This window comes from Vibrio sp. Y10_XG_PY6 (assembly GCF_024181795.1).
Lineage (GTDB): Bacteria > Pseudomonadota > Gammaproteobacteria > Enterobacterales > Vibrionaceae > Vibrio > Vibrio diabolicus.
The window spans coordinates 230686-285824 of the sequence record NZ_JAMZAQ010000003.1 but is presented as its reverse complement, the minus strand read 5'-3'; the positions used below and the strand labels follow the sequence as shown (position 1 = coordinate 285824).

69 protein-coding genes (2 of these 69 only partly in view) are annotated in these 55139 nt (G+C 45.8%); 25 read left to right on the top strand and 44 right to left on the bottom strand.

Translation table 11 applies throughout. The annotated features are described in order from the left end of the window. Together fbp and ppa are read left to right on the top strand one after the other, a co-directional pair. Positions 1-147: the end of a class 1 fructose-bisphosphatase gene (fbp, locus tag NL644_RS17450; protein WP_005392321.1), read on the top strand. 870 nt of this gene lie to the left of the window's left edge; the window shows 147 of its 1017 coding nt (coding positions 871-1017); its start codon lies beyond the left edge, outside the window; its stop codon occupies positions 145-147. Positions 148-274: 127 nt separating this feature from the next. Continuing rightward, entirely contained in the window at positions 275-805 is a 531-nt protein-coding gene (ppa, locus tag NL644_RS17445) for an inorganic diphosphatase (RefSeq protein ID WP_012841160.1), read from the top strand. 74 nt (positions 806-879) lie between these two features. Here ppa and NL644_RS17440 read toward each other — a convergent pair whose 3' ends face one another. From NL644_RS17440 to NL644_RS17425, 4 genes are read right to left on the bottom strand one after another with little or no spacing between them, the layout of a single operon-like run. After that, positions 880-1242, bottom strand: a complete 363-nt coding sequence (locus NL644_RS17440) for a DUF2799 domain-containing protein (RefSeq protein WP_114323097.1) — start codon at positions 1240-1242, stop codon at positions 880-882. Positions 1243-1291: 49 nt separating this feature from the next. Further along, positions 1292-1639: a gamma-glutamylcyclotransferase gene (locus NL644_RS17435; protein ID WP_012841162.1), complete on the bottom strand. Its 348-nt coding sequence runs from the start codon at positions 1637-1639 to the stop codon at positions 1292-1294. A gap of 45 nt (positions 1640-1684) precedes the next feature. Then, the gene (locus NL644_RS17430) at positions 1685-5449 is read right to left on the bottom strand and encodes a translocation/assembly module TamB domain-containing protein (protein WP_253658673.1); all 3765 of its coding nucleotides are present in this window, start codon (positions 5447-5449) and stop codon (positions 1685-1687) included. After that, entirely contained in the window at positions 5446-7158 is a 1713-nt protein-coding gene (locus NL644_RS17425) for an autotransporter assembly complex family protein (protein WP_253658672.1), read from the bottom strand. Before NL644_RS17425 ends, NL644_RS17430 begins: the two co-directional genes overlap by 4 nt. A 167-nt stretch (positions 7159-7325) precedes the next feature. Here NL644_RS17425 and msrA point away from each other — a divergent pair, with 167 nt between their 5' ends. Beyond that, positions 7326-7964, top strand: coding sequence for a peptide-methionine (S)-S-oxide reductase MsrA (msrA, locus tag NL644_RS17420; protein WP_005392333.1), 639 nt, complete (start codon positions 7326-7328; stop codon positions 7962-7964). Positions 7965-8050: 86 nt separating this feature from the next. On the opposite strand, the gene NL644_RS17415 is transcribed toward msrA, so the two are convergent. Continuing rightward, positions 8051-8251 (bottom strand): DUF1107 domain-containing protein, encoded by a 201-nt coding sequence (locus NL644_RS17415; protein WP_012841164.1) that lies wholly within the window; start codon positions 8249-8251, stop codon positions 8051-8053. Positions 8252-8465: 214 nt separating this feature from the next. On the opposite strand from NL644_RS17415, the gene NL644_RS17410 reads away from it, so the two are divergent. The 7 genes from NL644_RS17410 (at position 8466) to NL644_RS17380 (ending at position 14116) form a co-directional block, all read left to right on the top strand. Continuing rightward, on the top strand, positions 8466-9017 hold the full coding sequence (locus NL644_RS17410; RefSeq protein WP_005392336.1) for a YtfJ family protein: 552 nt from the start codon (positions 8466-8468) through the stop codon (positions 9015-9017). A 235-nt stretch (positions 9018-9252) separates the two neighbouring features. Then, positions 9253-9552 (top strand): DUF2607 family protein, encoded by a 300-nt coding sequence (locus NL644_RS17405; RefSeq protein ID WP_005392338.1) that lies wholly within the window; start codon positions 9253-9255, stop codon positions 9550-9552. Positions 9553-9686: 134 nt separating this feature from the next. Continuing rightward, positions 9687-10352 carry a DUF2796 domain-containing protein gene (locus NL644_RS17400; RefSeq protein WP_248381515.1) on the top strand — a complete coding sequence of 222 codons (666 nt, stop codon included), beginning with the start codon at positions 9687-9689 and terminating at the stop codon, positions 10350-10352. A gap of 52 nt (positions 10353-10404) precedes the next feature. Further along, a complete protein-coding gene (locus NL644_RS17395) occupies positions 10405-11133 on the top strand; it encodes an ABC transporter ATP-binding protein (RefSeq protein WP_114323093.1) in 729 nt (242 codons plus the stop codon). Further along, the gene (locus NL644_RS17390; protein ID WP_253658671.1) at positions 11130-12389 is read left to right on the top strand and encodes an ABC transporter permease; all 1260 of its coding nucleotides are present in this window, start codon (positions 11130-11132) and stop codon (positions 12387-12389) included. The genes NL644_RS17395 and NL644_RS17390 overlap by 4 nt, the downstream gene beginning before the upstream one ends. Before the next feature lie 4 nt (positions 12390-12393). Continuing rightward, a complete protein-coding gene (locus NL644_RS17385; RefSeq protein WP_012841166.1) occupies positions 12394-12888 on the top strand; it encodes a DUF3299 domain-containing protein in 495 nt (164 codons plus the stop codon). Between the two features lie 322 nt (positions 12889-13210). Then, positions 13211-14116 carry a TIGR03899 family protein gene (locus NL644_RS17380; protein ID WP_114323091.1) on the top strand — a complete coding sequence of 302 codons (906 nt, stop codon included), beginning with the start codon at positions 13211-13213 and terminating at the stop codon, positions 14114-14116. 89 nt (positions 14117-14205) lie between these two features. Here the strand turns inward: NL644_RS17380 and cysC are convergent, their stop codons facing one another. The 5 genes from cysC to cobA all read right to left on the bottom strand — a co-directional run bounded on the left by cysC (position 14206) and on the right by cobA (position 20117). Further along, on the bottom strand, positions 14206-14823 hold the full coding sequence (gene cysC, locus NL644_RS17375) for an adenylyl-sulfate kinase (protein WP_005392350.1): 618 nt from the start codon (positions 14821-14823) through the stop codon (positions 14206-14208). Positions 14824-14847: 24 nt separating this feature from the next. Then, positions 14848-16572, bottom strand: coding sequence for an SLC13 family permease (locus NL644_RS17370; RefSeq protein ID WP_005392351.1), 1725 nt, complete (start codon positions 16570-16572; stop codon positions 14848-14850). A gap of 252 nt (positions 16573-16824) precedes the next feature. Further along, positions 16825-18255, bottom strand: a complete 1431-nt coding sequence (gene cysN / locus NL644_RS17365; RefSeq protein ID WP_046874053.1) for a sulfate adenylyltransferase subunit CysN — start codon at positions 18253-18255, stop codon at positions 16825-16827. 18 nt (positions 18256-18273) lie between these two features. Next, on the bottom strand, positions 18274-19182 hold the full coding sequence (cysD, locus tag NL644_RS17360; protein ID WP_005379592.1) for a sulfate adenylyltransferase subunit CysD: 909 nt from the start codon (positions 19180-19182) through the stop codon (positions 18274-18276). Between the two features lie 59 nt (positions 19183-19241). Then, positions 19242-20117, bottom strand: coding sequence for a uroporphyrinogen-III C-methyltransferase (gene cobA, locus NL644_RS17355; protein WP_031780800.1), 876 nt, complete (start codon positions 20115-20117; stop codon positions 19242-19244). Positions 20118-20392: 275 nt separating this feature from the next. Here cobA and cpdB point away from each other — a divergent pair, with 275 nt between their 5' ends. Then, entirely contained in the window at positions 20393-22354 is a 1962-nt protein-coding gene (cpdB, locus tag NL644_RS17350) for a 2',3'-cyclic-nucleotide 2'-phosphodiesterase (protein ID WP_181869499.1), read from the top strand. Between the two features lie 97 nt (positions 22355-22451). After that, complete coding sequence (locus NL644_RS17345; protein WP_012841168.1) at positions 22452-23030, top strand: Crp/Fnr family transcriptional regulator; 579 nt, start codon at positions 22452-22454, stop codon at positions 23028-23030. A 52-nt stretch (positions 23031-23082) separates the two neighbouring features. Here the strand turns inward: NL644_RS17345 and dbpA are convergent, their stop codons facing one another. Further along, on the bottom strand, positions 23083-24462 hold the full coding sequence (gene dbpA / locus NL644_RS17340; protein ID WP_114323090.1) for an ATP-dependent RNA helicase DbpA: 1380 nt from the start codon (positions 24460-24462) through the stop codon (positions 23083-23085). Positions 24463-24604: 142 nt separating this feature from the next. Between dbpA and NL644_RS17335 the strand changes: the two genes are divergently transcribed. After that, positions 24605-25066, top strand: a complete 462-nt coding sequence (locus tag NL644_RS17335) for a GNAT family N-acetyltransferase (protein WP_046874180.1) — start codon at positions 24605-24607, stop codon at positions 25064-25066. A gap of 81 nt (positions 25067-25147) precedes the next feature. Here NL644_RS17335 and NL644_RS17330 read toward each other — a convergent pair whose 3' ends face one another. Further along, on the bottom strand, positions 25148-25744 hold the full coding sequence (locus NL644_RS17330; RefSeq protein WP_046874056.1) for a LysM-like peptidoglycan-binding domain-containing protein: 597 nt from the start codon (positions 25742-25744) through the stop codon (positions 25148-25150). 232 nt (positions 25745-25976) lie between these two features. Here NL644_RS17330 and NL644_RS17325 point away from each other — a divergent pair, with 232 nt between their 5' ends. After that, on the top strand, positions 25977-26597 hold the full coding sequence (locus NL644_RS17325; RefSeq protein WP_005392370.1) for an FKBP-type peptidyl-prolyl cis-trans isomerase: 621 nt from the start codon (positions 25977-25979) through the stop codon (positions 26595-26597). 153 nt (positions 26598-26750) lie between these two features. Continuing rightward, on the top strand, positions 26751-27230 hold the full coding sequence (locus NL644_RS17320; protein WP_012841172.1) for a DUF2780 domain-containing protein: 480 nt from the start codon (positions 26751-26753) through the stop codon (positions 27228-27230). Between the two features lie 135 nt (positions 27231-27365). Here the strand turns inward: NL644_RS17320 and rplQ are convergent, their stop codons facing one another. The 29 genes from rplQ to rpmE all read right to left on the bottom strand — a co-directional run bounded on the left by rplQ (position 27366) and on the right by rpmE (position 41702). Beyond that, a complete protein-coding gene (gene rplQ / locus NL644_RS17315; protein WP_005383141.1) occupies positions 27366-27746 on the bottom strand; it encodes a 50S ribosomal protein L17 in 381 nt (126 codons plus the stop codon). Between the two features lie 26 nt (positions 27747-27772). Further along, positions 27773-28765, bottom strand: a complete 993-nt coding sequence (gene rpoA, locus NL644_RS17310) for a DNA-directed RNA polymerase subunit alpha (RefSeq protein WP_005383143.1) — start codon at positions 28763-28765, stop codon at positions 27773-27775. A gap of 24 nt (positions 28766-28789) precedes the next feature. Continuing rightward, the gene (gene rpsD / locus NL644_RS17305; RefSeq protein WP_005383146.1) at positions 28790-29410 is read right to left on the bottom strand and encodes a 30S ribosomal protein S4; all 621 of its coding nucleotides are present in this window, start codon (positions 29408-29410) and stop codon (positions 28790-28792) included. A gap of 27 nt (positions 29411-29437) precedes the next feature. Beyond that, positions 29438-29827, bottom strand: coding sequence for a 30S ribosomal protein S11 (rpsK, locus tag NL644_RS17300; protein ID WP_001118870.1), 390 nt, complete (start codon positions 29825-29827; stop codon positions 29438-29440). Between the two features lie 18 nt (positions 29828-29845). Continuing rightward, positions 29846-30202, bottom strand: a complete 357-nt coding sequence (gene rpsM / locus NL644_RS17295; protein ID WP_005383154.1) for a 30S ribosomal protein S13 — start codon at positions 30200-30202, stop codon at positions 29846-29848. A 149-nt stretch (positions 30203-30351) separates the two neighbouring features. After that, positions 30352-30465: a 50S ribosomal protein L36 gene (gene rpmJ / locus NL644_RS17290; RefSeq protein WP_000868186.1), complete on the bottom strand. Its 114-nt coding sequence runs from the start codon at positions 30463-30465 to the stop codon at positions 30352-30354. Positions 30466-30503: 38 nt separating this feature from the next. Next, positions 30504-31838, bottom strand: a complete 1335-nt coding sequence (gene secY, locus NL644_RS17285; protein WP_005379562.1) for a preprotein translocase subunit SecY — start codon at positions 31836-31838, stop codon at positions 30504-30506. Between the two features lie 20 nt (positions 31839-31858). Then, complete coding sequence (gene rplO / locus NL644_RS17280) at positions 31859-32293, bottom strand: 50S ribosomal protein L15 (RefSeq protein ID WP_005383155.1); 435 nt, start codon at positions 32291-32293, stop codon at positions 31859-31861. 5 nt (positions 32294-32298) lie between these two features. Continuing rightward, positions 32299-32475 (bottom strand): 50S ribosomal protein L30, encoded by a 177-nt coding sequence (gene rpmD / locus NL644_RS17275; RefSeq protein WP_005379565.1) that lies wholly within the window; start codon positions 32473-32475, stop codon positions 32299-32301. A 7-nt stretch (positions 32476-32482) separates the two neighbouring features. Further along, a complete protein-coding gene (gene rpsE / locus NL644_RS17270; protein WP_004745894.1) occupies positions 32483-32986 on the bottom strand; it encodes a 30S ribosomal protein S5 in 504 nt (167 codons plus the stop codon). 14 nt (positions 32987-33000) lie between these two features. Continuing rightward, complete coding sequence (gene rplR / locus NL644_RS17265; RefSeq protein ID WP_005379568.1) at positions 33001-33354, bottom strand: 50S ribosomal protein L18; 354 nt, start codon at positions 33352-33354, stop codon at positions 33001-33003. Positions 33355-33363: 9 nt separating this feature from the next. Next, positions 33364-33897, bottom strand: a complete 534-nt coding sequence (gene rplF, locus NL644_RS17260; RefSeq protein ID WP_005392377.1) for a 50S ribosomal protein L6 — start codon at positions 33895-33897, stop codon at positions 33364-33366. 13 nt (positions 33898-33910) lie between these two features. Beyond that, positions 33911-34303 (bottom strand): 30S ribosomal protein S8, encoded by a 393-nt coding sequence (gene rpsH / locus NL644_RS17255; protein ID WP_005379572.1) that lies wholly within the window; start codon positions 34301-34303, stop codon positions 33911-33913. Between the two features lie 29 nt (positions 34304-34332). After that, the gene (gene rpsN / locus NL644_RS17250; RefSeq protein ID WP_012841173.1) at positions 34333-34638 is read right to left on the bottom strand and encodes a 30S ribosomal protein S14; all 306 of its coding nucleotides are present in this window, start codon (positions 34636-34638) and stop codon (positions 34333-34335) included. 17 nt (positions 34639-34655) lie between these two features. After that, positions 34656-35195 (bottom strand): 50S ribosomal protein L5, encoded by a 540-nt coding sequence (rplE, locus tag NL644_RS17245; protein ID WP_005379573.1) that lies wholly within the window; start codon positions 35193-35195, stop codon positions 34656-34658. A gap of 23 nt (positions 35196-35218) precedes the next feature. After that, positions 35219-35536, bottom strand: a complete 318-nt coding sequence (gene rplX, locus NL644_RS17240) for a 50S ribosomal protein L24 (RefSeq protein WP_005379574.1) — start codon at positions 35534-35536, stop codon at positions 35219-35221. Between the two features lie 13 nt (positions 35537-35549). Beyond that, entirely contained in the window at positions 35550-35921 is a 372-nt protein-coding gene (rplN, locus tag NL644_RS17235; protein WP_004410450.1) for a 50S ribosomal protein L14, read from the bottom strand. A gap of 162 nt (positions 35922-36083) precedes the next feature. Beyond that, positions 36084-36338, bottom strand: coding sequence for a 30S ribosomal protein S17 (gene rpsQ, locus NL644_RS17230; RefSeq protein WP_005379575.1), 255 nt, complete (start codon positions 36336-36338; stop codon positions 36084-36086). Beyond that, complete coding sequence (gene rpmC / locus NL644_RS17225) at positions 36338-36529, bottom strand: 50S ribosomal protein L29 (RefSeq protein WP_005379576.1); 192 nt, start codon at positions 36527-36529, stop codon at positions 36338-36340. The genes rpsQ and rpmC overlap by 1 nt, the downstream gene beginning before the upstream one ends. Further along, complete coding sequence (rplP, locus tag NL644_RS17220) at positions 36529-36939, bottom strand: 50S ribosomal protein L16 (RefSeq protein WP_005379577.1); 411 nt, start codon at positions 36937-36939, stop codon at positions 36529-36531. The genes rpmC and rplP overlap by 1 nt, the downstream gene beginning before the upstream one ends. A gap of 11 nt (positions 36940-36950) precedes the next feature. Beyond that, entirely contained in the window at positions 36951-37649 is a 699-nt protein-coding gene (gene rpsC, locus NL644_RS17215) for a 30S ribosomal protein S3 (protein ID WP_005383161.1), read from the bottom strand. 18 nt (positions 37650-37667) lie between these two features. After that, positions 37668-38000, bottom strand: coding sequence for a 50S ribosomal protein L22 (rplV, locus tag NL644_RS17210; RefSeq protein WP_005383164.1), 333 nt, complete (start codon positions 37998-38000; stop codon positions 37668-37670). 10 nt (positions 38001-38010) lie between these two features. Then, on the bottom strand, positions 38011-38289 hold the full coding sequence (gene rpsS / locus NL644_RS17205) for a 30S ribosomal protein S19 (RefSeq protein ID WP_004394525.1): 279 nt from the start codon (positions 38287-38289) through the stop codon (positions 38011-38013). Positions 38290-38310: 21 nt separating this feature from the next. Further along, entirely contained in the window at positions 38311-39135 is an 825-nt protein-coding gene (gene rplB / locus NL644_RS17200) for a 50S ribosomal protein L2 (RefSeq protein WP_005383168.1), read from the bottom strand. A gap of 15 nt (positions 39136-39150) precedes the next feature. After that, complete coding sequence (gene rplW / locus NL644_RS17195; protein ID WP_004398471.1) at positions 39151-39453, bottom strand: 50S ribosomal protein L23; 303 nt, start codon at positions 39451-39453, stop codon at positions 39151-39153. Continuing rightward, the gene (rplD, locus tag NL644_RS17190) at positions 39450-40052 is read right to left on the bottom strand and encodes a 50S ribosomal protein L4 (RefSeq protein WP_005379556.1); all 603 of its coding nucleotides are present in this window, start codon (positions 40050-40052) and stop codon (positions 39450-39452) included. The genes rplW and rplD overlap by 4 nt, the downstream gene beginning before the upstream one ends. Before the next feature lie 17 nt (positions 40053-40069). Continuing rightward, the gene (rplC, locus tag NL644_RS17185) at positions 40070-40699 is read right to left on the bottom strand and encodes a 50S ribosomal protein L3 (RefSeq protein ID WP_005379555.1); all 630 of its coding nucleotides are present in this window, start codon (positions 40697-40699) and stop codon (positions 40070-40072) included. A 14-nt stretch (positions 40700-40713) separates the two neighbouring features. Then, positions 40714-41025, bottom strand: a complete 312-nt coding sequence (rpsJ, locus tag NL644_RS17180) for a 30S ribosomal protein S10 (protein WP_004410492.1) — start codon at positions 41023-41025, stop codon at positions 40714-40716. Positions 41026-41480: 455 nt separating this feature from the next. After that, entirely contained in the window at positions 41481-41702 is a 222-nt protein-coding gene (gene rpmE / locus NL644_RS17175) for a 50S ribosomal protein L31 (protein WP_005379546.1), read from the bottom strand. A 295-nt stretch (positions 41703-41997) separates the two neighbouring features. Between rpmE and priA the strand changes: the two genes are divergently transcribed. The 7 genes from priA to rraA all read left to right on the top strand — a co-directional run bounded on the left by priA (position 41998) and on the right by rraA (position 50794). Beyond that, positions 41998-44199 (top strand): primosomal protein N', encoded by a 2202-nt coding sequence (priA, locus tag NL644_RS17170; protein ID WP_253658670.1) that lies wholly within the window; start codon positions 41998-42000, stop codon positions 44197-44199. Positions 44200-44502: 303 nt separating this feature from the next. Continuing rightward, complete coding sequence (gene cytR / locus NL644_RS17165) at positions 44503-45531, top strand: DNA-binding transcriptional regulator CytR (protein WP_254901949.1); 1029 nt, start codon at positions 44503-44505, stop codon at positions 45529-45531. Between the two features lie 213 nt (positions 45532-45744). Then, entirely contained in the window at positions 45745-46293 is a 549-nt protein-coding gene (gene ftsN, locus NL644_RS17160; protein WP_017820300.1) for a cell division protein FtsN, read from the top strand. Between the two features lie 115 nt (positions 46294-46408). Next, entirely contained in the window at positions 46409-46960 is a 552-nt protein-coding gene (gene hslV, locus NL644_RS17155) for an ATP-dependent protease subunit HslV (protein ID WP_005383176.1), read from the top strand. A 23-nt stretch (positions 46961-46983) separates the two neighbouring features. Then, entirely contained in the window at positions 46984-48315 is a 1332-nt protein-coding gene (hslU, locus tag NL644_RS17150; RefSeq protein ID WP_025768349.1) for an HslU--HslV peptidase ATPase subunit, read from the top strand. Positions 48316-49293: 978 nt separating this feature from the next. Then, positions 49294-50211 carry a 1,4-dihydroxy-2-naphthoate polyprenyltransferase gene (locus tag NL644_RS17145; RefSeq protein ID WP_253658669.1) on the top strand — a complete coding sequence of 306 codons (918 nt, stop codon included), beginning with the start codon at positions 49294-49296 and terminating at the stop codon, positions 50209-50211. A gap of 76 nt (positions 50212-50287) precedes the next feature. Continuing rightward, positions 50288-50794, top strand: a complete 507-nt coding sequence (rraA, locus tag NL644_RS17140) for a ribonuclease E activity regulator RraA (RefSeq protein WP_005397954.1) — start codon at positions 50288-50290, stop codon at positions 50792-50794. A 135-nt stretch (positions 50795-50929) separates the two neighbouring features. On the opposite strand, the gene zapB is transcribed toward rraA, so the two are convergent. Then, positions 50930-51172: a cell division protein ZapB gene (gene zapB / locus NL644_RS17135; RefSeq protein ID WP_005379536.1), complete on the bottom strand. Its 243-nt coding sequence runs from the start codon at positions 51170-51172 to the stop codon at positions 50930-50932. A 347-nt stretch (positions 51173-51519) separates the two neighbouring features. On the opposite strand from zapB, the gene glpX reads away from it, so the two are divergent. The 3 genes from glpX (at position 51520) to NL644_RS17120 (ending at position 54046) form a co-directional block, all read left to right on the top strand. Further along, positions 51520-52527 (top strand): class II fructose-bisphosphatase, encoded by a 1008-nt coding sequence (gene glpX / locus NL644_RS17130; RefSeq protein ID WP_005383180.1) that lies wholly within the window; start codon positions 51520-51522, stop codon positions 52525-52527. A gap of 387 nt (positions 52528-52914) precedes the next feature. After that, entirely contained in the window at positions 52915-53535 is a 621-nt protein-coding gene (locus NL644_RS17125; protein WP_253658668.1) for a metalloregulator ArsR/SmtB family transcription factor, read from the top strand. A 160-nt stretch (positions 53536-53695) separates the two neighbouring features. Further along, positions 53696-54046: a DUF3135 domain-containing protein gene (locus tag NL644_RS17120; protein ID WP_253658667.1), complete on the top strand. Its 351-nt coding sequence runs from the start codon at positions 53696-53698 to the stop codon at positions 54044-54046. A gap of 149 nt (positions 54047-54195) precedes the next feature. On the opposite strand, the gene NL644_RS23115 is transcribed toward NL644_RS17120, so the two are convergent. Continuing rightward, a complete protein-coding gene (locus NL644_RS23115) occupies positions 54196-54306 on the bottom strand; it encodes a hypothetical protein (RefSeq protein ID WP_367618277.1) in 111 nt (36 codons plus the stop codon). Positions 54307-55050: 744 nt separating this feature from the next. Further along, a protein-coding gene (locus NL644_RS17110; RefSeq protein ID WP_145533362.1) for a DUF805 domain-containing protein crosses the window boundary here: on the bottom strand, positions 55051-55139 show its 3' end. The gene runs 334 nt beyond the window's last position; 89 of the gene's 423 nt are visible here — the last part of the coding sequence; the start codon falls outside the window, past its right edge; its stop codon occupies positions 55051-55053.

Genomic DNA, 55139 nt, shown 5'->3' with positions numbered 1-55139 from the left:
GCGGGCGGTATTGCATCAGACGGCGTCAATCGCATCATGGATATCAAACCAACCGAATTGCACCAACGTGTGCCTTTCTTTGTTGGTTCTAAGAACATGGTTCGCAAAGTTGAAGAGTTCCTTGAACTGCACCGCGACGAAGAATAATTTCAGACCTTTGTCCAACGCGGCAGGTGTTTACCTGCCGCGTTTTTGTCGCTAAAGTGAAACGCGAATTTATCATCAGATGAAGCCGCTTCTGTGTGACTCATCGTTAATGAAAAGGAATATTCTAATGAGCTTAAACCATGTGCCAGCAGGCAAGTCGCTGCCTGAAGATATCTATGTCGTGATCGAAATTCCTGCAAATGCAGATCCAATCAAGTACGAAGTAGATAAAGACTCTGGTGCGGTATTTGTTGACCGTTTCATGTCTGCACCGATGTTCTACCCATGTAACTATGGCTACGTGAACAATACGCTGTCTCTTGATGGCGACCCAGTCGACGTACTGGTACCAACACCATACCCACTTATGCCAGGTTCAGTGATTCGCTGCCGTCCTGTTGGCGTTTTGAAGATGACGGATGAGTCAGGTGAAGACGCAAAAGTGTTTGCGGTTCCACACACCAAAATCTCGAAAGAGTACGATCACATCCAAGATGTGGACGATATCCCAGAACTACTGAAAGCGCAGATCACGCAATTCTTTGAGCGTTACAAAGAGCTTGAAGCAGGTAAATGGGTGAAAGTGGATGGTTGGGCAGATGTTGCTGCCGCTAAAGCTGAGATCCTAGAATCTTACGAGCGCGCTCAGAAAAAATAAGCATCACTGCTAATACAAAATTAAAAAGAGCTGCTTTACGGCAGCTCTTTTGCTTTTCATCTTGTGTAAGTCAACTAGATAGGTGCGCCTGCAGATGACATTCGGCCGGCGTCATAGTCATGCTGAAAGAAAGGGTCTAGGTCATCACAAATACCAAAATACGGACGCCCGATAACACCAAGCATATACGCGCTTTGTTCACAATACTCTTGCTTCCCTTGCTGATAACCCGTTTGATAGGCCATGATCAGTTCAGGCGTAGCATGATTAGTACCATCCAGTGCAGCGATGCGATCTTCAGATAAAACTCTTAATCCATCTAAGGCAGACTGCTTACCAAACGCTTGCCAGTCGGTAGCATTACTCGAGGTCGGCAGGGTTGTTTGCGCGCATGCGGCAAGAATCAACGCCATTGATCCAATTACGAATACCTTCATCATGACTCCTTAGTGACCAGCTCGTCGCTATTGATAATGTCAGTATAGCTCACACCTTTTGACACCAATCTCCGGAAGCGATTTCTTCGGTCAGTTGTTCGGTATCTTGATACAAGTAGATCCAAGCTTGGCCAAACGGCGTGACGATACTCTCTCGACGATACTCTACTGGCACATCTTCCAACTTATCTAGCTCGGATAAGGTTTCATCATCAATCAGATACACTTCACCTTGTATCGAGCGCTGCCCGACAGACAACGCGGGATAAGGACCTAAGTCATAAAGTGCGAACTGAGCATCCGTTTCATGCTGACCAAGAAACTGGGCCGAGCTCAGAAAGTGATGATTACACTCTCCTTTACGCAAGGTCCCATATACAAAAACTAAATGCTGCATAACCACTCCTTAGTCATGAACTTTATGTACGCAGGTGAACAAGCTCTAATCGAACTCAAATTGATAGAGTAGGTCAACCGCACTATCTACACCAGAAACCGCCTCTAAATACAGATCTTGCATCAATCGATAACGCACTGTGAACTCGCCTAGTGAGTTAAAGATGCCGACGCCGTATTTCACCTGTAATCCCGGCAGAATGTAACCACTGACGGTCACTTGAGAATCATCGCCCGAACCCGCCGTATCCAATTGTAAATCTTGAACCCCAAAGGCTTCACCGATTTCACCAACCACGCGTCCACTCTTTGCCAAACTTAGGCCGATCAACGTGGTCGTCATAGCATTGCCTCCCGCTTCGCCATCAATGTCTTGACCGCGAAGTAGGTAAGAGAGCGCATTCGCTTGAGGCATCGCTGGCTCAGAGAATATCTCCACATTTGGATCCGATGCTGGTCCTGTTACACGCACACCAGCAATCACGTCATCTTGGGTATTATCTGGGTTTCGAATCGCCTTAATAGAAACGTACGGCTGATCTGCCGGACCATTCATTAAGATCTTACCTTCTTCAATCACCAAATCCTGACCAAAAGAACGGTAAGAACCGTCGACGATATTAACCTCACCAACGATGAACGGACCTTTATCTTTCTGTGTCACATTGAGGTTACCTTTCAGACCACCTTTCAAGCCAAAGGCGGCCAGTTGGAAGTCATCACCGATCTTAATGTTGATATCCGTTTCAACATCAAATGGCATTGGCTCGATATCACTCACAGGCTGTAAGTTCTGGTCCAAAATCACGGTGTCGCTTGAAACACCAACCGCACTTGGTGGCAGCTCTTCAACCACAACTCGTCCCCAAGGCAGATTAATATTACCTTCGACCTTAGCAAGCTGTGGTGTGACATCAATGGTCATGTCCGGCTCAACTTTGATTTTTACCATTGGTGGAAGATCCACCTGAAGCTCTTTCGCAAATACGCGCGCTTTGGTATGCCAATTTTGTAGATCCTGCCAATCGGCCTCACCGGTCACTTCCAACTCACCATCTGGCGTCATGATACCCGCATCAAGATCCGCTTGGTGGCCTTTAAAGTTGATCGCGACCTGACCGGAGTTAATGTCTATCGGCGTGACTTCACCTTGTAGCTTCATTTGATCAATCAAGAACTGACCGTTGACTTTAGGGTGCATAACATCACCAGATATCGCCAAATCAGTATTCATGTTCGCTTTGAATAGGCTGTACTCACCTATCAACGGCGCTAAGAAATCCAGATGGAATGTCGATAGCGAGACCTTACCGTCAATCTCAGGCTGCTCAGACGTTACATCGACTAAAGAAACCTGACCTGATAAGTCACCATTGTCTCTCACATCAAATAACCACTCAGCATCTAACTTGTCTTTTGCCAGCGCCGCTTTAAAGCTAAAGCTTTCCCAACCAAGAGTTATCGGCTGCTCTAGTGCTTGCTCTACTTGACCTTTAGGCATATCAACGTTCACCGTGACTTCCGGCTTCATCTCTGGTGTCCATTTTGCTGTCGCTTGCGCGTTGACCGACCCTTGTAATTTCGTCTCTGGCGGCAGGAACTGCTTGATTTGTTCAAAGTCAAAGTCGTTCACAGCTAACTTGGCTTCGCCACTTTGACCAACACTAATATCTTCGGTCAAACAAACACTCGAATTGGCTTGCAGCCAACAATGTGCTTGAACATCAGCGATTTGTTTATCAATGTTGACTTTAACCGCCGTCGATTTCTGCAACGCCCAAGGTCCCTGCGGCGTGCTCAAAGTAAGACGACGCAATGCACCATCCCAGATCATTTGCGGCTTCTGTATGAATGAGCCTTCAATTTCTAAGCTGGTTGATACAATGTCAGACACCACATCTAGCGTCAGTTGGTGCATTTTTTCATCCCCAGAGACTTCAAGGTCTGCACTATCAACTTTAATGTCGTCGTAGGTAATGTTGTTCGCAATGAGGCTTAAGTTCGCTTTCGGTGCTGGCAGAGGCGTCACATCCCCCTTCAAGGTTATGTTTTCAACGTTCGCTTGCTGCTGCCAGTTCACTTGATTTAGCGCTAGGTCTAATTTGATGTCAGGCTCTTTCAAGCTACCACGCAGCGCCACGTTGCCTTGCATCTTACCCGCTAGATCCGGAACACTTTTCGCAAAATCGGGGAAGTTAACCTCAACATCCATTAATATCTGCTTATCAATCTTACCCTTGGCACTCAATTGGTTAGGGCCATGAGAAAGCGCTAAACCTTGCGTAGTAAGCTGAATGTCTTCACCTTTGCCATTCTTATCAGACGCTTCCAGTTGGCCTTCCACATTCAGCGGATAACCGCGTAAGATGCCATCGATATCTAACTTAGGTAAACTGACTTGCCAACCGCCTTGCTCTGTTAAAGAACCTGAAGTCGAGAGGCTACCACTGATATCGCCTTCCGCTTCTTCCCATTGAAGCCCTGGTTGAATATGTTGCAAATTAAGGTCAGCTTGCCAGTTGATTGGCGCAGCCCAATTCGCCATCACCTGACCGGATAGCTCACCGCCCAATGTTTTGACTACCAGGCTTTCAAGATCGATTTGCTCTAATGTGCCTTTGCCGTTTAGTGCAACATCTACAGCAGGAATATCTTTACCCGAAGCTTGTGTTTCTAGTGCCACAGTGTATCCGTCCAGGGAACCTTTTGCAGATAAACTTGGTACCGATACTTGATAATCACTTTGACCGATTAACGGCCATTGCGCTTGCACATTTTTGATTGCAACATCAAAGGGTAACTGCGCTTTCAGGGGCTGAAGTTCACCTTTGATCTCCGCTTCGACTAGTTCAGATAAGGTCGCAGTGAGAGAAATATCTCCCACCGAACCAGCAGCTGACAGCGACAGCTTTTGTCCCTTCGCATCCGCTTGCTTCACCAGCGCATCGAGCTGAGCTTTGAGAGGATAGTCGGCAGAAAGCGTTACTTGCGTGCTTAACTTACCTTCCACTTCAGGCATATCGAGCTCTAATGTTTTCACATCAACACGGTCGCCCCCCGCTTTCGCTACAGCACCAAGGTGGTGAACGATCACCGGCTTCTCACCTGCAAGCTTGAAGTTATGAATATCGAGGCGTCTTGCTTCCACAGTGAGTGGAATCCACACCTCAGGTAACACAATATCTTGCGGCGGAGCGTCAGCGTCTTTCGGCTCGTCTGTGGCCGCTTCAGGTTCAGCTTCACTTGGAGCCAGTGCGACATTGATGTCTTTTAATGCCGTCGGCGCAATCACTAAACGGTCGCCTTGCATAGAAAGCCCGGTAGAGAAATCTTGCCAGTCAATTTGGTTGCCTAAAATGTTTAAGTTAATGCCATCAAAACTGACCTTATTAACAAAAATAGGGACTGGTGTACTGACTGTACGTAATGGTGGTGTCTCCTCTGGCTCTTCGCCTGCCGGAGGGAGCTCTGGCATCTGAAAGTTAACACCTTGCAGGGTTAGCTCATCGACACAGACTTTAGGATCAAAGAAACAACGGAAGTTAACCGCTAACGCTAAACGATCGACTTTTGCGTCGATGCTCAAAGATTCGTCGACAAAACTGACGTTCTGTAGCTCAAAACGAGGAAATAATGAACCCTGAACTTTCTCTATCTGTAGTTGCGGTAAAGCCTTTTCTGCTCCCCACAACGCGAGCTTAAGACCAGGGTGAGTAAATAGCACTGTCGCAACAAAAATGATGAGCAACAGCAATAGACCAATCAAACTTAGCGACAGCCATTTGGTCCACTTAAACATCATTTTGATCATAACTCAGGCCCCAATGAGAAGTGGATGCGGAACTCTCTTTCTGGTTTTTCATCCAGTCCCCACGCAAAATCAAAGCTAACCGGTCCAACCGGAGACGCCCAACGGATACCCACACCAGCACCCGATTTCCATTCAGGTGTTTCGTTAAATGCATCACCAATATCGTAGAAGGTGGCTGCCCACCAGTTTCCATACACGCGATATTGATATTCTAATGTGCTGCTAACGATGTATTTACCACCCGTCAAGGCGCCACTTTCATCCACAGGTGAAATAGACTCATATCCATAACCACGAATGTTGTTATCACCACCAGCGAAGAAACGCAGAGAAGGCGAAAGCTTTTCAAATTCGTCAGTGATGTTCGCACCACCTTCTAAACGGAACAAACCACGATGATTATCACCGATCCCGCGGATCCAAGATGATCGCCCTAATAGGCGCAATACTCGCGTTTCTGACAGCAAAGCAGGATCACCATATTCGATCGTTACACTCTGCTTATCCCCCCACATTGGCATGTTGCCACCACGGACACGAGTTCGTGAAAAAGTAGCTCCGGGTAAAACAAATTGCACCCCATCATCTTGCAGACCTTGAGAGAAGTTTTCGTACAAGTGACGAACATAAATGGTTTTATGCCAGCCGCCATCGGTTAGCCAATGTCGCTCAACTGCCAGGTTGGATTCCAAACTCTCCGTATCTCGGTTATCAAGGTGCTTTAAACCAAATTGCAGTTGGTAGTATTCACGCAATACATCATCAAGCGGGATTTTGTAGCCTGCCGTGATCGTCTGTTCTGGCTTTGATAGTGATAACGCCGTATTAAAGCTGTGGCCACGTGAACTAACCCATGGTTTTTTCCATTTTAACGTGCCACGCACACCAGTATCGGTCGAGTAACCAAGACCGGTTTCTATTTGGTTTTTTGACGCTGGCGCGAGCGAGACCTTAATTGGCAATTCGCGTCCCTCATCCAATTTACTTAAATCAGGCTCCACAAAAACCGATGAAAACCAATCGGTATTAGACAGATTTTGGTTGTACTCCCCCACTTGCGAAACCAAGTAAGGTTCACCAATTTCAAAAGGTCGCATTGATTCAACACGGTTTTCCCAAATCTGACTGCCAGTAATGTTAATCGGACCAAAGTGATAACGAATACCGCTGTCATAATGCAAACGCACATTCGCTTCATTGAAGTCAGGAATCACTTCAAGTTTGCTGAGCTTGTAATCACCATTGAAATAACCACGCTGCAACGCCAAGTTACGAATACTCGATTTCAGGCTATCGTATTCACCTTGATTCAATACTTTGCCGACTTTAAGCGGTGAACGTTCAATAAGTTTGGTGAACTCTTCATCGTCTTTTGCTTCACCTGTGATCACCACATCCATGACTTTCACTTTCACAGGTAAACCCGGCTTGATGCTGACGATCAACTCATCATTCCCTTCCGGAATAGAGTATGAAATTTTTGCATGATAATACCCAAGCGCATTAAGAGCTTCAGTGATACTTTGATCTAATCTCGCTTGAAAGCGCAGAGAAGTGGAGTAGTCCTTCGCTGGAATGGACGACAGGTACGCACTGACATTCTCTTCTAAAGCGCCATCGATGCCTTTTAAAGTCAAAGAAACATCGGCATAGGCACCATGAGAAAAGGCAAACAGGCCAACAATGGTGAGGAGAGCTTTTTTTATCATGCTTTTTTGGCTGAATGAGGTTAAGTAAACGTAAATAATGATAACGCCAATTAAAGTCTAAGTCTGTAATATTAATAGGTTTAACGCGGTCTATGTCATCACAGCATCAGATACAGACGAAATGAAAAAGTTCGCAAATTTAAGACACGTATTGAAGGACAAATACCATGCTCAACAAACAAACATTGATCAGTATAGAAGATGCCTTGCCAGGTAGAGATCAACCGATGCAGGTTGAAGATCATCATTTTGTAAATAAATCTAACTTAAAGGCACCATTGGAGCCGCATCAACAACAAATTCTGCTGGGAATGGGCTGCTTTTGGGGTGCTGAGCGCGTATTTTGGCAACTGGATGGGGTTATCTCCACTTCGGTTGGCTACGCCGGTGGATATACACCCAATCCTACTTATGAAGAGGTGTGTACGGGTAAAACAGGCCATACAGAGGTAGTACGAGTCGTCTTCGATGAACGCGTGATTTCCTTAGAAAAACTACTGGCCGTTTTTTGGGAGAAACATGACCCAACCCAGGGGATGCGTCAAGGTAACGATTTGGGCACACAATACCGTTCGGCTATTTACACTTATTCCGCGAAGCAGCAAGAGAGCGCAGAAAAATCGAAGCTCTTGTATCAACAAGCACTGCAAGAGGAACTACGCGCGAATATCACCACTGAGATACAGCCAGCGGGCCCGTATTATTTTGCCGAAACTTACCACCAGCAATACCTGGCTAAAAACCCTGACGGTTACTGCGGTATCGGTGGCACAGGTGTTTGCTTCCCACCCAGCTTACAAAGTTAGTTCCTACGACTAACTCAAACCAAAAAGAGCGACCGAATAGGTCGCTCTTTTTTGAAATCGAAAACTAAATTCAAGCCAACGGGCTCTTAAACAGACAGCGAAGCAATCACTTGGTTGACTTCTTTAAAGATGGTGAGTCTTTTCTGATCGTTGACGTCAGGGAGCAAAACTTTGCCATTGTCGAACTGAAAACATCCAACCCCAGCAATAAAGAATTGACCTTTGAACAACGTTTTAACGAAACGTGCCACTTGTAATGGTCGGTATACAGCAAACTCACGTAGCATAACTCACCTCAATTCCTTTGAGAAAACACGGATTGCTTATTTATCCTCTGCAATCTTGATGCGCAATCTGCGACGAGGTTCATTTTAGCAAATTCTAAATATAACGCAATATTACACCACCCCATACGTTAAATAAATGTTATCAACAGTTCTACAAATTTCCTAGATCTGGATATATACTGGAAAACTTCCAACTCGTACGGAATATAACAATATGAAAACTAAGACTCTCCTACCTCTACTATTGGCTATAACGCCAAGCTTTGCGTTTGCACACAACCTATCTGTCGGTGAGACCGTTCCTTCTGCCAAGGTCGCGGCTTATGGCGAGATTGTTTTGCAAGGTGAGGGCGTGGCATACCAACCATGGGCAACCCAGCATATGCAGGGTAAGGTTCGTGTTATTCAAGCAATCGCAGGTCGTAGCAGTTCAAAAGAAATGAACGCCCCTTTGATGTCAGCAATAACCGCCGCGCAATTCCCGCAAGAAAGCTACCAAACAACTACGATCATTAACCAAGATGATGCGATCTGGGGGACAGGTTCGTTCGTGAAATCTTCAGCCCAAGACAGCAAAAAAGAGTTTCCTTGGTCATCTATGGTTCTGGATGAAAATGGCGTAGTCGCCAACACTTGGGATCTTAAAGAAGAAAGCTCTGCCATTATTGTTCAAGACAAAACAGGCAAAGTGCTGTTTGTAAAAGAAGGCGCACTTGAGCAAGATGAAATTGCAAAGGTGATCGAGCTAATTAAACAGAACATCTAGTCTCGTTGCTTGGCTCCTTAATATCCGTAATACACAATATAAGGAGCCATGCGACCAAACTTAAAGCCGAGATTTCTGTTGCCCCTAGTTTAACGCTCAGTGATTCCACCAAGGAGACTGTCTCAGATTCGGCGACATCGCATGTGTTGACGTAAATTTTCCCACTAGCCAACAAAAGAGTGAACTTTTACTCATTATGGGTGTTATATTATAACAGTCGGTAAGAGGAGCTCAGATGTACCACCACCAGCAAAAGATACGGAAGCATTGGCATCGCACTGTTTTATTTTTCAGTGTCGCGTTGCTGATCGCTTGGAACTTTGCGGTAATCCTTCATCAAGTTGATCTGACTCCCGAACACCACACACACCATCATTGCCAGCTATTTTCTGGGGTTCAGCACGGCATAGCCAAAGCTCAACCGACCCTATCGACGCCAACATTTACGCGCATCCAATACCATGATGTCTTTCAGCGCCTTGTTAATAGTGAAGACATTCGTGGTGCAGCTCGTGCCCCGCCTTATTTTGCTTAATTTCCAAACTATTCCACACTCAACATAATTTGTGCGTATTCCTGCACCTCACGTGTCAGCGAATCGCACCTTAGTAAATACAAATCTGATCCGGTATTGCTCGGGTTAGTGCCAGCAAAATTAGGAAACACAAAATGTCATCGAAACATGTTTTAGCGCTTGTCATTGGTCTCTCTTTATCGACAGCAGCAAATGCGGACGAATACCGCCAGCACGGTGCTCATGTGCATGGTCACGTCGAATTTAATATCGCCCAAGATGGAAAGGATCTGTTAGTGGAGATTACTGCTCCCGGTGCCGATGTGGTCGGTTTCGAGCATGCTCCAGAAAATGAACAACAAGAGCAAGCACTTAAACAAGCCATTGCCACCCTAGAAGACAGCAACACACTGTTTGCGATTAACGCGCAAGCCAATTGTGATATTGAAGAAGCTTACGTAAACCATAACCTCAGCACCCCTCATGAAGACCATGATCATAGCGAGCACGGCCATGATGACCATGCAAATCACAATCATGAAGGGCACGAACACCATGATCACCACAATGAACATCATGATGAACATGAGCACCATGACGGTCACGATGCTCACCATGAGGAGCATGAAAATGGCGGACATGGTGAGTTTTCGGTGCAATATCGCTTCAGCTGTGACCAAGTTAACCAACTCAGTCACATTCAAACCGACTGGTTTAATCAATTTCCAACGACTGAGTCAATCAACGTCAATATATTCACTGACACCATGCAATCAGCCATCAAACTGAGCAAAGATAACTCCCAAATCGTAATCAAATAACACGAGTGGCGTGTAAGTACACACTTACACGCCAATGCTTTGGTGATTTAGTATGACTGAAATCATGTCAAACGTTGTTGAGCTAAATAATGCCCAGTTTGTCTGGCCCGGTTCAACACACGCAACCATTCATATTCCACAGTTACATATTGCCCAAGGTGAGCACGTATTTATCAAAGGTCCCAGTGGCTGCGGTAAATCTACGCTGCTTGCCCTACTAACTGGCATCAACACGTTAACATCAGGCTCTCTATCCGTACTGAATACTGACCTTGTTAGTTTAAGTGCAAGTCAAAGAGACAAATTTCGCGCCGATCACATTGGCTATATCTTTCAGCAGTTCAATTTATTACCTTATTTAAACGTACTTGAAAACGTACTACTGCCTTGCCAATTCAGTCAAACACGACGTGGCCGCGCTCATTCAAGAGTGCCATCTCAAACGTTAGAAGAGCAAGCTCAAGCTCTGCTTGAAAGACTCCACCTACCCAGCGAGCTTCATACGCGTCCTGTATCGGAACTGAGCATTGGCCAACAACAACGTGTTGCGGCTGCACGAGCACTCATTGGGTATCCGGGGTTAGTGATTGCTGACGAGCCAACCTCCGCTCTAGACCACGATAACCGTAAAGCGTTTATTGAACTCCTGATGGAGCAAACGAATCAAGCCAACGCTACGCTGATCTTCGTCAGTCACGATCCAACGCTTGAGCCCTTATTTGACCGCACACTTAACTTACCAGATATTAACCAAGCATCTGACCTAGGAGCCGCATCATGAGCGCTGTTGCAAAGCTCGCGTGGAAGAGCTTAATCAATCGTAAGGCGACGGCAATATTAACCATCATGACAGTCGCGATTTCTGTCGTACTCCTTTTAGGAGTAGAGCGCATTCGTACTCAGGCAAAAGATAGCTTCGCCAATACAATTTCAGGCACCGACCTCATCATTGGTGGCCGTTCTGGACAAGTGAACTTGCTGCTCTACTCTGTATTTCGCATTGGCAATGCCACCAACAACATTGACTGGAAGAGCTACCAAGAGTTTGCCAATCATCGAGCAGTAGATTGGGCGATTCCAATCTCACTTGGCGACTCGCACAAAGGATTCCGAGTCATGGGAACCAACCACAGCTATTTTGAACACTATAAATTCGGAAGTAAGCAATCACTAACCTTTTCAGAAGGCCGAGAATTCAATGGCTTATTTGAAACCGTGCTCGGTTCTGATGTCGCAAAACAGCTGGGGTATCACGTCGGTAGTGAAATCATCATTGCCCACGGCATTAGTGATGTAGGCTTTAGCCGACATGACAACCTGCCATTCAAAGTTGTCGGTATTCTTGCGCCCACTGGCACGCCAGTCGACAAAACCGTCCATGTATCGCTAGAAGCCATCGAAGCCATCCACGTCGGATGGGAAAGCGGTGCACGTTTAGGCCCAACACCCAAAGCACAAGACCTCAAAAACAGAGACTTTCAGCCCAAGCAAATTACCGCGATGCTGGTCGGTTTGAAATCTCGTATTCAGACTTTCGCCCTACAAAGGCAAATCAACACTTATCCCAAAGAACCGCTTAGCGCGATTATGCCCGGGGTTGCGTTGCATGAATTGTGGGGAATGATGTCTGTTGCCGAGCAAGCCTTAATGGCAGTGTCTGGTTTTGTAGTGATTGCAGGATTACTCGGCATGCTAAGCAGCTTATTAACCAGCTTGCAGGAGCGCCGCCGTGAAATGGCGATTTTGCGCGCTATGGGAGCAAGACCTCGTCATGTTTTCTCATTGTTGATCAGCGAAGCCAGTCTACTTACTGCCGCCGGAATTGTGACCGGAGTGGCAGGGCTGTATGCCATTCTCACCATCGTGCAACCTATCATTCAACAGCATTATGGAATACATCTGACTTTAAGCCTCTTATCGCCCTATGAATGGATGCTATTAGGTTTCGTACAATGCGCTGGAATTGTAATTGGTTTCATCCCGGCTTTTCGCGCCTACCGACAGTCACTAAGTGACGGAATGACAATAAGGATTTAATAAAATGTGGAGAAAAATACTCGCAAGTTGCTTGCTGATCGTCTCATTTATAGCACCAGTACTCGCAAGCGAGGAGCCATTAACGCTCGACTGGATAGATCTAGTACCTGAGAAAGAACGCAAACTGTTCGACAGCGTGGGCATGCCAGCTTCTGATCACAGTGGCGGCGCAGCGCAACAGTCTAAAATTGGTAACGTTCGACCTGAGCTAAATGGAAGCCAAGTTAAAATCCCGGGCTTTGTCATCCCGCTTGAAGGTGACGCGAATACCGTCACCGAGTTTTTGTTGGTGCCATACTTTGGAGCTTGTATCCACGTACCACCACCGCCACCAAACCAAATCATTTACGTGAAGTTTCCCAAAGGCGCACCCGTTCAAGAACTGTGGGATGTCATATATGTGGTTGGAGAGTTGAAAACCGAGACGATAAGCCACGAGCTGGCTGAAACGGCTTACGTTATTGAGGGATCGAAAATAGAAGCCTACGACGATATGTAGTTTAAGTCGTTGACATGCATCGGTACACCTAAGGCGTCACATCGGCGCCTTTTTTAGTTCTGTGTTACACGATATAACGAGACAAATACGCTAATACGCCAACATAAATAACCAAAAGAAACGCTATCGACAGGTGCTTTTTTAATTTACCTGCTTCTGAGAACTTCATTGTCCCTCCAAAATAACGATAACAATTTTAACAACTCATTATCATTTTGGATAGCCCTATTCGTTCAAAAACTGAGAACTCCTATCTGGTCGCCTGGTTAGATAAGGTGTAAATTTAAACAAGCGAACAGCGCAGTTCTTGGTAGGAAAATTAATGGCAGAACCGACAAAGCAACCTGTTGTCATCGAACATCAGTCAAACGCACAAAAAAATACGCAACAAGAAAAGAAGCAGGGCTACATCAAAGACAGTGCCAGCAAGGTAAAAACCATTGCCCAAATACACGGTCTTGATGCCTTACTGCAAACCGATCCACCAGCCAAATCCGCGCTTGAAAGAGCCCAACTGCGTGAACAGAGACGCCAAGAACAGCGACAAAAAAACCTAGAGCAGATTCTAAAGCTAGCACACAGTTCATGCCGAGATGAAACTGCCGGAGAGCCCGACCAAGACTGGTTGTATCGTTTTTTTGAAATGGCTCAAGACATCCATAACAGCGCGATGCAAAAGTTATGGGCTCAAGTGATGAAGCGTGAAGTGACAAACCCAGGCTCGACGTCTATGAAAGCGCTCAAAGTCCTCAAAGATATGTCACCAAAAGAAGCGCAAACTCTGCAAAGAGCCGCCTCTCTGGCGTGCAGTTTTGGAGGGGATCACAGTCGCAAGCTGTTAATTGGTTATAAAGCGCAAGGAGGAATATTTAGCTTCGGCAAACGAGACATCGCCAACAGCTTAAACATGGGAAGTTTTCAGCTGCCCTATTCAAGTTTGTTGCTGTTGATTGAACTAGGGTTACTGCATAGTACCGAGCTTGAATCTGGCGAAATTGGTATCGAGACGCCATTGGTCCTCACCTACCAAGGTAAAAACTTGTCGCTGAACGTGAACAGCAAAGGCGTCCGCCTTTTATATTACCGCTTCACGCCAACAGGCAATGAGCTCTGTACCTTGCTCGGTAACAAACCACATGCCGACTACTACGACCAAATGCTTGCGCTTTTAAATCATAGATTTAGTGTCCATAGTGACGCTAAAAGTACGGTTCATCATACCGTGTAGGCAGTTCGAGAAGCATTTGACCACCCATGATCTAAATGCTTCTTAAGCCGCTCAAAGAGCTTGAGGTCACCAATGATCCAAATGCTTATTTATCGGATCACTGCACGCGACTTAAGCGCTTCCAAGCACAAGTCCACCAGCTCATCGACGCTTTTTTCGCCCGCTGGTAAATCGACTTCCGGATTCTTCGGTGCTTGATATTCAGAATCAATACCAGTGAAGTTAGGAATTTCTCCCGCACGTGCTTTGCGGTACAAACCTTTAGGATCGCGACCTTCGCAGACTTCTAGAGATGCATTGACGAACACTTCGATAAACTCACCTTCTGGCAATAAGTCGCGCACTAGCTGTCGCTCTGCGCGATGCGGTGAAATGAACGCCGACAACACAATTAAGCCGGCATCCGCCATCAGTTTAGCCAGTTCACCAATACGACGAATATTCTCGCGACGATCCTGTTCAGAAAAGCCCAAATCACTACACAGGCCATGTCGCACATTGTCACCATCCAATAAATAAGTGTGGTAACCCAATGCTGCAAGGCGATTTTCCAACGCCCCCGCTACGGTTGATTTACCCGCTCCAGATAAGCCAGTAAACCACAATACGGCAGGTTTTTGCTTCTTTAATTCAGCACGAAACTGTTTATCGACCGAATGCTGGTGCCAAACAATGTTTTCATCTTTTACCGTCGTTTCGGCAGTCATAACGTATCCTTGTAAATATCGGAATTAAAACGGGAAGAAGACCGGAATCAAAGTAAGTACTAATACAGAGTACACAATCGAAATCGGCACACCAATTCTCACATAGTCGGTCAATTTATAATTTCCTACGCTGTACACCAGTAAGTTGGTTTGATAACCGTAGGGAGAAATAAAGCTCGCACTGGCGCCAAACAAGACCGCCATAATGAATGGCATCGGATCAACGCCATAACCGACCGCCATGCTATAGCCAATAGGAAAAGAAAGCGCAGCCGCGGCATTATTCGTCACCAGTTCAGTAAGAACTAATGTCATGATGTAAGTTGCGACCAAGGCTCCAAACACGCCCCAGCCATTGAACGCTTCAATAAACATCGCTCCCATTCTCTCTGACAAGCCGGAAGAGATCATCAATTGAGCGATGGACAAAGCAGAGCCGACAATCACAACGATATCAATTGGGAAACGGCGGCGCAGTTCTGAAATCTGTACAATGCCAAACGCGATAAGTGCGATAAGATACGCGGCGAGGCCTTTAATAATCGGTACTAGCTCTAATAGCGCACACCCAATTACGGCAGCAAAGCCCAGTAGCACGATGGAGGATTTATTTGTATCAAGCCGAGCGCTAGAGTCCAAATCATGCACTAAAACAAACTCTTTACGATGAGCTCGGCGCTCCGATTCAAAACGCTTCCCCGGAACCAGAACTAACGTGTCACCTGGCGCTAAGGTAATGCTACCCAAACCGCCCTCTAGGCGCTCATGGCCACGACGAATAGCGACAACAACGGCATCAAAGCGGTCACGGAATCGGCTCTCTTTAAGTGTTTTATAGCAAAACGTCGCGGATGAGCTCACCACAACTTCAATAAAATTTTGCCCATTCAAGTGCTGCTGACCAAAAAGCTTGAGGCCCGGAATTTCTTGCAGGGTCGCGACGCTCTCAACATCACCACAAAACAACAAACGGTCTTTCGCATTGAGTACAAAATCCGGTCCTACAGAGGAAACCGTCACGCCATCTCGTACAACCTCCGCAAGAAACAGTTTGCGCAGCGCACGTAAATTATTCTCGCTGACCGTGCGCCCAACTAACGGTGAACCAGGCTCTACGCGAGACTCGAGAAAGTACGGTAAATCTTCTTGGCTTTGATCATCGTAGTTCGGCAGTAAGTAACTGAGCGGGATAAGAATCAGCATTCCTCCCACCAACACCGCCAAGCCAATCATCGTGGGTGTAAAAAAGCTCAGGCTCGGCAAACCGGCATCTTCTACAAAGCTGTTGATGATTAAGTTGGTCGACGTACCTATCAAAGTTAACGTGCCACCAAAAATGGCCGCGTAAGACAGCGGGATGAGTAATTTCGAAGGCGCATGCTGCTGATTACGCTTAATCGCTCCAATCAATGAGACAACCACTGCAGTATTATTCGTGAATGAAGAGAGCAAGGCCGTTGATACACCGAGCTTAGCGATCACACTACCTAACTGGCCTTCAGAAATACTACGGCTCACCCAACTGATTAGTAACGTTTTTTCTAAAGCACACGATGCAAGAATCAACAGAACCAGAGTCAATAACGAAGAGTTGGTAAAGTTGGATGCGATCGTGGCTGAATCCATCATTCCCGCCATAAATGCAATAAAAGCGGCACCCGCAAAGACATAACTAGGCTTAATTTTTGTGACAAGCAAACAAGTGATAATGCCAAGCAAAATCGCTAATACAAACCCTTGTTCCCACATAGCCTTTCCTTACCAAATCGCCCAAAGGGCACAACAACGGCTCATTTATCCGTGAGACACCAGACAAACGAGTAAACAGACCAAAATCAGCGCAAGCGAAAAGAACATCAGAATGCTCGGTTTTCTTGGGCTTCACCGAAGCATTCTGGTATTAGGAGAATAACCTAACTGCATTTCGCAACTCAGTTAGGCAACGACGCCCCAAGCACAACAACAGACAGAATCAGAGCTTATCGTGCTCGGGCGCGCCAATTACTTTTTCAGCAATTGGCTGACGTCTTTTGCTTCCCAGTGTGGGAAGTGTTTACGCACAAGTGCATTCAGCTCAACTTCAAACGCAGAGATGTCCGTCAAGTCGCGCTCAACCACCGCGAGGCTTTCTTTGACCATGCCTGCACCAACCGTCACGTTCGTCAGACGATCGATAATGATGAAGCCGCCGGTATCAGCACAATCTTGGTAATTGTCCAGCGCAACTGACTCATTGAGAGACCATTCACACAAGCCAATACCATTCAATGGCAGCTCTGCCGCACTATGAGTCGATAGGTTGTTGATATCATATTGGTGACGAATCGCTTCAACATGGCCCACAGTTTTCTTACCCGCGATTTTGATGTCGTAGTCACGACCCGGTTGCAGAGGTTGCTCTGTCATCCATACCACATCGGCAAGCAAGTGGTTTGTGGTTTCCACTTGAGCATTGTCTAGGACAATCAAATCGCCACGGCTAATATCGATCTCATCGCTTAGCGTCAGAGTGACCGCCAACCCAGCACGAGCTTCCTCAATATCACCATCAAACGTAACAATGCGTGCCACGGTTGACGTTTTCCCCGATGGTAATGCTTTGATGGCATCACCGACTTTGATCGAACCTGAAGAAATCGTCCCCGCAAAACCACGGAAATCGAGGTTAGGACGGTTAACGTATTGCACAGGGAAGCGGAACTCACCCGCACCTTTTTCTTGATCCACATCGACAGTTTCAAGAAGTTCAAGCAATGACGGGCCTTTAAACCAGCTTAGGTTTTGCCCTTTATCCACCACATTGTCACCTTCAAGCGCCGAAATCGGGATGATTTGAATATCAATATCCCCGGTTAGGTTCTCAGAAAACTTAAGATACTCATCGCGGATTTCTTCAAAGCGCTCTTGCGAGTAATCCACTAAATCCATCTTGTTGATCGCCACAACAAAGTGTTTCAAACCCAGTAGGTTGGAAATAAAAGAGTGACGACGAGTTTGATCAAGAATGCCTTTACGTGCATCAACTAAGATCACCGCTAAGTCACACGTCGATGCGCCTGTTGCCATATTACGCGTGTACTGCTCGTGCCCAGGAGTATCGGCGATGATGAACTTACGTTTCTGCGTCGAGAAATAGCGGTAAGCCACATCAATCGTGATCCCCTGCTCGCGCTCAGCTTGTAAGCCATCGACCAACAACGCAAGGTCAGGCTTTTCACCCGTGGTGCCCACACGTTGGCTGTCTGAATGCACTGCCGCTAGCTGATCTTCATAAATTTGTTTTGAGTCATGGAGTAAGCGACCGATTAGTGTACTTTTACCGTCATCTACCGAGCCACAAGTCAAGAATCTAAGTAACGACTTGTACTGGTGTTGTGTTAAATAGCCTTCGATACCAAGCTCGGCTAATTGAGCTTCAACTGCACTGTTCATTATCTTTCCTTAGATCCTTTAGAAGTAACCTTGACGTTTCTTAAGCTCCATCGATCCTGACTGATCGTGGTCGATCGCTCGACCTTGGCGCTCACTCGACGTTGCCACCAGCATCTCTTCGATAATGCCAGTTAAAGTGTTTGCTTCAGACTCGATAGCCCCAGTCAATGGATAACAACCAAGAGTACGGAAGCGCACACTCTTCTCTTCAATCACTTCACCCGGTTGAAGCTCCATACGATCATCATCAACCATGATCAGCATGCCATCGCGTTCAACAACTGGGCGTTTGTCCGCGAGGTAAAGCGGCACGATCTCGATGTTTTCTAAATAGATGTATTGCCAGATATCAAGCTCAGTCCAGTTCGAAAGTGGGAATACACGAATGCTCTCACCCTTATTAACCTGGCCGTTGTAGGTCTTCCATAGCTCAGGACGTTGGTTTTTAGGGTCCCAGGTATGGTTCTTGTCACGGAACGAATACACTCGTTCTTTTGCGCGTGATTTTTCTTCATCACGACGAGCGCCACCAAAAGCAGCATCGAAGCCATATTTGTTTAGCGCCTGCTTAAGACCTTGCGTTTTCATGATGTCCGTATGCTTTGACGAGCCATGAACAAACGGACTGCAGCCCATGGCTAGACCTTCTGGGTTCTTATGTACCAAAAGCTCAAAGCCGTATTTGGCAGCGGTGCGATCGCGAAATTCAATCATCTCGCGGAATTTCCAGTCGGTATCGACATGCAGAAGTGGGAATGGAATTTTGCCCGGGTAAAACGCTTTACGCGCTAGGTGCAGCATCACTGATGAGTCTTTACCAATCGAATACATCATGACTGGGTTATCAAACTCAGCCGCAACTTCGCGGATAATATGGATACTCTCCGCTTCGAGTTGTTTAAGGTGAGTTAAACGTTGTTGGTCCATGTTTTGTATTTCCTTTTTAAGCTTGAAGGCGCATTACGTCTCTAATCTTTGGTCTGAAATTATATGGAGTTGGCAATAGCACTTTTGTTGAATTCAGTACTAGACAAAAACCAGTCTAACTTTTGAGACAGTCGCACTACCTCTCCGACAACAATCAAAGATGGCGATTGTGCTTCCTTCGATAAATCAGAGAGTTGGGAGAGCTCTCCCGTAAATACTTTTTGTTGGATCTGCGTACCACGCTCAATAATGGCAATCGGAGTCGACGCAGAACGACCATGCTTAATGAGTTGATTCTGAATATAGTGTGATTTCATCAGCCCCATGTAGATCACTAAAGTCTGATTCCCACGCGCCAACGTGGACCAATCCATCTCATCGCTTTCTTCTTTCAAGTGGCCGGTCACAAAGATGGCCGATTGCGCGTAATCGCGATGAGTCAGTGGAATCCCAGCATAGGCCGTTGCGCCAGCTGCCGCGGTAATGCCAGGGACGACCTGAAAACGGACGCCTGCATCAGCAAGCACTTCCAGCTCTTCACCGCCACGACCGAATACAAATGGATCACCACCTTTAATGCGCACTACTTTGTAGCCCTGTTTGGCAAAGTCCACCAATAGCTGGTTCGTCTTCTCCTGCGGCACACTGTGATGCCCAGCTCGTTTCCCAACGCACACTAAAATCGTATCGCTTGGGATCAAGGCCATGATTTCTTCAGACACCAAGTAGTCGTACAAAACCACATCGGCTTGCTGCAAACAGTTCAATGCTTTCACCGTAAGAAGTTCAGGATCACCAGGTCCTGCACCTACTAAGGCGACTTCACCAGGCTGTAGCGATTGCTTTGCAAAACGAGTAACACCAGCTACTGGGTTGTCAGAAACTAACCGGGGCTTTGGTTTAGGAAAAGAAGTGACTGAATCGTTCGTTGCCATGTGCTTGCTCATCGTCCATTGATATCGTTATGCAAGCATTATGGCGGGGCGTTTATATTACCTGAAATTCTAAAATTTCATTTTTTATTCAAAAATCTGCTAAGAAGTTTTTGTTTGGTCTCATTCAAAAGCGTGAAAAAGTCGGCGGTTAATATGAATAAGGTTCAGTAAACTGATTTCTGTTCACAGTTTTCTGTATCTTTATCATTAAGTTGCACCAGCGTTTGATACATTACGCGGTACGATTCCCCCTTCCCATTGAATTGGAGCACCAAATGAAAGTGGCAGTTCACCCTATTTCCCTCGCAGTGTTAAGTGGCATGCTAACGCTTGCGGGCCCTGCGATGGCCGATACCATCAAGCTTCGTATTATCGAAACCACCGACATTCACACCAACGTGATGGATTACGATTACTATAAAGACCAACCATCACAGCAAATCGGTCTTAGTCGCGCCGCGACCATAGTGAAACAGGCTAAGTCCGAGGCAGAAAACACGGTATTAGTTGATAACGGCGACTTAATTCAGGGCAGCCCAATGGGTGATTACATGGCTGCGAAAGGGATTAACGCTGGCGATGTGCACCCAGTCTACAAGGCGATGAACCAACTAGACTACGATGTGGGCAACATTGGCAATCATGAGTTCAACTATGGCCTAGACTTTCTACAAAAGACGTTGGCGGGCGCTAACTTCCCTTACATCAACGCAAACGTATTTGATAAAAAAACCGGTAAGCATTACTTCAAGCCTTACCTGATCAAAACCCACACCTTTAAAGACACAAACGGCGAAGCGCATCAAATAAAAGTGGGTTATATCGGCTTTGTACCACCACAAATTATGGTGTGGGACAAGAAGAACTTAGAAGGCAAAGTCTTTGCTAAAGACATTAAGGAAACGGCAGAAAAACTCATTCCTCAAATGAAGAAAGAAGGCGCAGACGTGATTGTGGCGATTCCACACTCGGGCATTTCTACTGACCCATACAAGCTTGGCGCTGAAAACTCAGTTTACTACCTCACAGAAGTTGAAGGTATTGATGCGATTGCTTTTGGCCACTCTCACGCGGTCTTCCCAGGGAAAGACTTTGCAAACCTACCTGGTGTTGATACCGAGAAAGGGACCATCAATGGTGTGACGTCAGTGATGCCTGGTCGCTGGGGAAGTCATGTAGGTGTGATGGATTTGATGCTGAAAGAGGAAGACGGCAGATGGCAAGTAGTTGAAGGCCAAGCAGAAGCACGCCCTATCTTCGATAAAGTAAATAAGAAGTCATTAGCTAAAGCCGATGAAGGTATTGTGAAAGCGTTAGAAGAGGATCACAAAGGCACTCGTGAATTTGTAAACCAACCAATCGGCAAAGCAAATGATGTCATGTACAGCTTCTTGGCATTAGTGCAGGACGACCCAACCATTCAGATCGTTAACCTTGCTCAGAAAGATTACGTGGAACGCTTTATTCAAGGCGACCCAGATCTCGCTGACATTCCAGTATTGAGTGCCGCAGCACCATTTAAAGTCGGGGGGCGTAAAAACGATCCGAATAACTTTACAGAAGTCGAATCCGGTCAGCTCACCTTCCGTAATGCTGCCGATCTTTATTTATATCCCAACACCTTAGTCGCGATGAAAGTGAAAGGTAAAGAGGTTCGCGAATGGCTAGAGTGCAGCGCGGGTCAATTCAACCACATCGACATCAACAATCCTGAACCACAATCTTTGATTGATTGGGATAATTTCCGTACGTACAACTTCGATGTCATTGATGGGGTGAACTACCAGATCGATATCACCCAACCGCCCAAATACGATGCGAGCTGCAAAGTGATTAATCCAGATTCTCAGCGTATTGTGAATCTGACATTCAATGGTAAGCCAGTTGATCCAAAACAAGACTTCATCATCGCAACTAATAACTACCGTGCTTATAGCAATACCTTCCCTGGTACGGGCCCAGACTTTATTGCGTTTGACGCACCAGATGAAAACCGCTCTGTCGTCGCCGCTTATATTTCTCGCGTGAGTGAAGAAAAAGGTGAAGTGACACCAAGCGCTGACAACAACTGGTCTTTCGCACCGATTAAATCCGATAAAAAGCTAGATATTCGCTTCGAAACGTCTCCTAGCGATAAAGCGGCGCAATTCATTAAAGATAAAGGTCAATACCCAATGAAACGTGTCGCGACTGACGACATTGGTTTCGCGATTTACCAAATCGATCTGAATAAGTAAGGCTGATTTGACAACAACGCTAAGCGGCTCTCATGAGCCGCTTTTTTGTTATCAATAAAACCCGTTAGAATAAAGAAAACCGTTTCTGAGTTATCACATGCACAGCGATCTTTTTTCAGACTTAGTCAATCATGGCTTCTTAGACACAGAAGCAAACCAACTTATCGAAAATGGTGAGTTACTCGAACTGCCTACGCGCCACATTCTTAACCACCAAGGAGAGTTTAGCTCGCACCTTTACTTCATTATTGAAGGCTTATGCCATGCAAGCTATCTCACTGAGCAGGGCAAAGAGTTCAGTAAAGAATTTTATTGGGAAAAAGACTGGGTTATCGGCTTTGAGAGCATAATTAAGAACCAACCTTCGCCTTACTTATTGGAAACGCTGAGCGCTTGTCAGCTATTTTGCTTACCAATTGAAACGTTGCATCAATGGCGAGCAGAAAAACACGCCATTTACTTAAAGCTACTCGAAAACCAACTGGTTAATAAAGAGAACAAAGAACGCTTTATGCTGCTCTACTCGCCAGAGGAACGATACCAATTATTTTGCGCCCACTACCCAGACTTAAAGCTACGTATTACCGATAGCCAAATAGCTGCTTATCTTGGGATCACGCCTATCAGTTTGAGCCGAATTAAAGCGCGCTTAACTAAAGATCACACATCCAAGTAAACTCGAAAAAGAAAAGGCTCTTCAAACGAAGAGCCTTTCTATGCTATTTAAGCTATTTAAGAAGCCGCGCCCGGAACTGACGCCCTTTCATCTTGCCATTACTAATGGTTTGTAGAGCCTTTTTGGCAGCTGACTTCTCGACCGCAACGTAGGCGCGCATCGGGAAAAGGTGAATCTTGCCAACTTGAGAGCCTGGGATACCATTTTTTCCCGTCAGACATCCTAAGATATCACCCGGTCGTACTTTCTGTTTCTTACCACCATCAATGTTAATCGTCACCATCTTCGCTTGGTATGGCTGCTGATTTGATTTGGCAGGCAATGTTGCTGGTACCACGTCCATATCCAGGTATTCTTCAATACGAGCTACACGCAAACCGTCTTTCTCTCCAAAGAAGCTGAACGCCAAACCTTTACTACCCGCACGGCCTGTACGACCGATACGGTGTACATGAACCTCAGGATCGCGCGATAGCTCAAAGTTAAAGACTGCATCAAGGTTATCTACGTCCAAACCACGCGCCGCGACGTCTGTTGCGACAAGGATAGAAACACTCTTGTTAGCAAACTGCACCAATGCTTGATCGCGTTCACGCTGTTCTAAGTCCCCATGGATATCGATAACGCTGAACCCTTTGCGATGCAACTCATCTGCGACACTTTGCACTTCTTTTTTGGTATTGCAAAAAACCACAGCGGACTCTGGTTGGTGAGTCAGTAGCAAGTTCGCCAACGCTTCATCACGCGCTTCCGAGCTTTCAACTTTATAGAAATGCTGAGCAATGCTTGAGGTATCGTGCGTCGATTCCACCTTAATCACTTCAGGCGTCTGCATGATACGCTGCGCAATTTGCTCAATTTTCTCTGGGAAAGTAGCACTGAAAAGTAGAGTTTGACGCTGCTTTGGCGCTGCATCAATAATCGCATCTAATGCGTCTTGGAAACCCATGTCCAACATGCGATCAGCTTCGTCCAGCACCAAAGTATTCAGCTCGCTAAGGTTAATTCGGCCTTTCTCAAGGTGATCCAAAATACGGCCAGGTGTGCCGACTAGGATATGCGCACCATGCTCCAGAGAACCAATTTGTGGCCCCATTGGCATCCCACCGCAGAGAGTAAGCACTTTAATATTATGAATGCCACGACCTAAAGTACGAATTTCCTTCGCGACTTGATCCGCAAGCTCACGAGTTGGACACAATACTAATGACTGGACACGAAAACGTTTGACGTTAAGGTTCGATAAAACACCCAAACCAAATGCAGCGGTTTTACCTGAGCCCGTTTTACCCTGCCCGATGACATCACGATGTTTTAGGATTGCAGGCAAACTCAAAGCTTGAATTGGCGTCATGTGGGTGTAGTTCAGGGAATCAAGTGTGGCGAGTAACGCTGGGTTTAGCCCGACTTGATCAAAAGTTTGTTTGCTCACGGGAATATCCTCAGGTGAGATGAAAAGAGGGCACATTATCACCAGATTTGGTGGGAAAACCAGTGATAATTAACCTTTGTTAATGAGTATGAGTACAAAACAAAGTAAAGTCAGTCACTCTACTCTCATGACGGATGACAACATGCTCACTTGGATTACTTTGCCCTTTGCTCAACTGACAACCACACAATTGTATACAATGATGAAATTACGTGTGGATGTATTCGTCGTTGAACAAACCTGCCCTTATCCTGAACTGGATGGCAAAGACACACTGGAAGGTGTTTATCATCTAATAGGTTACCACGGTGATGAACTAGTTGCTTGCGCACGATTGCTACCCGCTGGCACGACGTATGACAATGTGAGCATTGGTCGAGTCGTCACCAAACAAACTGCGCGTGGTGATGGTCTGGGACATAAGTTGCTGAAAGAGGCATTAACACAGTGTGAAATATTGTGGCCAGGACAGACGATTGATATAGGAGCTCAAGAGCATCTCATCCAGTTTTATGCGAGTCATGGATTCAAAGTTATTTCTGATCGCTACCTAGAGGATGGTATTCCTCATGTGGATATGCGAAAAGAAGCCGTAGCGATATAACGCGTTCATTGCTAGGTTAACTAATTTAGAGATAAACTAAAAAGACGCGATACCTTCGCGTCTTTAGTTCATTTGAAGCATCTACTTGTTGCGCCCAAAGGTCCCATCCGATAAGCGGAAAAACATGACGGACCGGCCGCTTTTTTCTAGTTGCAGCATATCCAACTCGCCTTCATCGCTAAGCTTAAAGCGAATCAATTGTCCTTGTTTAATTTGGCTCAGCGGCTTATCACTGCCTTCGATTTTTACTAGAGCGCTAAGATCCGCCATCGAGAGCTGATTACTTCTGAAAACCTGCGCTAACGTGTCGCCATTTTTAACCGTGTACTCTTTCCAGTCTTCGGATTTCGGCCCAGAATTCTGAGAGGTTCTTTGCTGGCTTAAACTCTGTGCGTTCAGCTGAATCGCTACGCGCTGATGATCGACCTCAGCTTGCTCAACTGATTGTTCTGTTTTATTCGGCAAAGGAATAACAAGGAGTACCAGAATCAATGGTACTAAAACCATCAAAGCTCGTTGATGGAATTTCGGTAGGCGCAGCCAAAACTGCTTAACAGGCTGTATACGCTCCAACCACTGCTCTTTGTTGAACGGCTGCTTCCAGTCGATAGCAGCGAATTTTTGTTTAACCAATTCGACATAGTCGACTTGCTGCTTTTTCTTTCTGCGACGATTCATTTTAATGAGTCCCTTAATACTTCTACTGCCAGTATAAAAATACCGACGCGGAGAGTATATGTTTTTCACTAAACTAAAATGGAATTTGGATTAAATTAGCAGAAATTTCACTTGGAGTAAGAGATAAGTCACACCCTGGCCGCCTCAATTAAGCATTCAGTCGCAATCATTTAAACCTAAGCTCGAAACTGATATCCTGTTGCCTTTATCACTCCTAACAAGAGCGACATTCATGTCTGAAATTAAATTTGAAACTGCAGAACAAAAAGCAAGCTACGGCATTGGTCTGCAAATGGGTCAGCAACTTGCAGGTTCTGGTCTTGAAGGTCTTAGCGTTGATGCTATCGCAGCGGGTATTGCAACAGCACTAACTGGTGACATGCCATCAATCGAAATTGATGAAATCAACAAAGCACTACAAGAACTTCACACTCGTGCAGAAACCGCTCGCCAAGAAGCAGCGAAAATTGCAGCAGCAGAAGGCGAAGCGTTCCTAAAAGACAACGCACTACGCCCTGAAGTTAACGTTCTAGACTCTGGCCTTCAGTACGAAATCATTTCTGAAGGTACTGGTGCAGTTCCAACAGCAGAAAGCTCAGTTCGCGTTCACTACCACGGTGAGCTAACTGACGGTACTGTATTCGATAGCTCTGTATCTCGCGGTCAACCAGCTGAATTCCCTGTTACAGGCGTAATCAAAGGCTGGGTAGAAGCACTACAACTAATGCCTGTTGGTTCTAAGTGGAAACTATACGTACCACAAGACCTTGCGTACGGTGAGCGTGGCGCTGGTGCAGCTATCCCTCCATTCGCAGCACTAGTTTTCGAAGTAGAACTACTAGATATTCTTTAATTGAAACCATTTTCAATTATGATTTAATAAAACGGCGCATTAGCGCCGTTTTTTTGTCTAAACTGAATAGACTTTCTCACCTCTAAACCTTTCATTCTGATAGCCTTTAAAACAATAAAATCACGTTAAAAACGCTCAACCTTCGGAGGTACTATGCGTAAAACACTCCTGACTCTGGCACTCTTATCAATGAACATTGGTAGTGCACACGCATTCTTAGATTCCGTCACGCAAAAAAGTAAAGAAAGTGGCCTAATGGATATGGTAGGTAGTAGCCTGAACACTGAATCATCTCCATTGACAGACATGCTAACTAGCCAATTACCTGTATCTACAGAACAAGCGGCTGGAGGTAGTGGCGCACTACTCGCTTTGGCTCAAAGCCAGCTTTCACAAGAAAATAGCAGTGAATTACAGTCTTTGATTCCTGGGCTTTCAAACTTGCAAGGAGCACAAAGCTTACTGGGGAATATTGAGAATATTAGTGCAGTAAAAAGCGCTTTTGACACGCTGGGTTTAGATCCCTCTATGATCAGTCAGTTTGCTCCAGTAATCTTGGATTACTTGAACAAGCAAGGCGCTAGCGAGGGACTTCTAAGTTCGTTGGGCGGGTTGTGGAATACTAGTAAATAAGCGCAAGTGATAATCACTTTTTAAATTGCCAGTCTGCATGGAGTAAAATAAATGCAGGCTGGATATAAAGATTTACTGAATCGCAGATACAAAAAAGCCGAGCTAACGCTCGGCTTTCTCGTTCTTACGAACTGATTACTCAGCAGCTTCTTCAGCAGCTGGGCGATCTACAAGCTCAATGTAAGCCATTGGAGCTTTATCACCAGCACGGAAGCCAGCTTTTAGGATACGAGTGTAACCGCCCTGACGAGCAGCAAAACGTGGACCTAGTTCGTTAAATAGTTTTGCAACTACTTCGTTGTCACGAGTACGTGCAAATGCTAGACGACGGTTAGCAACACTGTCAGTCTTAGCTAGTGTAATCAAAGGCTCAACTACGCGACGTAGCTCTTTTGCTTTTGGCAAAGTAGTCTTGATAACTTCATGACGTACTAGAGAGCTAGCCATGTTGCTGAACATCGCTTTGCGATGTGAGCTGTTGCGGTTGAGTTGACGACCACTCTTACGATGGCGCATGACCTAATCCTTCTAACTAGTATCGATTAATCTTCAGCGATTGATGCAGGTGGCCAGTTTTCTAGGCGCATGCCCAGAGACAGACCACGTGACGCAAGTACGTCTTTAATCTCAGTAAGAGATTTTTTACCAAGGTTAGGCGTTTTAAGTAGCTCAACCTCAGTACGTTGTACTAGATCACCGATGTAGTGAATCGCTTCTGCTTTCAGACAGTTAGCAGAGCGAACTGTTAGTTCAAGATCGTCTACAGGACGCAGTAGGATCGGATCGAATTCTGGCTTCTCTTCTTTCTCCTCAGGAACTCGTACATCACGAAGATCTACGAATGCATCCAATTGTTCAGCTAGGATTGTAGCTGCACGACGGATTGCTTCCTCAGGTTCTAGAGTACCGTTTGTTTCCATATCGATAACAAGCTTGTCTAGATCAGTGCGCTGTTCTACACGAGCTGCTTCTACAGCGTAGGCAATTTTGTCTACTGGGCTGTAAGTAGCATCTACTAGTAGGCGACCGATTGGACGCTCGTCTTCTTCGTTATGGATACGCGCAGAAGCTGGAACATAACCACGACCACGTTCTACTTTAATACGCATTGCGATTTCAGCGTTGTCATCCGTTAGGTGACAAATAACGTGTTCAGGGTTAGCGATCTCTACATCACCATCATGGGTGATGTCACCTGCAACCACAGGGCCCGAGCCTGATTTGTTCAAAGTAATGAACACTTCATCTTTGCCTTCAGCAACACGCACTGCCAAACCTTTAAGGTTTAGAAGGATTTCAAGAATATCTTCTTGTACACCTTCTTTAGTGCTGTACTCGTGAAGTACGCCTTCGATTTCTACTTCTGTCACTGCACAACCAGGCATAGAAGATAGAAGAATGCGGCGAAGTGCATTACCCAGAGTATGACCAAAGCCACGCTCTAATGGCTCAAGAGTTACTTTTGCGTGAGTCGAGCTGATTTGTTCGATGTCAACTAGACGTGGCTTAAGAAATTCTGTTACAGAACCCTGCATTGTGTCCTCTCTTTAGTTTAAACCTTACTTAGAGTAAAGCTCGACGATCAATTGTTCGTTGATGTCAGCTGATAGATCAGAACGCTCAGGCATACGCTTGAATGTACCTTCCATCTTGCCACCATCTACTTCAATCCAAGTTGGTTTTTCACGTTGTTCAGCAACTTCTAGAGCAGCTTTAATACGAGCTTGCTGTTTAGCTTTCTCGCGAATAGAAACAACGTCATTAGCCGCTACTTTGAAAGAAGGAACGTTTACAACTTTACCGTTTACTAGGATAGCTTTGTGGCTAACTAGCTGACGTGCTTCTGCGCGAGTTGCACCAAAGCCCATGCGGTAAACTACGTTATCAAGACGACCTTCAAGAAGCTGAAGTAGGTTTTCACCAGTGTTGCCTTTTAGGCGAGCAGCTTCTTTGTAGTAGTTACGGAATTGTTTTTCTAGAACGCCGTACATACGACGTACTTTTTGCTTCTCACGAAGCTGAACGCCATACTCAGATAGACGACCGCGACGAGCGCCGTGTACACCTGGTGCGTTATCAATTTTACACTTGGTATCGATCGCGCGAACACCAGACTTAAGGAATAAGTCAGTGCCTTCACGACGGCTAAGCTTCAGCTTAGGACCCAAATATCTTGCCATGATTCTTCTCCAATTGTCCTAGAAACGTTATACGCGACGTTTCTTAGGTGGACGACAACCGTTATGAGGGATTGGTGTAGCATCAACGATGTTTGTGATGCGGAAACCAGCGGCGTTTAGTGCACGAACAGTAGATTCGCGACCTGGACCAGGACCCTTAACCATAACTTCCAAGTTCTTTAGGCCGTATTCTTTAGCCATTTCAGCACAACGCTCAGCAGCAACCTGTGCAGCGAACGGAGTAGACTTACGAGAACCACGGAAACCAGAACCACCTGCAGTAGCCCATGCAAGAGCGTTACCTTGACGGTCAGTAATGGTTACGATTGTGTTATTGAAAGAAGCATGGATGTGCGCAACGCCATCTGCAACTTGCTTGCGTACGCGCTTACGAGCGCGAGTTGGTTGTTTAGCCATTGTACTCTACCTTCCCGATTATTTCTTGATCGGCTTACGCGGACCCTTACGGGTGCGAGCGTTGGTTTTAGTACGCTGTCCACGTAGTGGTAGACTGCGACGATGACGAAGACCACGGTAACAGCCAAGGTCCATAAGACGCTTGATGTTCATAGATACTTCACGACGTAGATCACCTTCTACAGTGTACTTAGCTACACCATCACGCAGTTGATCGATCTGCTCTTCAGTTAGTTCACTGATCTTAACATTTTCAGCAATACCCACTTCAGCTAGGATAGCTTGAGAGCGAGTTTTACCGATGCCGTAGATCGCTGTTAGAGCGATTACTGCATGTTTCTGATCAGGAATGTTAATGCCTGCTATACGGGCCATTATTCACTCCTAAGTGTTTCTATAAAAGAATTAGCCGCAGCAAAGCCCGTTATGGATACGCTGCGGAATACTACTTCTTTTGCACGCAAAAGGTAGGCCGAGGAATATACTCGACCCAACCTTCATTTTCAAGTAAAAATTTCTGCTAATTAGCCTTGGCGCTGTTTGTGCTTTGGCTCACTGCAAATCACGCGAACGACACCGTTACGCTTGATTACTTTACAGTTACGGCAGATTTTTTTAACGGAAGCACGAACTTTCATTGCTAAACTCCGTAAATGAAACTGAGTCTACCGCCGGATTAACGGCCGTAGCCTTTCAGATTCGCTTTCTTCAACACAGAATCATACTGTTGAGACATCAGATGAGTCTGTACCTGTGCCATAAAGTCCATAATTACAACAACTACGATTAGTAGCGATGTACCGCCGAAGTAGAAACGTACGTTCCACGCGACCATCATGAACTCGGGAATCAGACAGATAAAGGTAATGTACAGTGCACCAGCAAGGGTTAAACGTGTCATTACTTTATCAATGTACTTCGCTGTCTGCTCACCTGGGCGGATACCGGGTACGAATGCACCAGACTTCTTCAAGTTATCTGCTGTTTCACGCGGGTTGAAAACCAACGCCGTGTAGAAAAAACAGAAGAAGATAATTGCTGCTGCATAAAGCATTACATACAACGGTTGACCTGGGCTAAGAGCCAAAGACACGTCAGTTAACCAACCGAACGCGCTGCTCTCGCCGTTTTGACCAAACCACTGAGCCAATGTTCCTGGGAACAAGATAATGCTTGATGCAAAAATCGCTGGAATTACACCTGCCATGTTAATTTTAAGAGGCAGATGCGAACTTTGTGCAGCAAATACTTTACGACCTTGTTGACGCTTAGCGTAGTTAACGACGATTCGGCGTTGACCACGTTCCATGAAAACAACGAAGTAAATGACTGCAAAAGCTAATACCGCGATTAGCAACAGAAGAAGTACATGCAATTCACCTTGACGCGCTTGCTCGATTGTTTGACCGATTGCAGAAGGCAATCCAGCAACAATACCTGCAAAAATCAGTATCGAAATACCGTTACCAATTCCTCGCTCTGTAATTTGTTCACCTAACCACATTAAGAACATGGTACCGGTTACTAAACTTACGGTCGCAATTAGCGTAAACATGGTTTGGTTGATAACAACCAGATTGTCGACCATGTTTGGTAGGCCAGTTGCAATACCTATAGCTTGGAAGGTTGCAAGTACAAGCGTGCCGTAGCGTGTGTATTGGCTGATCTTACGACGGCCTGCTTCACCCTCTTTTTTGAGTTCAGCTAACGCTGGATGAACTACAGTTAGCAATTGGACAACAATAGATGCCGAAATATACGGCATGATGCCCAATGCTAATATAGATGCACGCTCAAGAGCACCACCGGAGAACATGTTAAACATTTCAACGATGGTACCTTTTTGCTGTTCGAACAAATCGGCAAGTACAGCAGCGTCAATACCAGGAATCGGCACAAAGGAGCCGGCTCGGAATACTAAAAGTGCACCAATTACGAATAACAAGCGCGACTTTAGTTCACTTAAGCCGCTCTGAGCACTACGAAAATCTTGTCCTGGTTTCTTAGCCATCTGTACCTCGTTCCTCGAGATTATTCCTCGATTTTACCGCCTGCAGCTTCGATTGCAGCTTTAGCGCCTTTAGTCACACGTAGACCTTTCACAGTCACTGCTTTGTTGATTTCACCAGAAAGAACAACTTTTACAAATTCGATGTTCTTAGTGATGATGTTAGCAGCTTTAAGACTGTTTAGATCAACTACGTCACCAGAAACTTTCGCTAGCTCAGCTAGACGAACTTCAGCAGACACTAGGCTCTTACGAGAAGTGAAACCAAATTTTGGTAGACGTTGTTTCAGAGGCATCTGACCGCCTTCGAAACCTGGACGAACACTGCCGCCAGAACGTGATTTTTGACCTTTGTGACCACGGCCACCAGTTTTACCTAGGCCTGAACCGATACCACGACCTACTCGCTTCGCAGAAGTTTTCGCGCCAGCAGCCGGTGCTAGAGTATTCAAACGCATTCTGATTACTCCTCAACTTTAACCATGTAGTAAACCTTGTTGATCATACCGCGAATACACGGAGTATCTTCAAGTTCTACTGTGTGGTTGATTTTACGAAGACCTAGACCGCGCAAAGTAGCTTTGTGCTTTGGCAGACGACCAATTGAGCTTTTAGTTTGAGTTACTTTAATAGTTGCCATGGTGTTCTTACTCCGAAATAGATTCAACAGTTAGACCACGTTTAGCAGCAACCATTTCTGGTGACTTCATGCTACCTAGTGCATCGATCGTTGCACGAACGATGTTGATAGGGTTCGTAGAACCGTACGCTTTAGATAGTACGTTGTGTACACCAGCAACTTCTAGTACTGCACGCATCGCACCACCTGCGATAACACCAGTACCTTCTGCAGCAGGCTGCATGTAAACTTTAGAGCCCGAATGGCGACCTTTCACCGGGTGGTGAAGAGTGCCTTCGTTTAGAGCGATCGTAGTCATGTTACGACGCGCTTTTTCCATTGCTTTTTGAATCGCTGCAGGTACTTCACGAGCTTTGCCGTAACCGAAACCTACACGACCATTACCGTCACCAACTACTGTTAGTGCAGTGAAGCTCATGATTCGACCGCCTTTAACCGTCTTAGATACGCGGTTAACTGCGATTAGCTTTTCTTGCAAATCATTCGCTTGAACTTGTTGTTCTTTAGCCATCTTCCAACCCTACCTTAGAATTTCAGACCAGCTTCGCGAGCAGATTCTGCTAGCGCCGCTACTCGACCGTGGTATTGGAAACCAGAACGATCAAATGCAACTGCAGTTACGCCCTTCTCAAGAGCGCGCTCAGCAATAGCTTTACCCACTGCTTTAGCTGCATCAACGTTACCAGTGTATTTCACTTGCTCACGGATCGCTTTTTCTACAGTAGAAGCTGCTGCGATAACCTCAGAGCCGTTAGCCGCGATAACCTGTGCGTACACGTGACGAGGAGTACGGTGTACAACTAGGCGAGTCGCACCCAGTTCTGCAATCTTACGACGTGCACGTGTAGCACGACGGATGCGAGATGCTTTCTTATCCATAGTGTTACCTTACTTCTTCTTAGCTTCTTTAGTACGCACATTTTCATCTGCGTAACGAACACCTTTGCCTTTGTATGGCTCAGGCTCACGGTAAGAACGAATGTCAGCCGCAACTTGACCAACTAGTTGCTTGTCAGCACCAGTGATCACGATTTCAGTTTGGCTTGGACATTCAGCTTTAATACCCGCTGGCAACTCGTGCTCAACTGGGTGTGAGAAGCCTAGTGTTAGACCTACAGCGTTGCCTTTGATAGCAGCACGGTAACCTACACCTTTAAGAGTTAGCTTCTTAGTAAAGCCTTCAGTAACACCAACAACCATGTTGTTAACTAGAGCGCGAGCAGTACCTGCTTGAGCCCATGCGTTAGCAACACCTTCTTTAGGACCGAAAGTCAGGTTATTTTCTTCCTGAGCGATTACAACTGCATCGTTAAGAACGCGAGTTAGTTCGCCTTTCGCACCTTTTACAGTGATTTCTTGGCCGTTTAGTTTCACCTCTACGCCAGCTGGAATAGCGACAGGTGCTTTTGCAACACGAGACATAGTCTACTCCTTATTAAGCTACGTAAGCGATGATTTCACCACCAAGACCTGCTTTACGTGCAGCGCGGTCTGACATAAGACCCTTGGAAGTTGAAACGATAGCAATACCAAGACCACCCATTACAGAAGGAAGTTCATCTTTCTTCTTGTAAACACGTAGACCTGGACGAGAAACACGTTTAAGTTGCTCGATTACTGGTTTAGCTTGGAAGTACTTAAGTGTAACTTCTAGCTCAGGTTTTGCTTCGCCTTCAACAGCGAAGTCAACGATGTAACCTTCAGCTTTTAGTAGTGCAGCAATTGCAACTTTAAGCTTTGAAGAAGGCATTTTTACAGCAACTTTGTTTGCTGCCTGACCGTTACGAACGCGGGTCAGCATATCCGAAATCGGATCTTGCATGCTCATATGATTTACTCCAAATGATTAAGTGGCAATTACCAGCTAGCCTTACGAAGACCCGGAATCTCGCCTTTCATGCAAGCTTCACGAACCTTAATACGGCTTAGACCGAACTTACGTAGGTAACCGTGTGGACGACCAGTTTGGTTGCAACGGTTGCGCTGACGTGATGCACTTGAATCACGTGGAAGAGATTGCAGTGTAAGAACCGCGTTCCAACGATCTTCTTCAGATGCGTTTACATCGCTGATGATAGCTTTTAGCGCTGCACGCTTTTCAGCGAACTTAGCTACTAGCTGTGCACGTTTAGCTTCACGTGCTTTCATTGATTGTTTAGCCATAACAGTAACCCTTCACCTTACTTACGGAATGGGAAGTTAAAGGCAGCCAGCAGAGCACGGCCTTCCTCATCAGTACCAGCAGACGTCGTAATAGTGATGTCTAAACCGCGTACACGATCAACTTTATCAAAGTCGATTTCCGGGAAGATGATTTGCTCGCGAACGCCCATGCTGTAGTTACCGCGACCGTCAAAAGACTTAGCGCTAACACCACGGAAGTCACGTACACGTGGAAGAGCGATGTTAATTAAACGCTCAAGAAAATCCCACATACGTTCGCCACGCAAGGTTACTTTACAACCGATAGGGTAGCCTTCACGGATTTTGAAACCTGCAACAGATTTGCGCGCTTTTGTGATAAGTGGCTTTTGACCAGAGATCGTTGCCATATCAGACGCTGCATTTTCTAGCAGTTTCTTATCGTTGATTGCTTCACCAACACCCATGTTTAGGGTGATTTTCTCGATTCTAGGGACTTGCATGACGCTTGTGTAACCGAACTGTTTGGTCAGTTCAGCGACTACAGACGACTTGTAGTAATCATGCAGTTTCGCCATAGTAGAACTCCAAATTACTTCTATTAGTTAGAAACGGTTTCGCCGTTAGACTTGAAGAAACGAACTTTTTTGCCGTCTTCAAAACGGAAACCGATACGGTCAGCTTTACCAGTAGCTGCGTTGAAAATCGCCACGTTAGAAACGTCGATTGCTGCTTCTTGCTCTACGATACCGCCTTGGATACCCATAGCTGGAACAGGTTTCTGATGCTTCTTAACTAGGTTGATACCTTCAACGATAACTTTACCAGTTGCTAGAACCTTAGTTACTTTACCTTTCTTGCCTTTGTCTTTACCAGCAAGAACGATTACTTCGTCATTACGACGGATTTTAGCTGCCATTTCTACGTGCTCCTTACAGAACTTCTGGAGCCAGTGAAACGATCTTCATGAACTTATCGCCACGAAGTTCGCGTGTCACAGGACCAAAGATACGTGTACCGATTGGTTGCTCAGTATTGTCGTTTAGCAATACGCAAGCATTTCGGTCGAAGCGAATGACAGAACCGTCAGGACGACGTACGCCTTTACGGGTGCGCACTACCACCGCCTTCAGAACATCACCTTTTTTAACTTTACCGCGAGGGATTGCTTCCTTCACAGTAACTTTGATGACGTCACCGATATGTGCATAACGGCGGTGAGAGCCACCCAGAACCTTAATACACATTACGCTGCGTGCGCCTGAGTTATCAGCTGCGTCCAGCATACTTTGCATTTGGATCATGTTAGTGCTCCGCTAAATATTAATAACTAGACCCATCACGGGTCGGGCTGCCTCTTTAAAAGGGACGCGAATTGTACCACCCTTTTTTGTGATTGGGTAGTCAAAAAATAAACGGCTCCAAAAATATTTTGGAGCCGCTTTAGTTTCATAGAATTAACGAGATTAAATCTTCGCCTTTTCTAGAACTTTTACCAAAGTCCAAGACTTAGTCTTAGACAGTGGACGACACTCTGCGATTTCAACTGTGTCGCCTAGGCCACACTCGTTGTTCTCGTCATGTGCGTGTACTTTAGTCGTACGTTTTACGTATTTACCGTAGATTGGGTGTTTTACGAAACGTTCGATAGCAACAGTGATAGACTTGTCCATCTTATCGCTAACAACACGACCTTGTTGAGTACGTTTTACTTCGCTCATTATGCGCCTGCCTTTTCAGTCAAAACAGTTTTCACACGTGCGATATCACGGCGTACAGCTTTCAGAGTATGAGTTTGCTGTAGTTGACCAGTCGCAGCTTGCATGCGCAAGTTGAACTGTTCACGTAGCAAATTCATTAGCTCAGCGTTAAGCTCTTCAACGCTTTTCTCGCGTAGATCTTGTGCTTTCATCACATCACCTGCTTAGTTACAAATGTAGTTTTGAAAGGCAGTTTACGTGCCGCAAGACGGAACGCTTCACGTGCCAATTCTTCAGGTACACCACCCATTTCGTACATAACCTTACCAGGTTGGATTTGGGCTACCCAGTACTCAACGTTACCTTTACCCTTACCTTGACGAACTTCAAGTGGTTTTTCTGTGATTGGTTTGTCTGGGAACACACGGATCCAGATTTTACCTTGACGCTTAACGTGACGTGTCATTGCACGACGTGCCGCTTCGATTTGACGAGCAGTTAGACGACCACGGCCAACAGCTTTAAGACCGAATTCGCCGAAGCTTACATCAGTACCTTTAGCTAGACCACGGTTACGACCAGTCTGAACCTTACGGAACTTAGTACGTTTAGGTTGTAGCATCTGTCGACTCCTTACTTACGGCCTTTACGCTGCTTCTTAGGCTTGTCGCCTTTAGGCTCTACAGCGTTAGCTGCTGGCATACCACCTAGGATTTCACCTTTGAAGATCCAAGTTTTAATGCCGATCACACCGTATTGAGTGTGAGCCGAAGAAGTTGCGTAATCAATGTCAGCACGTAGAGTGTGTAGAGGCACACGGCCTTCACGGTACCACTCTGAACGTGCGATTTCAGCGCCGCCTAGACGACCGCTTACTTCCACTTTGATACCTTTAGCGCCTAGGCGCATAGCGTTTTGTACTGCGCGCTTCATAGCACGACGGAACATAACACGACGCTCTAGCTGAGACGCGATGCTGTCACCAACAAGTTGCGCATCTAGTTCAGGCTTACGTACTTCAGCGATGTTAATTTGCGCTGGTACACCTGCAATTTTAGCTACAGCTGCGCGTAGCTTCTCAACGTCTTCACCTTTCTTACCGATAACAACGCCTGGACGAGCAGTGTGAATAGTCACACGGATGCTCTTAGCAGGACGCTCGATAACGATACGTGATAGAGACGCTTTTTTCAGTTCACTTGTAAGGAACTGACGTACCTTGAAGTCGCCGTCTAGGTTGTCAGCGAAATCTTTGGTGTTAGCAAACCATGTAGCATTCCAAGGCTTAACGATGCCTAGACGAATACCATTTGGATGTACTTTTTGACCCATTGCTTACTCTCCTAGTCTCTAGCGATCTGCTACAACAACAGTGATGTGGCTTGAACGCTTCAAGATACGATCCGCACGACCTTTAGCACGAGGCATAATACGCTTCATGGTTGGGCCTTCATCTACAAAGATTTTTGCGACATTCAGATCGTCAATATCTGCACCTTCGTTGTGCTCCGCGTTAGCGATAGCAGACTCTAGAACTTTCTTAACTAGTGCAGCAGCTTTTTTGTTGCTGAACGTTAGGATTTCTAGAGCTTGGTCAACAGATTTACCACGGATTAGATCCGCAACTAAGCGAGCTTTCTGAGGCGAAATGCGAGCAAAGTTATGTTTAGCAATTGCTTCCATTATTTACTCCTTAGCGCTTCTTAGCTTTCTTATCCGCAGCGTGACCGCGGTAAGTACGTGTTGGTGCGAATTCACCCAGCTTGTGACCGATCATTTCATCAGTTACAAATACTGGTACGTGCTGACGACCATTATGGACAGCGATGGTCAAACCGATCATCGTAGGGATGATCATTGAACGACGGGACCAAGTCTTAATAGGCTTTTTGTCTCCGCTTTCCACCGCTTTCTCTACCTTCTTCAGCAAGTGTAGGTCAATAAAAGGACCTTTCTTGAGAGAACGTGGCATGGCGATTCCTCTTTATATAGATTACTTGTTACGACGACGTACGATGTACTTGTCAGTGCGTTTGTTCTTACGAGTCTTGAAGCCTTTAGTAGGCATACCCCAAGGAGATACTGGGTGACGACCACCAGAAGTACGGCCTTCACCACCACCGTGTGGGTGGTCAATCGGGTTCATTACAACACCACGAACCGTTGGACGGATACCGCGATGACGTGATGCACCTGCTTTACCAAGTTCACGTAGCATGTGCTCAGAGTTACCAACTTCACCGATTGTTGCACGGCCTTCAGAAAGAACTTTGCGCATCTCGCCAGAACGTAGACGGATAGTTACGTACGCACCGTCGCGAGCAACGATTTGAGCGTAAGCACCAGCCGAACGAGCTAGCTGACCACCTTTACCAGGCTTAAGTTCAACGTTATGTACTGTTGAACCTACTGGGATATTACGCATTGGTAGAGTGTTACCAGCTTTGATTGGTGCATCAACACCAGACTGAATAACATCACCAGCTACAACACCTTTAGGTGCTAGGATGTAGCGACGCTCACCGTCTTTGTAAAGAACTAGAGCAATGTTTGCGCTACGGTTTGGATCGTATTCAAGACGCTCAACTGTCGCTGGAATACCATCTTTAGTACGTTTGAAGTCAACTACACGGTAGTGGTGCTTGTGACCACCGCCGATGTGACGTACTGTGATACGACCCTTGTTGTTACGACCACCGTTCTTAGAGTTTTTCTCTAGAAGAGGTGCGTATGGCTTGCCCTTGTGTAGGTCAGCGTTAACAACTTTAACAACGTGACGACGACCAGGGGAAGTCGGCTTACATTTAACAATAGCCATTTTTAACTACTCCTGTTATTCCGCGCCGCCAACGAAGTCAAGATCTTGACCTTCTTTCAAAGTAACGTACGCTTTCTTAACGTCGCTGCGGCGACCTTGGCGTAGACCTTGACGTTTGGTCTTACCCTTAGTGATAAGAGTATTTACAGACTTAACTTCAACTTCAAATAGCTTTTCTACAGCTGCTTTGATCTCTTTTTTAGTCGCATCTTTAGCTACTTTGAAAACGATAGTGTTCGCTTTCTCAGCTGCCATAGTTGCTTTTTCAGAGATGTGCGGTGCACGTAGAACTTTTAGGATACGCTCTTCAGTGATCATGCTAGCATTTCCTCTACTTGCTTAACTGCTTCTGCAGTCATTACAACTTTGTCAAACGCGATTAGAGATACTGGATCGATACCAGCAACATCACGTGCGTCAACTTTGTATAGGTTACGAGCAGCTAGGAATAGATTCTCATCTACTTCGCTAGTCACGATTAGAGCGTCAGTTAGCTCAAGCTCTTTAAGCTTAGCAACTAGCTCTTTAGTCTTTGGTGCTTCAACTGAGAAGTTATCAACAACGATTAGACGCTCTTGACGAACAAGCTCAGAAAGAATGCTCTTCATAGCACCACGGTACATTTTTTTGTTTACTTTTTGGCTGTGATCTTGTGGTTTCGCAGCAAAAGTAACACCACCTGTACGCCAGATTGGGCTACGGATTGTACCAGCACGCGCACGGCCAGTACCTTTTTGACGCCATGGCTTAGCGCCACCGCCAGAAACTTCTGAACGTGTTTTTTGAGCACGAGTACCTTGACGAGCACCTGCTGCGTACGCAACAACTACTTGGTGTACAAGAGCTTCGTTAAACTCACGTCCGAAAGTAGTTTCGGAAACAGTTAGTGCATCGGCACCTTTAACCATTAGTTCCATTACTTACTCCTGAGACGTTATGCTTTAACAGCTGGTTTAACGATCACGTTGCCGCCAGTTGCGCCTGGGACTGCACCTTTAATAAGAAGCAGGTTGCGCTCAGCGTCAACACGTACGATCTCTAGGTTTTGAGTCGTTACACGCTCAGCACCCATGTGACCTGCCATTTTCTTGCCTTTAAATACGCGACCTGGAGTCTGACATTGACCGATAGAACCAGGAGCACGGTGAGACAATGAGTTACCGTGAGTCATATCTTGAGTACGGAAGTTCCAACGCTTAACAGCGCCTTGGAAACCTTTACCCTTAGATGTACCAGTAACGTCTACTTTCTTAGTTTCGTTGAATAGTTCAACAGTTAGTTCTGAACCAACTTCGAACTCTTCGCCGTTTTCTAAACGGAATTCCCAAAGACCGCGACCAGCTTCAACGCCAGCTTTAGCAAAGTGACCTGCTTCAGCTTTGTTTACGCGGTTAGCTTTCTTAGAACCAGCTGTAACCTGGATTGCTGCGTAGCCGTCAGTTTCAAGAGTTTTCACTTGAGAAACACGGTTAGCTTCAACCTCAACAACAGTTACTGGGATAGAAACGCCTTCTTCAGTAAATACGCGGGTCATGCCCACTTTACGACCGATTAGACCAATCATACTTCTAATCTCCCTTAACCTAGGCTAATTTGAACGTCAACGCCCGCAGCAAGGTCTAGACGCATTAGAGCATCAACAGTCTTGTCTGTTGGCTCAACGATGTCGATTAGACGCTTGTGAGTACGGATTTCGTACTGGTCACGTGCTTTCTTGTTAACGTGTGGAGAGATAAGAACTGTGAAACGCTCTTTACGAGTTGGCAGTGGGATTGGACCACGAACCTGTGCGCCAGTGCGCTTAGCTGTTTCAACGATTTCCGCTGTAGAAGCATCGATTAGTTTGTAATCGAAAGCTTTTAGGCGGATACGGATACGTTGGTTCTGCATGAGACAGAGCTCCAAATTTAATAAATTACACAAACAATATCGCCACTCAAACTCGTCAAGACGAGAGAATGCCGATTGATTTATGTGAAACCGTAGCATCCAAGATTAGGACGCATTGTCAGTTAATTTTCGATTAACTATCCCTATATGCCAAAGTCACCTTTGAGGATAGTTTTTCCGAAGAAAAGATAGCTAATTGTATTAACCGCGAACATAAGCTGAGTATACATTACCTCACAAATCCTTAGATTTGCTCGCTCCTCACTGCTCATTGGTTCACAACTGGCTTAACCAGTGCGCTGCATTATACAGATCACACTTTAGGTTGCAAGCGCTGAGTGAAAAATAATCGGGAATAATCCAAACCCTATACATCCCTCTTCGCTTGATAGCCATTAAACAAAAAGGACGCCGACGCGTCCTTTTCTAAACTGTAATCGTAATAGCGGCTGCTATTATTTCTTACCGCTTGATAGTGCACCGAAACGCTTGTTGAAGCGATCAACACGGCCGCCTGTATCAACGATACGTTGCTTACCAGTGTAGAATGGGTGACACTTGTCACATACGTCTAGGTGGATAGACTCTTTACCTAGAGTAGAGTTGAACTCAAAAGAGTTGCCGCAAGAACAAGTCGCTTTTACTGCTTTGTATTCTGGGTGGATACCAGCTTTCATGGGATAACCTCAATAGTAGGCCGTGTCGCTATACGAATCTAAGCCGCACACCACACGCAATTAATAATAAAATGGGATACCGCATCAACTAATTGCCGAAGCCATATCTCAAGGCGCGATATAGTAAAGAATCACATTGCTCGGATCAACATATTTGGCAACTTTTTCGCTACTTTTTTAGCCAGACTAATCATAGAGGCACGATTCACGCTGAATCACATAGCTTTACTCGAATTTCCATACCGATTTTAATAGACTCTCATTTCCTTTCCCTCTTTTTAATAGCTAAGAATTTATGCGTCCAACCATTGCTAGAGTGGCATTACCCGTTCCGCTCGACAAACAATTTGATTACGCCATTCCGGGGCACCTGTTTCCGATCATTGGTGGACGCGTTTCCGTACCTTTTGGACGCCAAACCTTAGTCGGCATCGTCACCGCAATGGTGAACCACTCCGACTTTCCTAAAGAGCAGCTTAAGCCAATCAAAGCGGTATTAGACTCCCAACCGATATGGCCAGAGACGCTTTATTCTCTGCTAAATTGGTGCAGCCAGTTCTATCAGTACCCTCTAGGTGACACTCTACACAATGCAATGCCTGCCGCGCTGAGGAAAGGCAAACCGGCCGACTTTGCAACGCTACAAGAATGGCAACTGACAGAAGCAGGAAGAAATAAGCTCATGCAAGGGCTTGGGCGTGCAGTAAAACAACAGCGTGCACTCCAAATGATGGTCAACGGCCCAATCTCGCATCAAGAACTCTTGGATCAAGAAGTAAACTCGACCATCTTAAAAAATCTCGAAGAAAAAGGTTGGGTCGAGCGTATCGAGAAAAAGCCGGTTATTACGAAATGGAGTCAAAATGTAGAGTGCACGGTAGAGAAACCAAAGCTTAACCATGAACAAGCACTCGCTATTGCAAGCGTAAATAGCCAAACAGGCTTTGCTTGCTATTTATTAGAGGGGGTAACTGGCTCTGGTAAAACAGAAGTTTACTTAAACCTTATCAAGCCCGTTCTAGAGCAAGGGAAACAAGCATTAGTTTTAGTACCTGAGATCGGTCTAACGCCCCAAACCATCAACCGCTTTAAACATCGATTTAATGTCCCGGTAGATGTGATTCATTCCGGTTTGAATGAAACAGAGCGTTTGAACGCCTGGTTATCGGCTCGCGATAAAGCCGCGGGGATCATCATTGGTACGCGCTCAGCCCTACTGACACCTTTTGCTGACTTGGGGATTATTATCGTTGATGAAGAGCATGACGCCTCGTATAAGCAACAAGACAGCTTGCGTTACCATGCCCGTGATGTTGCCGTCATGCGTGCCCATAAAGAGCAAGTACCGATTGTCCTTGGCTCAGCGACGCCAGCGTTAGAAACCCTACATAATGCACTGTCTGGTAAATATCACCATTTAACACTAACCCAACGAGCTGGCTCTGCCGTGCCAACCACCAATAAAGTGTTAGATGTAAAAGGTCAGTATTTAGAAAGTGGCTTATGCGCCCAACTGATTGCAGAAATGCGCAAACACTTAAAAGTGGGCAATCAGGTTATGTTGTTTCTTAACCGCCGAGGTTTCTCGCCCGCTTTGATGTGCCATGAATGTGGTTGGATTGCAGAATGTAAACGCTGTGATGCGTACTATACGTTCCACCATTACAGCAACGAAATACGCTGCCATCACTGCGGCTCACAACAACCTGTCATTCATCAGTGTCAGGGATGTGGTTCAACTCAACTGGTTACCGTCGGCGTAGGAACGGAACAGCTCGAACAACAATTGGCTCAGTTGTTTCCAGAATACAACGCCATTCGCATCGACAGAGATAGCACACGTCGCAAAGGTAGCTTGGAAGATGCCCTTGAGTCGATTCGTAAAGGTGAATACCAAATACTGATAGGCACTCAAATGCTGGCTAAGGGGCACCACTTTCCAAATGTAACGCTCGTAGCTCTTTTGGATGTTGATGGCTCTTTGTATAGTAGTGACTTCCGCGCTTCGGAGCGATTAGCTCAGCTGTTTATTCAGGTCGCAGGTCGTGCTGGCCGAGCAAGTAAACCTGGCGAAGTGATCCTGCAAACTCACCATCCTGAGCACAGCTTGCTGCAAGCCCTACTTCAAAAAGACTATCGTCACTTTGCTATGACAGCTCTGGAAGAACGCAAACTGGCTCAGCTTCCGCCTTATAGTTTCTTGACTCTGTTTAAAGCAGAAGCAAACCAAAGTGAGGTAGTTGAAGACTTCCTGCGTCAGGTTCGCTTTACGTTAGAGTCACACCCTCTGTTCGATGATTCCTGCATGGTGTTAGGCCCCACTCCTTCACCTTTGGCCAAGCGGGCTGGTAAATACCGCTGGCAGCTGTTACTTCAAACCCAGCATCGTTCATTGATGCAAAAGTTATTAACCAGTGCCAAACCTGCTATTGAGTTGTTGCCAAATGCCAAGAAAGTTCGCTGGAATTTAGACATAGAGCCACAAGATCTCAGCTAGCAAACGTTTAACTATGTAATGAATTACCATTTAATGTGACGAGCATCACAACGGGATTGCAATTTTTGTTAAACAGACCGTAACTTTCACTTTAGAAATGAATAGACTATCCAAATTAGAAAAGTCTAAAGTGACTTGTTCGCACAGGCTTAGATTAAAACAATGACTATTCCCACAAATTGATGTCGCAGTGAAGAATCCATTTTTCCACTTGTTAACACGAACTGAGCGAAGAGCAAACGCTGCTCTAACTCAGCGTGATTACTATGATTTCAAACCGGAATAACGTCATCTTGGCAAAAAATAAACGAGAGGTTAAAAACTATGGCGACAATGAAGGATGTTGCCCAGCTTGCGGGAGTGTCTACGGCTACGGTATCTCGAGCATTAATGAACCCAGAAAAAGTATCTTCTTCAACGAGAAAAAGAGTAGAAGATGCCGTACTTGAAGCGGGTTATTCTCCAAACTCATTAGCGCGTAACTTACGTAGAAACGAATCAAAAACCATTGTTACTATCGTTCCCGACATCTGTGATCCTTATTTTTCTGAAATTATTCGCGGTATTGAAGATGCTGCCATGGAACATGGCTATCTAGTCCTGCTGGGCGATAGCGGACAACAGAAGAAACGCGAAAGTTCTTTCGTTAACCTCGTATTTACTAAGCAGGCGGATGGAATGCTACTGCTTGGCACAGATCTACCGTTCGATGTCAGTAAGCCAGAACAAAAGAACTTACCTCCGATGGTAATGGCGTGTGAATTTGCGCCAGAGTTAGAACTTCCGACAGTACATATTGATAACCTGACCTCAGCATTTGAAGCGGTGAATTACCTAACCCAACTAGGTCATAAACGCATCGCGCAAATCTCGGGGCCAGATACGGCAATATTGTGTCAGTTCCGCCAGCAAGGTTATCAACAAGCCTTGCGCCGTGCCGGCATCAATAAAGATCCACAATATAGTGTCATTACTGAGTTCTCTTTTGATGGCGGAGCAAAAGCCGTTCGTAAACTGCTCGAATTGCCTGAGCCACCAACGGCTATTTTCTGTCACTGTGACACAATGGCCATCGGCGCAATTCAAGAAGCGAAAAAGCTTGGCTTACGAGTACCGCAAGATCTCTCTGTTGTGGGCTTTGATGACATTAACTTCGCTCAGTACTGCGATCCGCCGTTGACCACTATCTCTCAGCCTCGCTATGAGATTGGTCGACAAGCGATGCTAATGATGCTTGAGATGTTAAAAGGCCACGACGTGCATTCAGGCTCGCGCCTACTTGAAACTAATCTCGTCATTCGCGGAAGTGCAGCGCCACCACAGCGCCCTTAACCTAAAGATTAGGTATTCATACCCAAAGCGGTGCTAAGGCGCCGCTTTTTACTTACCCCTCCTGCTTTTTGTATATCCCCGAATAAATATAAGCGAGAACCCTACACTCGGGCGTTGTCGCGCTTTAGCTATCAAGATTCTATCAATAGGGTGTTTTCTCAACTCGTTCTGGATTAACATATTTGCAAGAATCCTTGATGACCAGAAATAACCGTGGCAAATAGAGATTATGTAAGACGGGGGCGAGGCGCCCCAAAAAAGTCGACAAAAAAACAGCCGCCGAGAAGAAAAAAGCCTTGGCGTAGTGGCCTGCTCGCTATCTTGCTTGTGGGCGGTTTTGGCTATGGTCTTTACCTTTTGAGTAGCGACCCAGAACCAAAACAACCTGTCGTAAAACAGCCAACAACCACTGTGAGCAAACCAAAGCCGAAAAAAGATTTGCCGCCACCACCAGAAGAAAAGTGGGAATATGTTGAGTCACTACCGAAACGTGAAGTTGAAGTTGTGGCCAAAGAAATTGAAGTTTCTAAAATTCCTTACATCATGCAATGTGGCGCTTACAAAACCCAGGCGCAAGCAGAAGAGCGTAAACTTGCAATCGCGTTCCAAGGGATGTCGAGCAAGATTCGTAAGAAAGAAGGCAGCTCATGGTATCGCGTGGTGCTAGGTCCGTATAAGTTCAAACGTGATGCAGAACGTGACCGTCACAAGTTGCAACGCGCGAAAATCGAGCCATGTGCGATTTGGAAAGAAAATCTTTAAACTCAGGCCCTAGGAGCTAAGATCCTAGGGCCTTTCTTTTTGCCCCCTTGAATCCCTATTTCCCCTCCCCCATATACTGAATTAAATCCAAAGAGAAATAATCAAGAGGTCGACTGTGACTACCATTGTATCTGTACGTCGAAATAATAAAGTCGTCATCGCGGGTGATGGCCAAGTATCTCTAGGCAATACCGTAATGAAAGGTAATGCGCGCAAAGTTCGCCGCTTATATAACAACCAAGTACTAGCGGGCTTTGCTGGCGGCACTGCGGATGCCTTCACCCTTTTTGAGCGCTTCGAAAGCAAGCTGCAAATGCACCAAGGCCACCTAACTAAGGCTGCGGTTGAGCTAGCCAAAGACTGGCGTAGCGATCGTGCTCTGCGCAAGCTCGAAGCCTTGCTTGCCGTTGCCGACGAAACTGCATCGTTAATCATTACTGGTAATGGTGATGTCGTACAGCCAGAACACGACCTGATTGCGATTGGCTCTGGTGGTGCTTACGCACAAGCTGCAGCAACCGCCCTACTAGAAAACACAGATCTAGATGCTCGTGAGATCGCTGAAAAAGCTCTCAATATCGCGGGTGATATTTGTGTCTTCACCAACCACCACCACACAGTAGAAGAGCTAGACTCAACGGTAGAGCCTGAAAAACCAACCGCGTAATCGTAACGAAGTAAGGAAAGAATATGTCTGAAATGACACCTCGCGAAATCGTTCATGAATTGAACCGCCACATTATCGGTCAAGAAAAAGCCAAGCGTTCGGTTGCGATTGCACTTCGTAACCGCTGGCGCCGTATGCAGCTTGAAGAAAGCTTGCGCGCCGAAGTGACGCCAAAAAACATTTTGATGATTGGTCCTACTGGTGTTGGTAAGACTGAAATCGCACGCCGCCTCGCAAAACTGGCAAATGCCCCTTTCATCAAAGTTGAAGCGACAAAATTCACCGAAGTGGGTTACGTTGGTAAAGAAGTTGAAACCATCATCCGTGACCTAACAGATGTCGCGGTAAAAATGACGCATCAACAAGCGATGGAAAAAGTAAAATTCCGCGCTGAAGAGCAAGCGGAAGAACGCATTCTTGATGCGCTACTGCCACCAGCACGTGATAGCTGGGGTCAAGCAGAACAAACGGAAGAGTCTTCTCACACTCGCCAGATTTTCCGTAAAAAACTGCGTGAAGGCCAACTAGACGATAAAGAAATTGAAATCGACGTAGCCGCACCGCAAATGGGCGTAGAGATCATGGCGCCCCCAGGTATGGAAGAGATGACAAATCAGCTGCAAGGCATGTTCCAAAACCTGGCTGGCGATACTAAGAAAAAGCGTAAGCTGAAAATCAAAGACGCGATGAAAGCGCTAGCGGAAGAAGAAGCAGCGAAATTGGTTAACCAAGAAGAGCTAAAAGAAGCAGCGATTTTCAACGTTGAAAACAACGGCATCGTATTTATCGATGAGATCGACAAGATCTGTAAACGCGGTGAGAGCTCAGGCCCAGACGTTTCACGCGAAGGTGTTCAGCGCGATCTACTTCCATTGATTGAAGGCAGCACGGTATCAACCAAGCACGGCATGGTAAAAACAGACCATATTCTGTTTGTTGCATCTGGTGCATTCCAAGTGGCAAAACCATCTGACTTGATCCCAGAATTGCAAGGTCGTCTACCAATTCGCGTTGAGCTAGAAGCACTAAGCAGCAACGACTTCAAACGCATTCTGACAGAGCCAAAAGCCTCTCTAACAGAGCAGTACGTTGCGTTGATGAAGACGGAAGACGTGGACATCGAGTTCACGGAAGATGGTATCACGCAAATCGCGGAAGCAGCGTGGACGGTCAACGAAAGCACAGAAAACATCGGTGCTCGTCGCTTGCATACCGTTATGGAGCGCTTAATGGATGAAATCTCTTACGACGCGGCGGAGCAGTCTGGCGCTAAATTCGTTATTGATTCCGCTTACGTGAAAGCGCGTCTAGGCGACACAATTGAAGATGAAGATCTAAGCCGCTTTATTCTTTAGTCGCAATCTATTTTACCAAAGCCCAGAAACTTGTTTCTGGGCTTTTTGTTTAGAATGACGATTACTGTGACAACACCTAAATCAAAAGATCTGGTCATTCTAGCGAGCTCAAGCGAGACTAAGAATCTGCTAACAGCAGACGTCTACTCTTCATCTCTCACCTTAACCACCGCACAATCGGATGATAGATTCTGAATCACGCTCGTTCCTCGTTGTTCAGAATGACGGTCACTGTGACAACACCTAAATCAAAAGGTCTCGTCATTCTAGCCGGCTCAAGCGAGACTAAGAATCTGCTGACAGCAGACGCCTACTCTTCATCTCTCACCTTAACCACCGCACAACCAGACGATAGATTCTGAATCACACTCGTTCCTCGTTGTTCAGAATGACGGTGACTTTAATAAGCTCTAAATCGAAAGAACTCGTCATTCTAGCCGGCTCAAGCGAGACTAAGAATCTGCTAACAGCAGGCGCCTACTCTTCCGCTCTCACCTTCACCACCGCACAGCCGAACGATAGATTCTGAATCACACTCGTTCCTCGCTGTTCAGAATGACGGTGGCTTTGACAACACCTAAATCAAAAAGATCTCGTCATTCTAGCGAGCTCAAGCGAGACTAAGAATCTGCTAACAGCAGACGCCTATTCTTTCCCACTCACCTTCACCACTGCACGACCGGACGATAGATTCTGAATCACACTCGTTCCTCACTGTTCAGAATGACGGTGACTTTGACAACACCTAAATCAAAAAGATCTCGTCATTCTAGCGAGCTCAAGCGAGACTAAGAATCTAATAGCAGCGTTCTCCGTACCCTTCACTTTCCAAAAAGAGGGCTATTTTATCGCCTCAAATATCGAAACCGTTTTCCTTCTTCATCACCCTTTGACTTCTAGTTGAGTTGTTTTAGGTCAATAGCGTATCTGCCTCTTTGTGCTTATACTGGGCACATTGGTTACTAGCACGAAATTTCCATGAAACAATCTCTACAGATCTGGCTTGAAGCCGCTCGTCCAAAAACATTACCTCTGGCATTAGTCTCTATCTTAACAGGTAGCGTACTCGCCTACTCGGCGGGTCATTTCTCACTGACGATTGCCATCATGGCTTTCGTAACCGCGACATTGCTGCAAATTCTGTCCAACCTGGCAAACGACTATGGCGATGCCGTTCAAGGTACAGATAACGACAAACGCCTCGGCCCATTACGAGCGATGCAGTCTGGCGCGGTAAGTGCGAAACAAATGAAACAGGCGATTATCTTTAACATCGTTCTGACCGCCATTTCTGGCTTAGTGTTAGTTTTCTATTCACTAAGCTCACTGGAAAGCATTGTGACGTTTATCGGGCTGGGAATTTTAGCCATCCTCGCGGCGATTGCTTACACCATGGGTAGCAAACCATACGGTTACGTGGGGCTTGGCGATATATCAGTGTTCTTGTTTTTTGGTTTACTCGGCGTATCCGGTACCTACTTCTTGCATACCGGTCACGTAGACACCACGCTATTCTTACCTGCTTTAGGCTGCGGTTTACTCGCCGTTGCAGTACTCAATATCAACAATATGCGTGATATAGAGAACGACCGAGAGTGTGGTAAACGCACAGTCGCAGTGCGTTTGGGTCAACACAAAGCCAAGCAGTACCACTTTGTTTTACTTGGCGGCGCTATTCTTGCCTTTGCGGCTTACTTGTTAATTCAAGACAAACCCGTTTGGATTAGCTTGCCATTTTTACTTAGTATTTATTTCGTGGCCGATCATGGTAAAGCGGTTTGGCATACACAAAAGCCCGCTCAGATAGCACCAATGATGCCAGTCATCGTGAAATGCTCTTTAGTCACCAACGTTTTGTTTGCAACAATTGTGGTAGCTCAAACTCTAGTAAGTTAAAAAAGGATTGTCATTGCATTGACTTAATGCCTAGATATACTCAAAGACAACCAATTTCTGTTTAGAAAGGTACGCTATGGAATACAATACCTCAGCACTCTGTGATATCTACCTCGATCAGGTAGATGTGGTTGAACCAATGTTCAGTAATTTTGGCGGTCGCGCTTCATTTGCCGGGCAAATCACCACCATCAAGTGTTTTGAAGATAATTCGTTGATCCGCGAGACATTAGAGCAAGATGGACTTGGTCGCGTTTTGTTAATTGACGGTGGCGGTTCCCTACGTAAAGCCCTTATCGATGCAGAAATCGCAACCATTGCGGAAGAAAACGAGTGGGAAGGCATTGTCGTTTACGGCTGTGTTCGTGAAGTAGATGAACTTGAAGATATGAACTTAGGCATTCAAGCCCTCGCCTCTATTCCTGTTGGAGCGACCAGCCAGGGTATCGGCGAATTAGATGTACCAGTCAACTTTGGCGGCGTCAGCTTTCTACCTGAAGATTATATTTATGCCGATAGCACCGGAATTATCCTGTCGCCTGAGCCATTGAATATTGATTTAGAGTTGGATGAAGAAGAATAACGAGTCTTAGGTACCTAAGTTATAGGACCTTCTCTTGGCTATCAGAATCGAGCTTGTCCTAACGATTTTCAACTTGCCCAAAACACAAACACCCGCTTAACGCGGGTGTTTTTAATTTGGAATGAAGAAGCCGAATTATTCCACTTCGTCCATTTTGCCAAGTAGTGCACGAATGCGCTCTTGCCATTGCGCATGCTCTTGCTGTGCTTGTTGTGCTTTTTGCTCTAGCTCTTCTCGTTGAGAGCGAAGCTCGTTCGCTTCTTCCGCAAGTTTTGCTTTATCTTCTTTCAGCTCTTCGACTTCCATCTGAAGAAGAGTGATTGTGTCAACTGCAGTTTGAATTTTAGATTCTAGTTGTTCTAGTACTTCAAAAGACATCTTGGCCTACCTATGTTATTCCGTTGGGACGATGTGCGAGATTGATGCACACCTAACCTATATAAGGTTCATTCTACTCAGCGTCGCGATGAGAAACACTCACTATATTCGATATTTCGCATCATTCGGTCAAAAAATCGGCGCAATCTCACTAAACGCTGACTTTTCTTATCGCCGAAGCATTTTTGAGCAAGGATTTTGCCTCCCGCCACGCTGAAAATCGCCCTAAGTATTGATCAAATTCAAGTTAGATAAAGTAAAAGCTCCGCAAAAGGCAAACGTTTACCCTACGTTGTGATAGAATCGCCGCGCAAATTCTTCTTCCCTCTTGCTTACTTGGAGACATCATGAAACGCGATTTAGCTATGGCATTTTCCCGTGTGACTGAAGGTGCAGCTTTGGCTGGTTACAAATGGCTTGGCCGTGGCGATAAAAATGCAGCCGATGGCGCAGCTGTTGAAGTTATGCGCACCCTACTGAACAAAACAGATATCAGTGGTGAAATTGTCATTGGTGAGGGTGAAATCGATGATGCGCCAATGCTATACATTGGTGAGCAAGTTGGTATTGGTGGTGATGAAGTGGATATCGCTGTCGACCCGATTGAAGGGACGCGTATGACGGCAATGGGACAATCAAACGCACTAGCCGTACTTGCCGCAGGTGAGAAAGGCAGCTTTCTTAAAGCGCCAGATATGTACATGGAAAAACTGGTTGTTGGCCCTGGTGCAAAAGGCGTGATTGACTTAGAAAAGCCGTTAAAAGAGAACCTAGAGAACGTAGCAAAAGCCCTGAACAAACCACTTGATACCTTAGTCGTTATTACCCTTGCGAAACCTCGCCACGATGACGTTATTGCAGAAATGCAAGCAATGGGCGTACGTGTCTTTGCGGTGCCTGATGGTGACGTGGCTGCCTCTATTCTGACTTGTATGCCAGACAGTGAAGTGGACATGATGTACTGTATTGGCGGCGCGCCAGAAGGGGTCGTCTCAGCCGCGGTGATTCGAGCGCTAGACGGTGACATGCACGGTCGTCTACTTCCGCGTCACGAAGTAAAAGGCGATACTGAAGAAAACCGCATTTACGGCGCAGACGAACTAAAACGCTGCGATGAAATGGGCGTAAAAGCGAATGTTGTCCTCAAAATGGAAGACATGGCACGCAGCGACAACGTGGTATTCTCAGCAACAGGCATTACTAAAGGTGACTTGCTAGAAGGCATCTCTCGCCAAGGCAATATCGCAACCACAGAAACGCTTCTCGTGCGTGGTCGATGCCGTACTATTCGTCGTATTAAGTCGACTCACTACCTAGATCGTAAAGATCCAGAAGTGCGTGATATTATTCTTTAAGCATTTCTCGAGGCTCTCGCTCAATCTGAGTGTGAGCCTTTCTTTCCGCACAACCAAGCAATAGATTCTGAACCACCTCGTTCCTCGTTGTTTAGAATGACGGTGACTTTAATAAGCTCTAAATCAAAAGAACTCGTCATTCTAGCGAGCTCCAGCGAGACTAAAAAATCCAGTAACAGCAAACTCCTATTATTTCCTGCTCGCCTTAACCACTGCACAATCGGACGATAGATTCTGAATCACACTCGTTCCTCGCTGTTCAGAGTGGCGATATATATTGGTTCGCATGAACAATAGACCCAACAGATCCCCACTCAAACTAAGTCAACACTTTTCTTTACTAACCCTATCGCGCATAATATGTACTGACGTATAAATGGTGGGTATATGAAGACCGTAGATAGGATATTGCAAATCGTTAAGCGTGATGGTTCCGTCACTGCAAAACAACTCTCTTCTGAGCTAGGTATGACAACCATGGGGGCGCGTCAGCACCTGCAGAGTTTAGAAGATGATGGCATCCTGTCTATTCATGACGTCAAAGTCAAAGTAGGTCGCCCTGCTCGTCATTGGTCTCTCACTCAAAAAGGTCATGAGCAATTTGCTGACCGTCACGGTGAGTTGACCATTCAATTTATAGAAGCTGTCGAACACATTTTTGGCAAAGATGGACTGGACAAAGTCACATCGGAAAGAGAAAAACTCACGTTACAAAGTTATCGTCAGCATCTTGAGCAATGCGACTCTCTGCAAAGCAAACTAGAAACTCTTGTGACACTAAGAGAACAAGAAGGCTATATGGCCGAGCTTGAGCAAGATGAGAACGGATTTATCTTGATCGAAAATCACTGCCCGATTTGTAAAGCCGCAACTCGCTGCCCAAGCTTGTGCCAATCAGAATTAAGTGTCTTTCAGTCTTTACTTGGACGTGACACCAAAGTAGAGCGTACCGAACACATCATTAGCGGTCAAAGACGCTGCGTGTACCGCATCCAACAACTGCAGTAACCACCACAAACAAACATCGACATGCCGCACTTATTCAGTCTCAAGCCTGAAAGCTTCTCTTATAAATGAGACGGCTGAAGAAATCATCCTCTCTCCTCTTTCTAGTGGTATAGGCTTTTAGTAACTAAAAGCAATTTCCATAAGGATTTGGAGAACATTGATGTCTACTCTACGTCACTACTCTTCTCAAACGCTTCCGCCATTCGATGAAATGGTTCGAATGGCAGAGCGAGATCCAGAAGCTTTTGAGCAATTTCGTCATGACATGGCAAAAGAGATGATCGAAAGCGCATCAGAAAACATGCAAGAAAGGCTGTGGGCTCAGCAAAGCCACATCGATAGGGTCATCAGCACGTGTAAAAACCCTCACCACACCAATGTGGTATTGATGAACGAATTACAAAAACAGGTCGTGAAGTTCAGAGCGGCGCTACAAGGGGAAACGACACCGACTCAAAAAGCGGATGTGGTTAGTTTAGAGGCATTTAAAGGTAGGGATGATTTTTACTGATACTCAGTAGATAGATCGAGAAAGTTAGGGTTCGTTTCTCTTACCAAGGCTAACTTCCACTCACGCTTCCACTGTTTGAGCTGCTTTTCTCGATTTATGGCAGTTGCCATATCTTCGAATAACTCAAAGTAAACGAGCTTATGAACGTTTTATTTCTTGGTAAATCCCTCAACTACTCCGTTTTTATGCTGCCATATTCTTTGAGGCAGCTGACTGGTAACAACAATGTAAAGAACGGCGTTGTTGTTTGACGTTAGGATATAAACGCAAGGTGTCCTATCGATGATTCATTCTCCTTCATGATTCGCTGTTACTTTTCCACTGTAATTCACTCGCTCAGTTCAAACTCGGAGCGCTCTGGGCGTAAATTCTGAATCACACTCGTGCCTCGCTGTTCAGAATGACGGTTAATTTAACTTGCTACTAAATAAGAGAAAGTCGTCATTCTAGCGAGACTCAGCAAGACTAAGAGTCTGGGAACAGCAAACTCCCATTCTTTCCCACTCAGCTTAACCACTGTACAACCGGACAATAGATTCGGATCCCACTCGTTCCTCGCTGTTCAGAATGACGATGACTTTAACAGCCTCTAAAACAAAGGAGATCGTCATTCTAACGAGCCTTAGCGAGACTAAGAATCTGGTAACAGCAAGCTCCTATTCTTTCCCGCTCACCTTAGCCACTGCTCAACCGGACGATAGATTCTGAATCATGCTCGTCCCTCACTGTTCAGAATGACGGGTACAATAGCAAGCTCTAGCTCAAAAGAGCTCGTCATTCTAGCGAGCTCCAGCGAGACTAAGAATCAAGTAACAGCAAACTCCTATTCTTTCCCTCTCACCTTAGCTACTGCTCAAGCGGACGATAGATTCTGAATCACGCTCGCACCTCGTTGTTCAGAATGACGGGTACAATAGCAAGCTCTAGATCAAAGGAGTTCGTCATTCTAGCAAGCCTCAGCGAGACTAAGAATCTACTTTCAGCGAGCACGTTACTTGAAGCGATTACTCCGGCTCAGGGCCATATTGGTTTGGTCCTGATGTTCCTTTTAAGAAGCCACATTCAATTAGAATCCATAAACCACAAATCAGAG

What these genes read in the sequence shown, in the direction of transcription:
- priA (WP_253658670.1), top strand. Translation starts at nt 41,998, where the DNA reads ATGCGTCCAACCATTGCTAGAGTGGCATTACCCGTTCCGCTCGACAAA.
- rraA (WP_005397954.1), top strand. Translation starts at nt 50,288, where the DNA reads ATGGAATACAATACCTCAGCACTCTGTGATATCTACCTCGATCAGGTA.
- cpdB (WP_181869499.1), top strand. Translation starts at nt 20,393, where the DNA reads ATGAAAGTGGCAGTTCACCCTATTTCCCTCGCAGTGTTAAGTGGCATG.
- rpsE (WP_004745894.1), bottom strand. Translation starts at nt 32,986, where the DNA reads ATGGCTAAAGAACAACAAGTTCAAGCGAATGATTTGCAAGAAAAGCTA.
- NL644_RS17410 (WP_005392336.1), top strand. Translation starts at nt 8,466, where the DNA reads ATGAAAACTAAGACTCTCCTACCTCTACTATTGGCTATAACGCCAAGC.
- rpsD (WP_005383146.1), bottom strand. Translation starts at nt 29,410, where the DNA reads ATGGCAAGATATTTGGGTCCTAAGCTGAAGCTTAGCCGTCGTGAAGGC.
- NL644_RS17430 (WP_253658673.1), bottom strand. Translation starts at nt 5,449, where the DNA reads ATGATCAAAATGATGTTTAAGTGGACCAAATGGCTGTCGCTAAGTTTG.
- NL644_RS17415 (WP_012841164.1), bottom strand. Translation starts at nt 8,251, where the DNA reads ATGCTACGTGAGTTTGCTGTATACCGACCATTACAAGTGGCACGTTTC.
- NL644_RS17145 (WP_253658669.1), top strand. Translation starts at nt 49,294, where the DNA reads ATGAAACAATCTCTACAGATCTGGCTTGAAGCCGCTCGTCCAAAAACA.
- NL644_RS17400 (WP_248381515.1), top strand. Translation starts at nt 9,687, where the DNA reads ATGTCATCGAAACATGTTTTAGCGCTTGTCATTGGTCTCTCTTTATCG.
- rplD (WP_005379556.1), bottom strand. Translation starts at nt 40,052, where the DNA reads ATGGAACTAATGGTTAAAGGTGCCGATGCACTAACTGTTTCCGAAACT.
- rpmJ (WP_000868186.1), bottom strand. Translation starts at nt 30,465, where the DNA reads ATGAAAGTTCGTGCTTCCGTTAAAAAAATCTGCCGTAACTGTAAAGTA.
- cysN (WP_046874053.1), bottom strand. Translation starts at nt 18,255, where the DNA reads ATGAACAGTGCAGTTGAAGCTCAATTAGCCGAGCTTGGTATCGAAGGC.
- rpsC (WP_005383161.1), bottom strand. Translation starts at nt 37,649, where the DNA reads ATGGGTCAAAAAGTACATCCAAATGGTATTCGTCTAGGCATCGTTAAG.
- rplW (WP_004398471.1), bottom strand. Translation starts at nt 39,453, where the DNA reads ATGATCACTGAAGAGCGTATCCTAAAAGTTCTACGTGCACCGCACATC.
- secY (WP_005379562.1), bottom strand. Translation starts at nt 31,838, where the DNA reads ATGGCTAAGAAACCAGGACAAGATTTTCGTAGTGCTCAGAGCGGCTTA.
- NL644_RS17405 (WP_005392338.1), top strand. Translation starts at nt 9,253, where the DNA reads ATGTACCACCACCAGCAAAAGATACGGAAGCATTGGCATCGCACTGTT.
- rplV (WP_005383164.1), bottom strand. Translation starts at nt 38,000, where the DNA reads ATGGAAGCAATTGCTAAACATAACTTTGCTCGCATTTCGCCTCAGAAA.
- NL644_RS17320 (WP_012841172.1), top strand. Translation starts at nt 26,751, where the DNA reads ATGCGTAAAACACTCCTGACTCTGGCACTCTTATCAATGAACATTGGT.
- NL644_RS17330 (WP_046874056.1), bottom strand. Translation starts at nt 25,744, where the DNA reads ATGAATCGTCGCAGAAAGAAAAAGCAGCAAGTCGACTATGTCGAATTG.
- hslU (WP_025768349.1), top strand. Translation starts at nt 46,984, where the DNA reads ATGTCTGAAATGACACCTCGCGAAATCGTTCATGAATTGAACCGCCAC.
- rplF (WP_005392377.1), bottom strand. Translation starts at nt 33,897, where the DNA reads ATGTCTCGTGTTGCAAAAGCACCTGTCGCTATTCCAGCTGGCGTAGAG.
- rpoA (WP_005383143.1), bottom strand. Translation starts at nt 28,765, where the DNA reads ATGCAGGGTTCTGTAACAGAATTTCTTAAGCCACGTCTAGTTGACATC.
- rplR (WP_005379568.1), bottom strand. Translation starts at nt 33,354, where the DNA reads ATGGATAAGAAAGCATCTCGCATCCGTCGTGCTACACGTGCACGTCGT.
- rpsN (WP_012841173.1), bottom strand. Translation starts at nt 34,638, where the DNA reads ATGGCTAAACAATCAATGAAAGCACGTGAAGCTAAACGTGCACAGCTA.
- NL644_RS17440 (WP_114323097.1), bottom strand. Translation starts at nt 1,242, where the DNA reads ATGAAGGTATTCGTAATTGGATCAATGGCGTTGATTCTTGCCGCATGC.
- cysD (WP_005379592.1), bottom strand. Translation starts at nt 19,182, where the DNA reads ATGGACCAACAACGTTTAACTCACCTTAAACAACTCGAAGCGGAGAGT.
- rplX (WP_005379574.1), bottom strand. Translation starts at nt 35,536, where the DNA reads ATGGCAGCTAAAATCCGTCGTAATGACGAAGTAATCGTTCTTGCTGGT.
- NL644_RS17370 (WP_005392351.1), bottom strand. Translation starts at nt 16,572, where the DNA reads ATGTGGGAACAAGGGTTTGTATTAGCGATTTTGCTTGGCATTATCACT.
- rpsJ (WP_004410492.1), bottom strand. Translation starts at nt 41,025, where the DNA reads ATGCAGAACCAACGTATCCGTATCCGCCTAAAAGCTTTCGATTACAAA.
- rplE (WP_005379573.1), bottom strand. Translation starts at nt 35,195, where the DNA reads ATGGCGAAACTGCATGATTACTACAAGTCGTCTGTAGTCGCTGAACTG.
- NL644_RS17335 (WP_046874180.1), top strand. Translation starts at nt 24,605, where the DNA reads ATGCTCACTTGGATTACTTTGCCCTTTGCTCAACTGACAACCACACAA.
- rplP (WP_005379577.1), bottom strand. Translation starts at nt 36,939, where the DNA reads ATGCTACAACCTAAACGTACTAAGTTCCGTAAGGTTCAGACTGGTCGT.
- rpmE (WP_005379546.1), bottom strand. Translation starts at nt 41,702, where the DNA reads ATGAAAGCTGGTATCCACCCAGAATACAAAGCAGTAAAAGCGACTTGT.
- rpmD (WP_005379565.1), bottom strand. Translation starts at nt 32,475, where the DNA reads ATGGCAACTATTAAAGTAACTCAAACTAAAAGCTCAATTGGTCGTCTG.
- NL644_RS17425 (WP_253658672.1), bottom strand. Translation starts at nt 7,158, where the DNA reads ATGATAAAAAAAGCTCTCCTCACCATTGTTGGCCTGTTTGCCTTTTCT.
- rpsS (WP_004394525.1), bottom strand. Translation starts at nt 38,289, where the DNA reads ATGCCACGTTCTCTCAAGAAAGGTCCTTTTATTGACCTACACTTGCTG.
- rplN (WP_004410450.1), bottom strand. Translation starts at nt 35,921, where the DNA reads ATGATCCAAATGCAAAGTATGCTGGACGCAGCTGATAACTCAGGCGCA.
- NL644_RS17120 (WP_253658667.1), top strand. Translation starts at nt 53,696, where the DNA reads ATGTCTACTCTACGTCACTACTCTTCTCAAACGCTTCCGCCATTCGAT.
- cobA (WP_031780800.1), bottom strand. Translation starts at nt 20,117, where the DNA reads ATGGCAACGAACGATTCAGTCACTTCTTTTCCTAAACCAAAGCCCCGG.
- rpsQ (WP_005379575.1), bottom strand. Translation starts at nt 36,338, where the DNA reads ATGAGCGAAGTAAAACGTACTCAACAAGGTCGTGTTGTTAGCGATAAG.
- glpX (WP_005383180.1), top strand. Translation starts at nt 51,520, where the DNA reads ATGAAACGCGATTTAGCTATGGCATTTTCCCGTGTGACTGAAGGTGCA.
- NL644_RS17385 (WP_012841166.1), top strand. Translation starts at nt 12,394, where the DNA reads ATGTGGAGAAAAATACTCGCAAGTTGCTTGCTGATCGTCTCATTTATA.
- NL644_RS17395 (WP_114323093.1), top strand. Translation starts at nt 10,405, where the DNA reads ATGACTGAAATCATGTCAAACGTTGTTGAGCTAAATAATGCCCAGTTT.
- rplC (WP_005379555.1), bottom strand. Translation starts at nt 40,699, where the DNA reads ATGATTGGTCTAATCGGTCGTAAAGTGGGCATGACCCGCGTATTTACT.
- NL644_RS17345 (WP_012841168.1), top strand. Translation starts at nt 22,452, where the DNA reads ATGCACAGCGATCTTTTTTCAGACTTAGTCAATCATGGCTTCTTAGAC.
- NL644_RS17125 (WP_253658668.1), top strand. Translation starts at nt 52,915, where the DNA reads ATGAAGACCGTAGATAGGATATTGCAAATCGTTAAGCGTGATGGTTCC.
- NL644_RS17380 (WP_114323091.1), top strand. Translation starts at nt 13,211, where the DNA reads ATGGCAGAACCGACAAAGCAACCTGTTGTCATCGAACATCAGTCAAAC.
- cysC (WP_005392350.1), bottom strand. Translation starts at nt 14,823, where the DNA reads ATGACTGCCGAAACGACGGTAAAAGATGAAAACATTGTTTGGCACCAG.
- rplQ (WP_005383141.1), bottom strand. Translation starts at nt 27,746, where the DNA reads ATGCGCCATCGTAAGAGTGGTCGTCAACTCAACCGCAACAGCTCACAT.
- rpsH (WP_005379572.1), bottom strand. Translation starts at nt 34,303, where the DNA reads ATGAGCATGCAAGATCCGATTTCGGATATGCTGACCCGCGTTCGTAAC.
- rplO (WP_005383155.1), bottom strand. Translation starts at nt 32,293, where the DNA reads ATGCGTTTGAATACTCTAGCACCGGCTGCTGGCGCGAAAACTTCTGCG.
- zapB (WP_005379536.1), bottom strand. Translation starts at nt 51,172, where the DNA reads ATGTCTTTTGAAGTACTAGAACAACTAGAATCTAAAATTCAAACTGCA.
- NL644_RS17390 (WP_253658671.1), top strand. Translation starts at nt 11,130, where the DNA reads ATGAGCGCTGTTGCAAAGCTCGCGTGGAAGAGCTTAATCAATCGTAAG.
- rpmC (WP_005379576.1), bottom strand. Translation starts at nt 36,529, where the DNA reads ATGAAAGCACAAGATCTACGCGAGAAAAGCGTTGAAGAGCTTAACGCT.
- NL644_RS17325 (WP_005392370.1), top strand. Translation starts at nt 25,977, where the DNA reads ATGTCTGAAATTAAATTTGAAACTGCAGAACAAAAAGCAAGCTACGGC.
- ppa (WP_012841160.1), top strand. Translation starts at nt 275, where the DNA reads ATGAGCTTAAACCATGTGCCAGCAGGCAAGTCGCTGCCTGAAGATATC.
- rpsM (WP_005383154.1), bottom strand. Translation starts at nt 30,202, where the DNA reads ATGGCCCGTATAGCAGGCATTAACATTCCTGATCAGAAACATGCAGTA.
- NL644_RS17435 (WP_012841162.1), bottom strand. Translation starts at nt 1,639, where the DNA reads ATGCAGCATTTAGTTTTTGTATATGGGACCTTGCGTAAAGGAGAGTGT.
- msrA (WP_005392333.1), top strand. Translation starts at nt 7,326, where the DNA reads ATGCTCAACAAACAAACATTGATCAGTATAGAAGATGCCTTGCCAGGT.
- rpsK (WP_001118870.1), bottom strand. Translation starts at nt 29,827, where the DNA reads ATGGCTAAACAACCAACTCGCGCTCGTAAGCGCGTACGCAAGCAAGTT.
- rplB (WP_005383168.1), bottom strand. Translation starts at nt 39,135, where the DNA reads ATGGCTATTGTTAAATGTAAGCCGACTTCCCCTGGTCGTCGTCACGTT.